The organism is Algibacter mikhailovii (assembly GCF_014651495.1).
In the GTDB taxonomy this organism is placed as follows: domain Bacteria; phylum Bacteroidota; class Bacteroidia; order Flavobacteriales; family Flavobacteriaceae; genus Algibacter_E; species Algibacter_E mikhailovii.
In genome coordinates, this window is record NZ_BMWZ01000009.1 from 1 (window position 1) to 57,671 (window position 57,671).

The 57,671-nt window shown below is 34.5% G+C and carries 50 protein-coding genes (1 of these 50 running past the window's edge); 26 read left to right on the forward strand and 24 right to left on the reverse strand.

Translation table 11 applies throughout. From position 1 onward, the window contains the following. Positions 1-605: 605 nt before the first annotated feature. The 5 genes from IE051_RS16175 to IE051_RS16195 form a co-directional block, all read right to left on the reverse strand. Positions 606-2,591 (reverse strand): putative porin, encoded by a 1,986-nt coding sequence (locus IE051_RS16175; RefSeq protein ID WP_189362454.1) that lies wholly within the window; start codon positions 2,589-2,591, stop codon positions 606-608. A 146-nt stretch (positions 2,592-2,737) separates the two neighbouring features. Then, positions 2,738-4,114, reverse strand: coding sequence for a DUF4302 domain-containing protein (locus IE051_RS16180; protein WP_189362455.1), 1,377 nt, complete (start codon positions 4,112-4,114; stop codon positions 2,738-2,740). 5 nt (positions 4,115-4,119) lie between these two features. Next, entirely contained in the window at positions 4,120-4,974 is an 855-nt protein-coding gene (locus tag IE051_RS16185) for a zinc-binding metallopeptidase (RefSeq protein ID WP_189362456.1), read from the reverse strand. A gap of 18 nt (positions 4,975-4,992) precedes the next feature. After that, positions 4,993-6,480: a RagB/SusD family nutrient uptake outer membrane protein gene (locus IE051_RS16190; protein ID WP_189362457.1), complete on the reverse strand. Its 1,488-nt coding sequence runs from the start codon at positions 6,478-6,480 to the stop codon at positions 4,993-4,995. A gap of 20 nt (positions 6,481-6,500) precedes the next feature. After that, complete coding sequence (locus tag IE051_RS16195; protein WP_189362458.1) at positions 6,501-9,866, reverse strand: SusC/RagA family TonB-linked outer membrane protein; 3,366 nt, start codon at positions 9,864-9,866, stop codon at positions 6,501-6,503. Between the two features lie 230 nt (positions 9,867-10,096). Here IE051_RS16195 and rnhB point away from each other — a divergent pair, with 230 nt between their 5' ends. The 5 genes from rnhB (at position 10,097) to IE051_RS16220 (ending at position 16,649) form a co-directional block, all read left to right on the forward strand. Then, positions 10,097-10,693 (forward strand): ribonuclease HII, encoded by a 597-nt coding sequence (gene rnhB / locus IE051_RS16200; RefSeq protein ID WP_189362459.1) that lies wholly within the window; start codon positions 10,097-10,099, stop codon positions 10,691-10,693. A 54-nt stretch (positions 10,694-10,747) separates the two neighbouring features. After that, positions 10,748-13,180: a ribonuclease HII gene (locus IE051_RS16205; protein WP_189362460.1), complete on the forward strand. Its 2,433-nt coding sequence runs from the start codon at positions 10,748-10,750 to the stop codon at positions 13,178-13,180. A gap of 66 nt (positions 13,181-13,246) precedes the next feature. After that, a complete protein-coding gene (locus tag IE051_RS16210) occupies positions 13,247-14,797 on the forward strand; it encodes an OmpA family protein (protein ID WP_189362461.1) in 1,551 nt (516 codons plus the stop codon). A 4-nt stretch (positions 14,798-14,801) separates the two neighbouring features. Further along, positions 14,802-15,479, forward strand: coding sequence for a TapB family protein (locus tag IE051_RS16215; RefSeq protein ID WP_189362462.1), 678 nt, complete (start codon positions 14,802-14,804; stop codon positions 15,477-15,479). A 120-nt stretch (positions 15,480-15,599) separates the two neighbouring features. After that, positions 15,600-16,649, forward strand: a complete 1,050-nt coding sequence (locus IE051_RS16220; RefSeq protein WP_189362463.1) for a nucleoid-associated protein — start codon at positions 15,600-15,602, stop codon at positions 16,647-16,649. Between the two features lie 40 nt (positions 16,650-16,689). Here the strand turns inward: IE051_RS16220 and pdxR are convergent, their stop codons facing one another. Next, the gene (gene pdxR, locus IE051_RS16225; RefSeq protein WP_189362464.1) at positions 16,690-18,168 is read right to left on the reverse strand and encodes a MocR-like pyridoxine biosynthesis transcription factor PdxR; all 1,479 of its coding nucleotides are present in this window, start codon (positions 18,166-18,168) and stop codon (positions 16,690-16,692) included. Positions 18,169-18,252: 84 nt separating this feature from the next. Here pdxR and IE051_RS16230 point away from each other — a divergent pair, with 84 nt between their 5' ends. From IE051_RS16230 to IE051_RS16250, 5 genes are all read left to right on the forward strand, one after another. Further along, a complete protein-coding gene (locus IE051_RS16230; RefSeq protein ID WP_189362465.1) occupies positions 18,253-18,918 on the forward strand; it encodes a pyridoxamine 5'-phosphate oxidase family protein in 666 nt (221 codons plus the stop codon). A 68-nt stretch (positions 18,919-18,986) separates the two neighbouring features. Continuing rightward, positions 18,987-19,643 carry a DUF2490 domain-containing protein gene (locus IE051_RS16235; protein WP_189362466.1) on the forward strand — a complete coding sequence of 219 codons (657 nt, stop codon included), beginning with the start codon at positions 18,987-18,989 and terminating at the stop codon, positions 19,641-19,643. A gap of 89 nt (positions 19,644-19,732) precedes the next feature. Beyond that, a complete protein-coding gene (gene ppk2, locus IE051_RS16240; RefSeq protein ID WP_189362467.1) occupies positions 19,733-20,512 on the forward strand; it encodes a polyphosphate kinase 2 in 780 nt (259 codons plus the stop codon). Between the two features lie 38 nt (positions 20,513-20,550). Continuing rightward, positions 20,551-21,519, forward strand: a complete 969-nt coding sequence (locus tag IE051_RS16245; protein WP_189362468.1) for a bile acid:sodium symporter family protein — start codon at positions 20,551-20,553, stop codon at positions 21,517-21,519. 142 nt (positions 21,520-21,661) lie between these two features. After that, a complete protein-coding gene (locus tag IE051_RS16250; RefSeq protein WP_189362469.1) occupies positions 21,662-22,174 on the forward strand; it encodes a DUF3124 domain-containing protein in 513 nt (170 codons plus the stop codon). Between the two features lie 162 nt (positions 22,175-22,336). Here IE051_RS16250 and IE051_RS16255 read toward each other — a convergent pair whose 3' ends face one another. The 4 genes from IE051_RS16255 to IE051_RS16270 form a co-directional block, all read right to left on the reverse strand. Beyond that, complete coding sequence (locus IE051_RS16255) at positions 22,337-23,227, reverse strand: YitT family protein (RefSeq protein WP_189362470.1); 891 nt, start codon at positions 23,225-23,227, stop codon at positions 22,337-22,339. A 323-nt stretch (positions 23,228-23,550) separates the two neighbouring features. Continuing rightward, positions 23,551-24,249, reverse strand: coding sequence for a lipoyl(octanoyl) transferase LipB (gene lipB / locus IE051_RS16260; RefSeq protein WP_189362471.1), 699 nt, complete (start codon positions 24,247-24,249; stop codon positions 23,551-23,553). A gap of 2 nt (positions 24,250-24,251) precedes the next feature. Then, a complete protein-coding gene (locus tag IE051_RS16265; protein WP_189362472.1) occupies positions 24,252-25,010 on the reverse strand; it encodes a hypothetical protein in 759 nt (252 codons plus the stop codon). Positions 25,011-25,067: 57 nt separating this feature from the next. Next, positions 25,068-25,226: a YqaE/Pmp3 family membrane protein gene (locus IE051_RS16270; protein WP_189362473.1), complete on the reverse strand. Its 159-nt coding sequence runs from the start codon at positions 25,224-25,226 to the stop codon at positions 25,068-25,070. A gap of 230 nt (positions 25,227-25,456) precedes the next feature. Between IE051_RS16270 and lysS the strand changes: the two genes are divergently transcribed. The 4 genes from lysS to IE051_RS16290 all read left to right on the forward strand — a co-directional run bounded on the left by lysS (position 25,457) and on the right by IE051_RS16290 (position 32,092). After that, positions 25,457-27,145, forward strand: a complete 1,689-nt coding sequence (lysS, locus tag IE051_RS16275; RefSeq protein ID WP_189362474.1) for a lysine--tRNA ligase — start codon at positions 25,457-25,459, stop codon at positions 27,143-27,145. Positions 27,146-27,594: 449 nt separating this feature from the next. After that, complete coding sequence (locus IE051_RS16280; RefSeq protein WP_189362475.1) at positions 27,595-30,063, forward strand: TonB-dependent receptor; 2,469 nt, start codon at positions 27,595-27,597, stop codon at positions 30,061-30,063. A 273-nt stretch (positions 30,064-30,336) separates the two neighbouring features. Beyond that, positions 30,337-31,515, forward strand: coding sequence for a hypothetical protein (locus IE051_RS16285; RefSeq protein WP_189362476.1), 1,179 nt, complete (start codon positions 30,337-30,339; stop codon positions 31,513-31,515). A gap of 112 nt (positions 31,516-31,627) precedes the next feature. Then, positions 31,628-32,092 (forward strand): DUF4890 domain-containing protein, encoded by a 465-nt coding sequence (locus IE051_RS16290; protein WP_189362477.1) that lies wholly within the window; start codon positions 31,628-31,630, stop codon positions 32,090-32,092. A gap of 68 nt (positions 32,093-32,160) precedes the next feature. Here the strand turns inward: IE051_RS16290 and hemL are convergent, their stop codons facing one another. Genes hemL through IE051_RS16305 form a run of 3 tightly spaced genes read right to left on the reverse strand, consistent with a single transcriptional unit; the run spans position 32,161 to position 35,175 of the window. Further along, positions 32,161-33,447 carry a glutamate-1-semialdehyde 2,1-aminomutase gene (gene hemL, locus IE051_RS16295; protein ID WP_189362478.1) on the reverse strand — a complete coding sequence of 429 codons (1,287 nt, stop codon included), beginning with the start codon at positions 33,445-33,447 and terminating at the stop codon, positions 32,161-32,163. 8 nt (positions 33,448-33,455) lie between these two features. Next, complete coding sequence (locus tag IE051_RS16300; RefSeq protein ID WP_189362479.1) at positions 33,456-34,259, reverse strand: glucosaminidase domain-containing protein; 804 nt, start codon at positions 34,257-34,259, stop codon at positions 33,456-33,458. A 4-nt stretch (positions 34,260-34,263) separates the two neighbouring features. Beyond that, positions 34,264-35,175 (reverse strand): 1-aminocyclopropane-1-carboxylate deaminase/D-cysteine desulfhydrase, encoded by a 912-nt coding sequence (locus IE051_RS16305; RefSeq protein ID WP_189362480.1) that lies wholly within the window; start codon positions 35,173-35,175, stop codon positions 34,264-34,266. A 237-nt stretch (positions 35,176-35,412) separates the two neighbouring features. Between IE051_RS16305 and IE051_RS16310 the strand changes: the two genes are divergently transcribed. Both IE051_RS16310 and IE051_RS16315 read left to right on the forward strand, forming a co-directional pair. Continuing rightward, positions 35,413-35,577 (forward strand): C1orf53 family protein, encoded by a 165-nt coding sequence (locus IE051_RS16310; RefSeq protein ID WP_189362569.1) that lies wholly within the window; start codon positions 35,413-35,415, stop codon positions 35,575-35,577. Positions 35,578-35,691: 114 nt separating this feature from the next. Then, positions 35,692-36,264, forward strand: a complete 573-nt coding sequence (locus tag IE051_RS16315; protein ID WP_189362481.1) for a DUF4136 domain-containing protein — start codon at positions 35,692-35,694, stop codon at positions 36,262-36,264. A 50-nt stretch (positions 36,265-36,314) separates the two neighbouring features. On the opposite strand, the gene IE051_RS16320 is transcribed toward IE051_RS16315, so the two are convergent. After that, complete coding sequence (locus IE051_RS16320; protein WP_189362482.1) at positions 36,315-37,418, reverse strand: bestrophin family protein; 1,104 nt, start codon at positions 37,416-37,418, stop codon at positions 36,315-36,317. Positions 37,419-37,579: 161 nt separating this feature from the next. On the opposite strand from IE051_RS16320, the gene IE051_RS16325 reads away from it, so the two are divergent. Beyond that, positions 37,580-39,340 (forward strand): aromatic amino acid hydroxylase, encoded by a 1,761-nt coding sequence (locus IE051_RS16325; RefSeq protein WP_189362483.1) that lies wholly within the window; start codon positions 37,580-37,582, stop codon positions 39,338-39,340. 52 nt (positions 39,341-39,392) lie between these two features. Here the strand turns inward: IE051_RS16325 and IE051_RS16330 are convergent, their stop codons facing one another. After that, entirely contained in the window at positions 39,393-40,142 is a 750-nt protein-coding gene (locus IE051_RS16330; protein ID WP_189362484.1) for an enoyl-CoA hydratase/isomerase family protein, read from the reverse strand. A gap of 117 nt (positions 40,143-40,259) precedes the next feature. Between IE051_RS16330 and IE051_RS16335 the strand changes: the two genes are divergently transcribed. Continuing rightward, a complete protein-coding gene (locus IE051_RS16335) occupies positions 40,260-40,565 on the forward strand; it encodes a rhodanese-like domain-containing protein (RefSeq protein WP_189362485.1) in 306 nt (101 codons plus the stop codon). On the opposite strand, the gene IE051_RS16340 is transcribed toward IE051_RS16335, so the two are convergent. From IE051_RS16340 to alaS, 3 genes are all read right to left on the reverse strand, one after another. Continuing rightward, a complete protein-coding gene (locus IE051_RS16340) occupies positions 40,560-41,174 on the reverse strand; it encodes a DUF4230 domain-containing protein (RefSeq protein ID WP_189362486.1) in 615 nt (204 codons plus the stop codon). The two genes, IE051_RS16335 and IE051_RS16340, sit on opposite strands and share 6 nt — an antisense overlap. A 499-nt stretch (positions 41,175-41,673) precedes the next feature. Further along, the gene (locus IE051_RS16345) at positions 41,674-42,639 is read right to left on the reverse strand and encodes a GSCFA domain-containing protein (protein ID WP_189362487.1); all 966 of its coding nucleotides are present in this window, start codon (positions 42,637-42,639) and stop codon (positions 41,674-41,676) included. Further along, positions 42,640-45,255: an alanine--tRNA ligase gene (gene alaS / locus IE051_RS16350; protein WP_189362488.1), complete on the reverse strand. Its 2,616-nt coding sequence runs from the start codon at positions 45,253-45,255 to the stop codon at positions 42,640-42,642. A 222-nt stretch (positions 45,256-45,477) separates the two neighbouring features. Here alaS and IE051_RS16355 point away from each other — a divergent pair, with 222 nt between their 5' ends. The 5 genes from IE051_RS16355 (at position 45,478) to IE051_RS16375 (ending at position 48,735) form a co-directional block, all read left to right on the forward strand. Next, positions 45,478-46,449, forward strand: a complete 972-nt coding sequence (locus tag IE051_RS16355; protein WP_189362489.1) for a M23 family metallopeptidase — start codon at positions 45,478-45,480, stop codon at positions 46,447-46,449. Further along, a complete protein-coding gene (locus IE051_RS16360) occupies positions 46,449-46,778 on the forward strand; it encodes a MerR family transcriptional regulator (protein WP_189362490.1) in 330 nt (109 codons plus the stop codon). Before IE051_RS16355 ends, IE051_RS16360 begins: the two co-directional genes overlap by 1 nt. A gap of 85 nt (positions 46,779-46,863) precedes the next feature. After that, positions 46,864-47,451 carry a LemA family protein gene (locus tag IE051_RS16365; RefSeq protein ID WP_189362491.1) on the forward strand — a complete coding sequence of 196 codons (588 nt, stop codon included), beginning with the start codon at positions 46,864-46,866 and terminating at the stop codon, positions 47,449-47,451. Next, positions 47,451-47,888, forward strand: a complete 438-nt coding sequence (locus tag IE051_RS16370; protein ID WP_189362492.1) for a TPM domain-containing protein — start codon at positions 47,451-47,453, stop codon at positions 47,886-47,888. Before IE051_RS16365 ends, IE051_RS16370 begins: the two co-directional genes overlap by 1 nt. A 7-nt stretch (positions 47,889-47,895) precedes the next feature. Beyond that, positions 47,896-48,735: a TPM domain-containing protein gene (locus tag IE051_RS16375; protein ID WP_229796846.1), complete on the forward strand. Its 840-nt coding sequence runs from the start codon at positions 47,896-47,898 to the stop codon at positions 48,733-48,735. Between the two features lie 20 nt (positions 48,736-48,755). Here the strand turns inward: IE051_RS16375 and IE051_RS16380 are convergent, their stop codons facing one another. Next, entirely contained in the window at positions 48,756-49,946 is a 1,191-nt protein-coding gene (locus IE051_RS16380; protein WP_189362494.1) for a DUF6786 family protein, read from the reverse strand. 64 nt (positions 49,947-50,010) lie between these two features. Continuing rightward, the gene (gene der / locus IE051_RS16385) at positions 50,011-51,315 is read right to left on the reverse strand and encodes a ribosome biogenesis GTPase Der (RefSeq protein ID WP_189362495.1); all 1,305 of its coding nucleotides are present in this window, start codon (positions 51,313-51,315) and stop codon (positions 50,011-50,013) included. 165 nt (positions 51,316-51,480) lie between these two features. Between der and IE051_RS16390 the strand changes: the two genes are divergently transcribed. Continuing rightward, positions 51,481-51,993: a GTP-binding protein gene (locus IE051_RS16390; protein ID WP_189362496.1), complete on the forward strand. Its 513-nt coding sequence runs from the start codon at positions 51,481-51,483 to the stop codon at positions 51,991-51,993. Positions 51,994-52,057: 64 nt separating this feature from the next. Here the strand turns inward: IE051_RS16390 and era are convergent, their stop codons facing one another. From era to IE051_RS16410, 4 genes are all read right to left on the reverse strand, one after another. Further along, the gene (gene era, locus IE051_RS16395; RefSeq protein WP_189362497.1) at positions 52,058-52,939 is read right to left on the reverse strand and encodes a GTPase Era; all 882 of its coding nucleotides are present in this window, start codon (positions 52,937-52,939) and stop codon (positions 52,058-52,060) included. Between the two features lie 124 nt (positions 52,940-53,063). Continuing rightward, positions 53,064-53,765: a BamJ family beta-barrel-assembly machinery protein gene (gene bamJ / locus IE051_RS16400; RefSeq protein ID WP_229796847.1), complete on the reverse strand. Its 702-nt coding sequence runs from the start codon at positions 53,763-53,765 to the stop codon at positions 53,064-53,066. 144 nt (positions 53,766-53,909) lie between these two features. Further along, on the reverse strand, positions 53,910-54,578 hold the full coding sequence (locus tag IE051_RS16405; RefSeq protein WP_189362498.1) for a bifunctional 4-hydroxy-2-oxoglutarate aldolase/2-dehydro-3-deoxy-phosphogluconate aldolase: 669 nt from the start codon (positions 54,576-54,578) through the stop codon (positions 53,910-53,912). 88 nt (positions 54,579-54,666) lie between these two features. Further along, positions 54,667-55,713: a sugar kinase gene (locus IE051_RS16410; RefSeq protein WP_189362499.1), complete on the reverse strand. Its 1,047-nt coding sequence runs from the start codon at positions 55,711-55,713 to the stop codon at positions 54,667-54,669. A gap of 155 nt (positions 55,714-55,868) precedes the next feature. On the opposite strand from IE051_RS16410, the gene IE051_RS16415 reads away from it, so the two are divergent. Both IE051_RS16415 and IE051_RS16420 read left to right on the forward strand, forming a co-directional pair. Further along, positions 55,869-56,897 carry a LacI family DNA-binding transcriptional regulator gene (locus IE051_RS16415; RefSeq protein WP_189362500.1) on the forward strand — a complete coding sequence of 343 codons (1,029 nt, stop codon included), beginning with the start codon at positions 55,869-55,871 and terminating at the stop codon, positions 56,895-56,897. Between the two features lie 316 nt (positions 56,898-57,213). Continuing rightward, positions 57,214-57,671 carry the beginning of a S1C family serine protease gene (locus IE051_RS16420; protein WP_189362501.1) on the forward strand. 565 nt of this gene lie beyond the right edge of the window, so 458 of the gene's 1,023 nt are visible here — the first part of the coding sequence; the start codon lies at positions 57,214-57,216; the stop codon falls past the right edge of the window.

The following is a 57,671-nucleotide window of genomic DNA, read 5'->3' on the forward strand; positions in this document are numbered from 1 at the left end:
TTACGCTGTCAATTCAATATGTTTATGAACTTTTTTATCTTTCTTTCTTAACGCGTTTCCTTGCTAAGCGGGTGCAAATATAAAACCCTTTTTTAATCCCACAATAGTTTTTTTAGTTTTTTTTAAAAAAAATTTTAATCCCTTTTAATCAATCCAAAATATTACCTGTAGAACGTATTGCCGCAAACATATACTACCGTTTTTAGCGGCTGCAAATATACCACCATTTATTATCCACAAACAAACTTTTTTGAACCTTTTTTTAAACCTTTTTTTTATTAAGCACTAAACACCTTATACACCAACACTTACAGCACAAATCTTTTTTGACTTTATACCTAATTAACCCAATAGATAAACCCCTTTTGAGTATTAAATGTAATTTATTTCTGTATATGTAGTATTTAATACATCCATCTTTAATGTGAGACTACCGTAAATAAGAATACTTAATTGTGAATTACCATCTAAACAAATAAACACCTTTCTTTAAAGACAACCCATTATCATAGCAACAGCACCTCTGCTGCATACCAAAAAACAAACACCTCTATATATATAATGTCATTGATTTAATTCTAAGAAGAAAGGGAGGCCCCTAAATACTACATGAAGAAGTTCCAAACTAGACCAAAACGTATGATGGAATCTCTATACGGGTTTGCTGGAGCTGAATAGTAGTTATACCCCGTAAATGGAGAATTGAAATGCTCAAATTTTAAATACAACCGTGCTGTACGTAGTTTTGCATTTATAAAGAAATCAAAGCGTGGAAAATTACCAAACTGCTTATCGGTTTGAACATAGAATTCGGCCAAAACAGGATTATAGGCATTCATATAATACTTCGTAAAGTAATTAAATGTAATACCTGTTTGCAAAAACAATGCTTTTTGAAATAAGTGCGATGAGAAATATAATGTATTACGCGTATTAAATTCAGGCACGTTCAATACTGTGTCATTGTCCTTCACGTTCTGATATTCAATCGTGTTATTGAGGGCAAACTTGCCAAACTTAATTTCGTTTTGAAATCGCACCCTCAAGTAATTTATTGTATTGCTATTTTGGAAGGATGCCACTTGACCTGAATTAGCATCTTCCTTAAAATAAACATAGTTATCAATTGTTGAATAATCAACCGTGACATTTCCTATTTTCTTTGACTCAATTTCAAATGCAATTTGCTGGGTTTCTTCATTATTAAATGTATTCTGCCAATTATAGTTTATATAATTACTCTGATAAAGTAGCGTATTAAAATTTGGTGCTTTGGAGCTATGATTAATAGACCCCTTAGCGGAGAGATCATCATTGATTTTAAATGCAGCGTCTGCCTTTATGTAATTGCCATCAAAATCTCCAGACACATTAACCCCAATGTCTCCATTAAGCTCAAAACCTTTATACAGCTTATGATATTTTGCTCCAACTGAATATATATCTCCCTTTAGTCTATTAATAATTGTTTCACCATCAAGAATAACTAATTTATTGTAGCCATAATTATAATGATTATTACTTGCATTCACTTGCAAGTCCCCTATAATATTATTGCTATAGTTTAACCTGAATTGATTATACAAGTCCGTGAGCTCCGTTCTATCAAACAAATTACTAGAATTAAAGGAATCTCCAAAAAATTCAGTTTGAGCAGAGGTTTGTGCGTATGAATAATGCTTATCTGTATATGAAATGGTATGGCTTAGTTTAATAGCATTATTTGCTAAAGAATCATTCGGGTTTAAAATTTCATAGCTATGATCTAAATGAAAACGTTTTCCTTCCAATACGCTTTCAGCATCTGTAAAATTAACTTCTAATTGTGATCGTTCAATAAACTCAGGGTCTCCACTCTCAAAATTTTCGACACTAATATCTGGCAGTCCCCCATTTTCTTGGTTTAACAAATCTTGTATTACAATATGCCCCCTAACCTTATACCTATTATTTTTTGTTTGGTAATTTGACGTAAATCTAAAATTACCTGTACTTGTTAATATGTGTAAATATTTACCTAATGAACGTAAACCTTTATAAGCTATAGAGAAGTTATATTGTGGCGATAAATTTGCAGTAAAAAAGGCATCTAATAACTGCCCCTGCTCAAAGGCAGTTCGCGCAAATAGTTCGGTTAATGGTGTTGGCACACGGTAGTAATTTATATCTTCAATTTCCATGTAATTGAAATGTCGCGCTCTTGCACCAAACTTTGGCATTAACTTCGTATTCTCAAAGTCATACGTTAAAGTGTTGTAGGTTTGTCCTAAATTTGAAAATGGAATTAACCCAAAATTATCCTTTCTTAAATAATTGTGCTTATAATCTTTGTGGATCGTTAATGAGGTATCCACATAAGTTGTGTCATTTTTATAGGAAATAATTTTATAGTCATGGATGGTAACACCATCCTTATCTGCCGCATCAGACAATTTCGTAGATTCTTTTGGTGATGCCTTTTTTATTGGCGCTAAAGAATCGCTCTTAGAGACTCCTTCTTTAGTCTCATTTTCATCAAGAGTTAATTTATTTTGGGCATAAGCAGTACTTATGTAGCAAACTAAAAATAAAACGCTAATGATTCTTCTCATAACTGCTTTTAAAACCCCGCAAAGGTAAACACAAAATATGATAACGTAATAAAATGAAAAAATTATTTGTCTACAAGAACAAAACTAAAAATACCAGAAATTTTGTAGGCGTTTCTTAGCACGAATCAATACCATTTATTTAGTAATTAAAAGAATAAACCATAGACTCTCTGCGATGGGTTTTGTACACTCGTGAAAGTTCCTGCCAGGTTGCTAAAACTTCCTAATGATGAAGAAAAACTTCCTTCATTGGTGTAAATCATACCTTCAGTACTGTTGAAAAAGGTAATTATAGGAGCCACAGAGGCTTCTAAGAGTGGGCCATTTCCTTGAGCAGGACCTGCATAGGTTAGAAACAATTTTCTATCCTGAATGACTGCTCTTTCAAAGCAATAAAATGCATTAAAGATATCACCGTTGGCGTTCTGCACTCTAATTAACAACTGGCTCAAGCAATTATCACTTTCAAAATCTAGAAATAAAATGTAGTCAAAGAAAGACAAGCCAAACCCACTTAAATTCTCATTAACTTCAGCGATTATGGCGTCATGTCCCGGAGAAGTTAAAGGATTAGATCCTAATCCTGGTCTATACAAATAACCATCACCACCAATTTCTAATAAATCAAAAACATCTCTTCCTATAAAAGCGGGCTCATTGCTAAAAAGAATTTTAGCGGTGGTACCATTAACTTCAGAAATATAGCTTGATGAACTACTATCATAAATAAATTCTTCATAAACTTCACCTTCAAATTCTAAAACAGGACTAATTACTAGACCATTTTCAGTAAAACTTAATCCAAAATTAAATTCGGTCACTGAGCCATCATCTAAGGTAATCCTTGGAGAAGCATACAACCTAAGTGGATCATAATTAAAATTAAAACTAGAAAGCCCATTGGCATTTTCAATACTCAAAAGCTGAAACACTGATGATGTTGGTGTAGGAAGAATGTTTTCGCGCTGCGCTAAAGAGGCCTCTGCCTTTGCAACACTTTCTGTTTCAAAATCAGCAAAATTAGTAGGCGTTAAAACTAGAAATCCCGAGTCACTATTTCTAACATCTCTAAATGTAAGCACGCCATTTTCATTCTTAAAATACTGAAATACTGAAGTTCCTTTATAACCTGTTCCCACTAGTCCAGGAAAAGAAGGATTACTCACTTTTTGTATATGATTTCTTGTAGTAAATACCAATTCATTAGTTGTCCCTAGTCTTACCTCATACGAAGAGAATTCAATTGCTGTTTCGGCATCAAAATCTGAAGTCATGCCAACGGTACCATCTGCATTAAACTGCATGTAATAGGTAAATCCACCAAACTCATCATTTTTAGAAAAATACACAGCTTTGTAACCTTGATTTTGAGAAATCAATAAATTAGTCAGTTCGGCATTTCTATTAGCAATACGTTCTGCTGGCGAATCAGCAAAAAGCTCTTGACCATCATCATTATTACATGACATGCTGCAAACCGCCAAAAAGCTAATAAACCAAATCTTTATATTAATACTTTTCATAGTTCTTATTTTACTAAATCTTGTGTTGCCTTATCTATTAAATCTTGTAGTTCATAAATATCAATACCAAAATTTGTTAAATAATATTCTGCAACAATAGCTTCTTTTTGTCTAATTATACTTCTGGCGTTATCACTTACAATGCCATCTACTATAGCATCAAAATCTGCTTTAGAATTAGTTAACATTTCCGAAACCATTTCAACAAAATCTTCACCCTCTTGACTAGACCCATAGGCCGTTATATAACCTAACTCTCTGGCCTCTTCGTCTGTTCTATTAAACCATTGTGCTGTATAATTTTCTGGGTTAATCTGCCCATAACTCACATCAAACGGAATGTTCTGATTTAATATATGTCCGTATTCATGTTGAACGGTTTTTAATGGTTGTTTTATACTGTTTATATCCGTAAAATCTAAAAAATCAATATTAAAAAGGGTTATTTTTGTTCCTGCTTCAGCAACACCTAATGTAATTGTTGGACTATTCGGGTTAAAATTAAAACTTCCAACAAAAGTAAATTGACGCGGTGCTATTTTCTTAATAAAATCAGGCCCACCAACAGTTGTATATGGCTCTATCCAAGCTTTTTGTAAAGCATTAGCTACCGGTCTTACGCTGGCTTCAAAAGGTGGATGCAAAAACCGATCAACATCGGTATCATTGATATCCCATTTATAAAGCACCTCTATATTATAAGGTTGCACGAAATTATTTCTTAACCAAATATCTAAAGTATTTAAGATTGGTGGATTGGTATCAATTTGAGACGCTCCAACACTATCTGATCCATCGCTGCAAGCCATATAGCTTAGTGCAATCAAGCAAACTAGATATATTTTTATATTATTCTTCATAGCTTTATTTTTAGTTGTTTACCTTGGATTTTCCTCTATTCCAAAAGATTGAGCCGCTTCTGGTATTTGAATTGCCCTTCTTAAATCCCCCTTAGGCAAGACAAAACTATTACCAAAAATATCCAAATGTTCCACTTCTATATGATGTCTTTTAATATCAAACCAACGCAAACCTTCATTGTAAAAAATAGTCCGCTTTAACTCTAACACAGCATTTATAAAAGATAAGGATTCGGCTGGTATGGCATAAAAAGGCGCATAAATATTGGGGTTTTCTGGCTCAAAAATGGTTTGTATATCAGATACAGAAAAAGCATCGGTAGCCGGATCATATTCCATGGTTTTTACAGCATACGATTTATTAACATCTTCAGTAGCCTTATCTAATTGACCTATCATAGCATGGGCTTCGGCCCTGTTTAAAATTACCTCATCAGTTGATAACAAAACAAAAGTAACATAAGCTTCACCTGTACTAGCAGCTTGATTTGTAACTTTAAAATACTCCGTAAATTTTGGTACATTATAAAACAAATCATTACTTCCAAAAACTTGATAAGCAGACTGCTTACCTGTTTCATTTCTGAAAGGAAAAAGCTCATCGCGTTTCCCATTAGTTAATTGATATCGCGCTGAAAAATGATACCGATTAAAAGGCGAAGAAGCTGAAACTAGTAATAGATTAGCCGGTTCTTGCACCGCAGAAGACGATATATATTGTGTGGTTTGTTCAGAATAGGTTCTTGGCCTGTATTGTCCGGCCCAATTTCTTAAAACACTTAAATCATTCCCACCCAACGCCTGAGTACTATGATCTATCACTTTTTGCCATTCTCCTGTATTTAAATAGAATCTAGAAGCAAAAGCATGTGCCGCACTTTTAGTAAAATGATACGCTGGAACGCCATAAGTATCTTCTATCAAAGCAATGCCTTCTTCAATATCTTTTCTAATATTTTCATAGACATTAGCCACATTTCCTCTTTCATAATTTCCTAGAAGCACTGTTTCAGGTTCTGTGATATAAGTTATCCCTAAATCAGTATTTGCCGTAGCTGGATCATAGGCCTTAGAAAATATACTCACTAACATAAAGTGACTATAAGCCCTACAAAGTAAGGCTTCACCCTTTAAGGCATTGTATTCACTTCCCCCGCCAAGATCATTAATAGAAGCCAAGGCCTGATTGGCCTGAGCAATGGCGGCATAAGTATCATTCCAATAATTAGTTGGCGTATCGTCATCAGTATCATTAATATCATTCCAGAAAAACATTTCCTGATTAACACGGACTTCCTCTGCACTAGGTCCTTTATCTCCGGCGTTATCAGTCATGGGCTCCAAAAAAGAGGCATATGCCGCTTCTGGGTAAGCCCCTACCAATAATTCTGCTATTTTTTCAGGTGAATCTATGGTCGTTCTATTATCTGGTGTTTCATCAAGAACAGCATCACATGACGATATCATCAGAAATAAACAAAAAACTGTTATAATTCTATATTTCATTTGCTTCATACTATTTTTTATTAAAACCCAACATATAATGAAAAGGTAAACATTCTTGTAATAGGATAAGCCACACCCCCAGATCTAAAAAATTCTGGATCTTGTCCTCCTAACTTCGAATCAGAATATATTAAGAAAGGATTGGTAGTTTGCAAACTCATCCTAAAGTTTGACAAGCCCATCTTTTTGATTGTTATTGAATCTAAAGAATACCCTAATGTTATATTTTTCATTCTTACAAAACCGCCATCTGCGACGCGCTCGGTAGAGTAATTATAGGCATTATAGGCTCTTTCTAAATTGTTTTCACCAAAAGACTGAAGTACACTTTGGGAAGCTATGGCGGGCACATTAGTAATAGCCTCATCTCCTGGGGCTATCCATCTATTCACAAATTCTCTTGGAAACACATCCAAATCAGTATATTCTGAAGCAAAGGATGGGTTCAACCTAATTTTATTTCCAGCTGAAAAGGAAATGAAAAAACTAAAATCCCAATTCTTATATCTAAAATTGTTAGCCAATCCTCCAGTTAGGTTTGGTTCTGTTCCGCCTTCATAAACTAAGTAATCCAAAACATTTTCGGTATCTTGAAAATCAATTAAATCGTATGGGTCTGCAGGATTATAATCTGGATCATCTGTTAAAAATTGCGGGAGACCAAATTCATTCAGTCCATCAAATCTGTATGAAAACAAAGACCCCTTAGGAAAACCAACAGCATTTCCGCGTCCTGTTCCCGTGACTAAATCAAAAACATTTGCTTCTTGCTTTAAGGAGGTCACTTCCTGATTGAAATGCGAGATATTAAATCCTGTTTTCCAATTAAAATCGTCTGTATCAATGTTCACTGTATTTATCTGAAACTCTATCCCTTTTGTAGTCATTTCAGAATTATTACCCAACTTAATAGATTGTCCGCCAATACCCGTAGTCCTAATTAAATCAATTAAATCTTTTCCTTGTCTAGAATACACATCTAGATTCATCATTATTCTATTGTTGAATAATCCGATATCCAAACCTAAATTTAACTCCAGCGTCTTCTCCCAAGTTAACTCGGTATTTTGTAAATCTTCAATATCAATAAAATTCTCTCTATCATTAGAAAACAATCGGTCTGTGATTTGATTTCTAAAAACCGGTAAATTATTGGTTGCGTTATCTGCCAATAAAGCTACAAGACCATAACTGGGCCTAAACGCCATACTGGAAATAACATTTGAATTCTGGATAAAATCTTCTTTATCAATGTTCCATTTCCCACCAATGGTATAGGTAGGTAACCATCTTGTGTCATCAGATTTACCGGCACGATTTGAACCTTCATAATTACCTGTAACATTCAGCACATACTTTTTGTTATAATCATAGGTAACATTGGCAAAAAATGACATCTCGCGCTGCCTTGTTTCAAATGATGAGAAATAATCATTGCCCTCCAAAATAGCTTTCTTCAAAATATCTGGGTCTGTAAACACTGTTCCGCCTCTAGAGAACTGATATCCATACCCTGTATTTGAACTTTGACTCCTATCGGTATATCTATATTCTTGTCCCGCATAAACCCGTATGCCGTGAACATCCTGGTAGGTTTTATTAAAATCAATGGTATTTCTAAAAGTGTATGTTGTTAAGGTATTCTTCCTTGTAGTTAAGATTCCGCCTACTGGCAAAACAACTCTTGGCCTTGAATTAGGTTCATCAGGGTCAGTAAATAAGAATACATTTTGATCTTGAACTATGGTCGTCTCATTAGCTCTGTAGGCGCCTGCAACATTTGAATTCTCTGTTTGTGATTGTTCTCCATTAGACGTAACAAATCGAGCAGAGCCTAAAAAGTTATAGGTCCAATTATCATTAATTGTAAATTCAGCTTGGCCCTGAAATTTAATATCAGCTACATTCAATTCTAGTGAATTGTTATCAATTTCTTCAAGGATGTTAAAAGGTGCCCAGTTATATCTTGAGTATTCCAAATTCCCGTCATTATCCCTTGGTCTTAATGCCCTACTGGTATTAAGCGCATAGCTAAAAGGATTGATATCAAAATCTCGGGTAAATGAACCGCCTACAACATCCTCCTGCCTATTTCCTGTACCTGGCGCCAATTGATTTCTCATAGACCCTATTAACTGCGTAGTAATTTTTAATCTATCATCTGAGAGATAATAAGTATTTCTTAAATTACCTGTTAATCTTCTCACCCTGTCTGCAATAGTCCATCCGGGATCTGTATAATAACCAAGGGAAGCGTATGAGGTAGCGTTTTCACTACCACTAGAAAAACTCAAAGTATGTGTTTGTGTTGGTGCTGCACTAAAAAGCGTATTAAACCAATCTGTATTTGCTAGCTCATACTGTTGAAGGAATTTTGCCCTTGCCTCAGGTGTATTTTGCAATTGAAACTGTCCTGTACCAGCATCATAATTGTTAATAGCACGATACATGATATTATAGATACCTCCAAAACGTCCTTGAAAAGAGGTTGGTAAATCTAGAAATCCTTTAGACTCCATCTCTCTATAAATAGAAACTGTTTCTTGAGAATTTAACTGGTCATAATTTGTATACCGAGGAACATCTCTAACGGCAACTTCAACGGAATAGTTAACCAAAGGCTTTTGGTTTTTCTTACCTGATTTTGTGGTAATGACTACCACACCATTTAAGGCTCTAGCACCATATAGGGCTGAGGCTGAGGCATCTCTTAAAATCTCGAAACTTTCAACATCTGACGCATTCAAACCAGCAACTGCAGAGCTCAATAACGTATTTGGGTCTCCAGAAACCAAGTCTGAAACGGATAAATTCACAATTTCTTCTTGGATAACACCATCAATAATCCATATGGGCTTGGTATCACCTAAAATAGAGGATGAGCCTCTAATGGTGATTCTCGGTGCTGCGCCAAAAGTACCAGTTACATTTTGCACACTTACACCAGCCGCGCGTCCTTCTAAGGCTCTTGAAATATCGGCCACACCATCGAGTTTAATGTCCCTTGCTTTTATGGTTTGAGATGCTCCGGTAAAAAGCTCACGTTCTACATTTTGATACCCGGTAATTACAACGGCATCTAAATCTTCAAGGTCTTCTACCATTGTCAAATCAATCGTAGTTTCAGCACCAATAAGAACCGTCTGAGTTTTCATTCCAATGAAACTGACTTTTAGTTCTTCACCTTCACTAGCGAAAATGGCATAAACACCATCAAAATCTGAAACAACACCTCTGCTTGTGCCTTTTACGATAACAGTAACACCTTCAAGCGGTAGCCCATATTCATCTGTCACCTTACCAGAAACCTGTTTTTGCTGAGCATTGATTAGTTGAATTGAAAGCACAAAAAAGAGTGCTAACAACCCGGTCAATTTCAATTTCATAGATTTTTATTTGAGTTAGTCAGATGTAAATTTCTTAATAAAAAATAAAAGAAACAAGCCGTTCTTTAAAAAAACTCCATCTAATTGCTCAATACTATAACTTTTCCTCAAGAAAAAATATTCCCATATCCTTTGACTGCTAAACACAAAGATGTATTTTCCCTTTCTTTTTTTAGATATCAATCCTAGACCTTAAAAGTCATTTTACAATTTATCAATACTTTAGCTTCATGTTATTAAAATATCACTCTAAATATTTTCTAGAATGCGGAACTGACGAAGCAGGTCGAGGTTGTTTAGCCGGTCCGGTTACCGCTGCTGCCGTTATTCTGCCTAAAAAATTTAAGAATAGCATCTTAAATGATTCGAAACAAATAAGTGAAAAGAAACGTTTTGATTTAAAACCTATAATTGAAAAACAAGCCTTAAGTTTTGGGGTAGCTCATGTTTTTCAAGAAGACATTGATCGCATCAATATTCTTAACGCCTCCATTTTGGCCATGCACAAATCCATAGACCTTTTAAAGCCAATACCCGAGTTTATTATTGTAGATGGGAACAAATTTAAAGCCTACAATGACATACCCCACGAAACCATTATAAAAGGAGATGGTAAATACTTAAGTATTGCAGCAGCCTCAATTTTAGCAAAAACGTATCGTGATTTATATATGGATAAAATACATGAAGAATTCCCCATGTATAATTGGAAACAAAATAAAGGATACCCCACTAAGGCTCACCGAGAAGCCATAAGAAGGTATGGCATTACAAAATATCACAGAAAATCATTCAGACTACTGCCTGAAGCCCTAAAGATAGACTGATAATCTTTCAATGCATAAAAAAAAATATTAGGTTTGTAGAAATTAATTCTGTCCATGAGATTTTTTGCCTTCGCCCTCCTTCTTTTATGTATTGTAGGATGCACAAATTCTAAAACACAAAGAACTAAACTTCTAGATTTTGCACCTGCAAATGCAATGGCCATTATTAAGGTCTCTAATATGGAAAGCTTAGAAAGTGCCATTACCAATAATGATTTCCTTCAAAGATTTTCTAAAACAAATGCCTATGCCACACTTCAAAAAAAAATAGGCAACCTATCTGTATTTAGACCAGAATCAGATATTTTATTCTGTTTTTCCAAGGATAACAATGACAGTTTACAATTCTCTATTATTACGAGGCTGCATAAAGGGCTTTTTAAAACCGACTCATTAACAGACTACAAAGAGGAAACCCTCTCTTATAATGACAAAACAATCATCAAATCTACTATCAACAACACTAGCTTTTACAGTGCTCATATTGATAGTACTTTCTTTGCATCGTCATCAAAATCTATTGTAGAAGGCATTTTCACGCCAACTGAAAAATACATCACTTTAGATAAAATTTTCAACACAACGAGTAATGACAAAACCTTTTCAATTGGAATTAGTGAGAATAGTACTTTTCTAAAATCCATGTTCATTGAAGATTCCCTTTCTATCAATTCTTTTACCCAAAGCATAGTAGCAGATGTTGAACTTAATCAAGACGGCATTTACTTTAACGGGATTACCATAGCCGAAGATTCAACCAAAAGTTTAATAAATATTTTCAAAAACACTATTCCTCAAGAAAATCAAACCTATCGCATAGCTCCCGCCAATTGCGATGGCTTCATGAGTTTTACCTTTGATAATTATAAAACGTTTGGAACTAATCTGGCAAAATTTAACAATCAAGATTCTATTGCAAATAATGCTGCCCTTTTCAATGATATTATAGAGGTGGGCGTTATTTACCAAGGTAAAAAGCGCGCTATTATATTAAATACTTTAGATGTAATTGCAACGCATGACGCCTTATTGAATGAACAAACACAAACAGACACCTACAGAGGAATCTCCTTATTTAATTTTAGTCAGCCAGCTTTGTTTGCCAAAACTTTCAAACCGTTGATTAGCCATAGTAATGCTAAGCTATATTGTATTATTGACAACTTCTTTATCTTTGCTGAAGACCTTGAAATACTTCAAAATATTATTGCTAGCTTTCAAAATAAAACGACGTTAGCAGACAAAGCCTATTTCAAATCATCTAGTGATAAGTTAAGTGATGCCTCTTCTTTACTTCAAATAATAAACGCATCTAGTTTAAAAAGCATTATAGATAAAAACCTAGAGGAAAATAAAAGTTACAGCCTAAAACGTTATGATGCCACGGGCATTCAATTTATTTATGATAATAATTTCGCCCATGTAAATGGCATCATTACAAAAAGTAAAAGCAAAACAAGGGCTAATTCCGTTTCTGAAGAACTCAATATTAAATTGAGTGCAGACGTATTGAACACCCCACAATTTGTGATTAACCATATTACAAATGAAAAAGAAATTGTAGTTCAGGACGTTAAAAACAATTTATATTTAATCTCAAATAAAGGAAAAATACTCTGGAAAAAGCAATTACAAGGTCCTGTATTAGGAAAGATTGAGCAAATTGATATTTATAAAAATGGCAGACTTCAATTAGCGTTTGCCACGCCAAATAGAGTGTATGTTTTAGCAAGAAATGGAAAAGAAGTAAAGCCGTTTTCGTTAAAATTCAAACATGAAATTACACAACCCCTTGCGGTTTTTGATTATGACAAGCGTAAAAACTACAGGTTATTAGTCACCCAAGGCAAAAACGTTTTAATGTATACCGTAAAAGGTAAAATTGTTAGAGGTTTTAAGTTTAATTCTGCCAATAGCACCATTTTAACACAACCCAAACATTTTAGAATTGGCACTAAGGATTATATCACTATTAAGACTGCGAACAAAATCTATATTTTGGACCGTTTAGGTAAAACAAGAATTAAACCTAAATCATCACACAACTATTCATCCCAGCCCTTATATCTATACAATAACACCTTTACTACAACTACAGATTCTGGTGATTTAATATCAATTGACACCAGGGGTAATGTATCTCAAAAACGATTGAATTTATCTAAAAATCATTTCTTAGAAACAACCAGTAAGACTTTAATCACGCAAAGCGAAAACAAATTATCTATAAAAAACAGAACGACTGAATTAGATTTTGGAGATTATTCGAACCCTAAAATATTTTATATTAATGATAAAATTTATGTTTCTACAACAGATATTCAGTCACATAAAGTGTACCTTTTTGATAGCCAGTCAAAGCTATTACCTAACTTCCCTGTATACGGAAACTCTAGCATTGAATTAGATAATATTGACAAAGACAAAAACCTTGAATTTATTACTATAGGCGATGCTAACTCAATAATTTTATACCAAATGAATTAGCCTAACATTTTGTTGAAGCAAAAGTAATTTCTATCTTTAGGCTAGCTATTAATTAATTGACATTCAATGAAATTCCCTCAATGCGTGTGTCGCATCATAACTTTATATGTTGTTGCAGGATTGTTCATTTCTACGACGCAAGCTCAAACAAAGCAACTCAAAAGACCCAAAAACACCATTGGTGTTTCAAGTGTAGACATATTTGTTTCTGAATCTTTTGATATTTATGAGAAGGTTTATAAATATGATGGGTATGTTAAAGCTAAAAAACCACTTGAAGACGAAGATTTTAATACCTTAGAGTCTGCACTAAGTGATTTAGAAGGTTTAAGCGACAGTGCCCCTGATATTTTAGGAGACCTTGAGGGGCTCAGTGTTATTACCCATGGCAGAGCCACCTTAAACATGAACAAAGCAAAAAAAGCTTTAAAATATAGTATTTTAACTGCTAAAGATTTACTTTTCGGAGTAGGCAAAAACACGAAAGAACCTCAAAAAGTTAATACTGACACCTCAACTCCAATAAATAATAATTCCGAAAACGAATCTGTCCCGTCTATAGCAGCTCCTAATGTGATCCCTTCAAATGTCTCTGATGGCCTAGAAGCTTATAGCAAATACGATTTTGTCCCGGGAGATAAAGTTTTATTCTTTGAGGATTTCTCACAAGATTTTGTTGGTGACTTTCCTAGCAAATGGAATACTAATGCTTCAGGTGAAGTTGTAAAGTTCAATAAAATTGATGGTAATTGGTTTGAATTTAAACCAGGCTATAACATTTATTATATCCCGGACGTAAAAAACCTTCCAGAAGATTACACCATTGAATTCGATATCCTGACCCAAGGTATAAGTCAAAAAACATCATCAACGGCTAGATTAAATCTAGTTATTAGTGATAACGACAAATTTGATGCGGGTTCTGAGCACTATGTATCAGCGTCATTGCCTTTCGGGCAATTTGGGGTATTTAATATCAGAATGTCAAATTATTTCAATCGAGGAGGAGGTGACATCAATTCTGCAATTAAGGCAGATATTCGTAATGAAGTAAAAAACCAACCCCATATTGCAATTTCAGTTACAAAACAACGCTATCGTCTTTGGGTAAACCAAACTAAATATGTTGATATACCAAGATTCATTGAAGAACTCAATGTTTTAAATTATATCAAATTCCATATTAATAACTTTAAAGATGGTGAAGAACGCGTATTTATAAGGAATTTAAAAGTAGCTGAAGGAGGTGTTGATTTAAGACGTAAACTTCTTAGTGAAGGTAAAATTTCAACCAATGGCATCCTATTTGATTCAGGATCTGCTAATATTCAACCACAATCTTTAGGTATCGTACGACAAATTTCACAAGTACTTATGCAAGACGATACTATAAAATTAAATATTATTGGGCATACCGATGCGGATGGCTCTGAAGCAGACAACTTAAAACTATCAAAAGCACGTGCAGAGGCTGTAAAAGAAGCTCTTAAAGTTATTTACAAAGTATCTGGTAGTAGATTAGAGGCCGTAGGCAAAGGCGAAAGTGAACCTGTTGATGACAACAGTACTGTTGCTGGTAAGGCACAAAATAGACGCGTAGAATTTGTAAAAATATAATATCATGAAAACAAAATATATAGTTGTCTTACTCGCCTTTCATATTTGCTTGCCTTTAGTAGCACAAGACACATGTAACGCGTATTATCCTTTTGAAGAAGGCGCTCAATTTGAGATTACCAATTTCAACAAGAAAGGAAAAAAAGAGGGACATGTTAGTTATAAGGTAACCAATATTGACAATCATGTTGCGACACTTGAAACGCAAATTTTCGACGCTAAAGGAAAAGAAATTACAACTACTGAATATGATGTCACCTGCGAAGGGAATAGCATTTCCATTGATTTCAAATCATTAATGAGTCCTGAACTTTTCAAACAATATAAGGATATGGACGTTGATATGACAGGCACCAATATTGAATTCCCTAAAGATCTTGAAATTGGCCAAACTCTTAATGATGCCAATATGAATATGGCGATTAATATGAGTGGTATGAAAATGACCATGACCATTAACATGGTAGACCGGAAAGTTGATACAAAAGAATCTATAACAACCCCTGCAGGAACGTTTGACTGTTATATTTTAAGCTATACTTCTGAAATGAAAATGGGAATGACTCATACTTTTTCAATTAAAGAATGGGTTTCTGAAGGTATTGGCATGGTAAAAAATGAAACCTATAACAAAAAGGGAAATCTTATAAGCTATTCCGAACTGACAAAATTTAGTAAATAAGAACATACAAACAATTCAAGTCCTCAAATCTTATGGAGCGTCAAAGTATCATGCTTTGGCGCTCTTCTTTATTAGTTATTCAAGTTATTTTAATAGTATTGCAAAATAAAACCCTAGTTCATGATTTCAAGAAAAAACGCCTCGATCTCTCAATTTATAATTCATAAAGTTGGAAATAAGTTTAACGATACCAAAAACGCATTTTCTGATAAAACTGTTGATTTTGATGAAGCAAGTTATGACTTAATGCTACCTTTTCTATTGCGCCCATTTGGTTCAGTGGTTCAAAGTTACCGTTTTAACCATCATGCAAACATCTCGCTAAATGAAATTAATAGCTATAGCACCCAACTCTTTGCGGATGAAGGATCTTTTATCGAGGTTTCCAAGCACATTGTTACCCATTTATATGAACAGTCTAGTTCAGCAAATATAAAAACTGGAGATGTCTTAGTCGTTCTTTTTGAAGGCATTGAATTTAGAGATATAACTACAAATGCTATTGGAATTTTCAAAATTGAAAGCAAGGTCAATTTCTTTCAAACCTATTTAGAAAACAATAGTTATGATGTTTTAGTGCAAAAGGGCATCAGTTCCAAAAAGGTAGATAAAGGATGCCTGATTTTAAACCAAAGTGACGGCGAAGGGAATATTATTTTAAGCGTAGACAATAATAGTTATGATGCACAATATTGGTTAAATCACTTTTTAAATATTAAATATGCCGATGACTCTAATAACCATACCCAACAATACATTGAACTATGTAAGGAATTTTCAACCGAAGTTTTAAAAACAAATTATGGCGCTCAAGAACGAAACACCTTTTTAGCTCAAACAATCGATTTTTTCAAGGAGAATGAAGTGGTAAATGTTGAACGCTTTAGAGACGAATTATTTGAAGAAGACAAACACAAGCGAGAATTCGATAACTTTAAAAAAGAGTTTGAAGGTGAACAAAATCTGGTCCTGAGAAACCAATTTGATGTTGCCGAAGCTGTAGTCACGAAGGAAAAAAGAAAGATAAAAACAGATATCAAACTAGATACGCATATTCAAATAAAACTAGATATTGATGCGCCTGATGCCTCAGCAGAATATTTAGAACGTGGTTATGACGAAGAAAAGAAAATGCATTACTACAAGGTGTTTTTTAATGCAGAAGATTAAGGTTTATTTCTTGATTCTAAAAAAAACGAAGTAATTCCGTTTAGCTCAAAGTCATAAAAGCCCGTTTAAGACGCTTTACAAATTCATAAATTTCTTGCTCGTTATACGCAGCAAAACCCATTCGAATACTATTGTGTTTTACATTAGCCGTATCATAGCGTTGCCATTCGGTAATTACTAACTTTTGTGCCAAAGCCTTTTCTGAGACTTTATCCCATGAATATTTCTTATTGAGTGTAATCCAAGTAGCCATACCCCCCTTAGGTATATCAAAAGAAACATAATCATTTAACTCCGTTTTCAACAAACTACAAAACAAATCTCGTCTTGCCTTATAAACTCTAAGCACTTTTTTGATATGCCTATCTAGATAGCCCTCTTTAATAAACTTGGCAAACGTTAGTTCTAACAAAGCATCGCCCTGTCTATCAACAAAGCGTCTAAGCTTGGCACACTCATCAACAAAATCTTTGGATGCAATTAAATATCCAATTCTATATACAGGCGCAACAGTTTTACAGACTGAGCCTACATAAATAACATGTCCATTTTCATCATGACTTGCTAAAGGTAAAATAGGGGCATGATTGTAATGAAAGTCATAATCATAATCGTCTTCAATAATAGCAAATTTATGAATCTTTGCTAAATTTAAAAGTTGTATTCTGCGCTCTGCAGACAGTGTTACCGCGGTAGGATGATGGTGGTGTGATGTGGTATAAACAGCTTTGATTTTATACCTTTTACAAAGCAATTCAATGTTGTTCATATCCAACCCGTGATCATCCACTTTAACGCGTAAAAGTTGCGCTCCTGCATATTCAAACGTCGTGTCAGAAGAGCTATAATTAGTTTCACCTATTATAACATAATCCTGCTTATTAAATAGAAGTTGAGAAGCCAAAAACATACCCATTTGACTACCTCTAGTGATCATAATATTATCAATACTTATATTTAACCCACGAGTTTCATTAAGATAGGTCACTAATACTTCTCTTAGCGTGACATTGCCATAAGTAGTCCCATAAGACAAATGCTTAATCGCACTTTTCTTAGCCACACAATTCCTGTAAATCATTGCAACATCTTTAGTTGGAGCCAACCGGCTATCGGCTATACCGTCATTAACATACAAATAATCATCGTGAAAGCTTTGAGGGAAATTTCTAGTTAGTCTTTGATTTTTTTCGAATTCGAAACCAGAAATACGATCATCACAGGAATTTATAGTCTCTCCTAAACCTTTCAGTTTCAACACGGGTAAATCAGCATTTACAAAAGTTCCTTTTTGAGGAAGGCTTACTATCCAACCTTGCATGGTTAATTCTTCATAACAAGCTACGATTGTTTTCCTGTGTAACCCAAGCATTTCTGATAAGGTTCTACTCCCAGGTAATTTAGCTTTTGGGGTTAACTTGCCATGTTTAATCAAATCAATGAATTGATTGGTTAATTGTATATAAATAGGTTGTTTACTGAGTCGGTTAACAACTAAAGCCGTTTTATATGGAATCATAACTGGACTATTTAAAAAATGTATTCTGGACGAATGTAACCATCCACTAAAATAGTAATTTTGAATTACTAAAGGATTAAAATTATGAAAACGTATACCAAAACAGCCCTGAATGAAGTCAAAAGAGGCGCTAACAGAGCGCTTTATGATGTCGATGAAATTAACAGCATATTAGATGCTGGATTTATAGGGTTTGTGGGATATAATTATGAAGATAAAGCTATTAGTATACCGATGTCTTATGGCCGAATTAACAATAAAATATATTTACATGGATCCAGAAAAAATAGGATGCTCATTAACTTACTAGAACGTAAAGAAGCTAGTATGACCGTCATGCACCTAGATGGTTTAGTTCTGGCTCGTTCAGGATTGCACCACTCAGTAAATTATAGATCGGCGACACTTTTTGGAACACTTCTGGAAGTAGACAATCATAAAGAAAAGGAACGCATTTTAAAATGTGTTGTAGATCAAATGATATCTGGCAGATGGGAAGATCTGCGTCCTATTACCGATAAAGAATTAGATAGAACTCTAGTGGTTGAAATGACCATTCAAAGAGCTTCGGCCAAAATTAGAGATGAAGGTGCTATTGATGAAAAGCGAGACAGGCATTTACCCATCTGGGCAGGCGTTATACCCATAAAGCAAGTTGCGGAATATCCAGTTAGCGATAGTTTACTTACGGCGGACATAACCATACCCCAGCATGTTGTAGACTATCATGAAAAACATAAAGGCTCTTAAAACCTTAAATGGCTTAAAAATTAAATTCGCTATTTTTGATTGCACCATAAATTAAAACCACAAGTTTAATGAAGCGTATTCAAATACTAGTTCTTGTTTTACTGCCAATTTTTTGTTTTTCCCAGAATAGTGATTTAGGCAATTGGCTACTATATTTCGGTAATAAACAAATAAATAGCAAGCTCAATTGGCATAATGAAGTGCAATACCGTAGTTATAACGCTATTTCTGATTTAGAACAACTGCTCATTAGAACTGGAATTGGATATAACTTAACTGAAAACAATAACAATATACTTTTGGGTTATGGTTATATACTAAGTGAAAATTACACTGGGAACACAGATGAAAAACAAAGCGTAAACGAACACAGAATATACCAGCAATTCATTACCAAACAAAACATTGGTATTGTTAGTCTTCAGCATCGATATCGATTTGAACAACGTTTTATAGAAAGTGATTTTAAATTGAGGTTGCGTTATTTCCTGGGCTTAAACATCCCTTTAAACAAGAAACAATTGACTGACAAAACCTTATATGCATCAATGTACAATGAAATATTTTTAAACACCCAAAAAGAGGTTTTTGATCGCAATAGATTATACGGTGCTTTGGGCTATAAATTAAGCAGTACTATTCGATTTGAGCTAGGTTATATGAATCAATTTCTGAGCAATGGTTGTCGTGATCAAATTAATATGGTAACGTTTTTAAATTTCTAGCATTCCATTTTTAACACTTTTGAATTATACGTCATTCTAAAGCTTAAATTCAATCATTTTTTTTAAATTGTAGCTTACAAAAAGGAAAAATGACGAAAAACAATAAATTCAATTATGATGAAGAGCTCGCTAAACTTCACACAGAATTAGTTCATCTTCAAGAGTGGATTAAAAGTCAAGGTTTAAAAGTAGTTATTATTTTTGAGGGTAGAGATGCCTCTGGTAAAGGCGGTACTATTAAACGATTTACAGAGCCCTTAAACCCTCGTGTTTGCAAGGTTGTTGCCTTAGGTGTGCCAACCGAAAAAGAAAAAACACAATGGTATTTTCAACGCTATGCTTATCATTTGCCTGCAGCAGGAGAAATTGTTTTATTCGATAGAAGTTGGTACAACCGAGCTGGAGTAGAAAAAGTTATGGGATTCTGCACAGATGAAGAATATAAGGAGTTCCTAAGATCTTGCCCTGAATTTGAACGCATGTTGGTACGATCTGGTATTATTGTTTTAAAATATTGGTTTTCTGTGAGCGATGAAGAGCAAGAACGTCGTTTTAAAAACAGAATTTCTAACCCATTAAAGCGTTGGAAATTTAGCCCTATGGATTTAGAGTCACGATCAAGATGGCTGGAGTACTCCAAGGCCAAAGACAATATGTTTGCCCATACAGATACAAAACAAGTTCCATGGTATGTAGTTAACTCTGACAACAAGAAAAAAGCGAGATTAAACTGCATTAGTCATGTTTTAAGTCAGATACCATATGAAAAGATCAATATTAAACCCATTGAACTTCCGGAGCTTCCCGACTATAAGGCCTATGTTCGTCCACCAATGAATTATCAAACTTTTGTGCCCGAAAAGTATTAAGCTATTACTAAACTTGCTTTCTTGACAATCCCTGACTAATGAAAATTGATCGTTTTGTAATTGCCATCATTATTGTGATGGCTCTAGCTTATTTTTTTCCTTTTTGGGGAAGCAAAGAAAGTCCTCTACCTTTAAGTTCTATTGGCCGTATAGGAATCTCACTAATTTTTTTCTTTTACGGACTAAAATTAAGCTTGGGCCAAATTAAAGATGGATTAAAAAACTGGAAATTACATGTTTTAGTTCAAGCTTCTACATTCATTCTTTTTCCACTACTCGTAATAATATTTAAACCTTTAATTGCTATAGAGGAAGGTCAAAGCTTATGGCTACCCTTCTTGTTTCTGGCAGCCCTGCCTTCTACGGTATCATCATCAGTTGTAATGGTCTCTATGGCCAAAGGCAACATACCAGCCGCCATTTTTAACGCCAGTATATCCGGACTTATAGGTGTAGTCATTACCCCTTTATGGATGGGTTTATTTTTACCTCAATCAACAGGAGATTTTGATTTTAGCACGATTTATTTAAAACTCATTACAGAAATATTAGTACCTGTTGTCCTTGGATTAATGCTTCAACGCTTTTGGGGAAAATATGCCAGAAAATATCAAAAACAACTCACCACTTTTGACAAGGCTGTTATTCTTTTAATTATTTATAAAAGCTTTGCACAATCTTTTATAAACCAGATTTTTAGCGCTGTAAGTATTTTTGATTTATTACTCATTTTAGGAGCACTAATGGTCTTATTTTATATCGTGTATTACCTCATAGGATATATTTCAAAAGCCTTAGGTTTTACTATTGAAGACCGCATCACCGCTCAGTTTTGTGGCACAAAGAAATCTTTGGTTCACGGTACTGTATTTTCAGCAATTTTATTCCCACCTTCCTTTCCCATGGGGTTGATTTTATTACCGCTCATGATATTTCATGCCATGCAAATATTTATTATTAGCATTATGGCTTTAAAACTTTCACAGCGAAAACAACTTAAGATATAACCTTTATTACCCATAAGTTATCCGTGCTTTTAAATTTATTCCTAGCTTACCTATTCAAGAAGTCTTTTCAAAGCATCCGCATTCAAGTATTTTCAATTATCTTAGTCTTATAATTTAATGACCATAATAAAAACTGCTAAAAATGAAAATTAATCTTTTACTAAGCATCCTAGTCGTTATTTCATATATCAGTTGTGATAAGAAAACTGAAATTTCTTCTATAAGTCCTGAAAATTGGTCAAAAAGAATGGCTACATTAAATGACAAGGATAGTTTAGAATATGGAAAATCTTACCTTTCTATATATTCTCAAATTTATAGCATTTCGCAACTAAAAAAACATAACTTAACGGCTATGATTGGCTTAAGAAACACAAGCGATACGGATACTATTTATGTTTTAAGGGCCGAATATTTTGATACACATGGCCATTCTGTTAGAAATTATTTTGAGCACCCCATTTACTTAGCACCCATGGAAACTGCCGAAATAGTTATAGAAGAAAATGATATTTCTGGAGGAACAGGTTCTAATTTTTTGTTTGAATGGAAAATTCCAGATAACTGCCCTGAACCCTTATTTGAAGGCATCATGAGCTCAACTATGGGGCAACAAGGTCTTTCGTTTACAACTCAAGGCATTCGCATAAAGTAGATAATCTATTATTAGAGTTTTTTTCTGCATAAAGAATGGATTTAATAACAAGAGAACTCCAAATATGAGCACTGCACATTGTCTGTTGCAGTCATTTTAAAATACGAGGCTTTTCCTTCCCTTACGACATACTACCATTATTATGAAAATCATTAGGTATTCTTAGTGTCCTGTCTGTCTACTTATTACGCCGCCGCTGACTTCTTTAATGTTTTGTACATACATGAACGCTTTCGGATCGGCCGCTGCTATAGTTTGTTTCACCTTATGCACTTCCAATCGTGTAACAACAGTAACCACAATATCGCAATCATGGGTCACATTAAAGCTCCCAGGTAAATTACCGCGTTTACCTTTATATACTGAGATAGGCTTATTATAGGTATTAACAATAATATCTTTTATTAAAGCATCATTGGGTGAAATAACCGTTAAAGATATCAACTTTTCAAAACCGTCTACCACATAATCTGATACTTTTAGAGCTGTAAAGAAAGTCAAGATAGAATACATAGCCTTTTCCAAGCCTAAGAAAACGGCTATAATTAAAAATATAGAGGTGTTAATTGCCATAATGATTTCAGCAATTGACAAACCAAATTTCTTATTTGTGTAAGAAGCCAAAACCTCTAAGCCGTCAATAACGCCTCCACCTCTTATAACAAACCCTATACCCAAGCCTACAAAAACACCACCAAAGACTGCTACCAAAAAAGAATCCTTACTTATAATTGGTACTGGTAATATGATTAGGGCAACTCCCAAAAGTATGGCAGCCAATAAGGAGTGGATAGCAAAATTTTTATCAATCTTTTTATAGCTTATTATTATAAAGGGTAAATTAAGTAATAACAACGGTATCCATACATCTATATGGTAAAACTCATGTATTAAAATAGAAATCCCAAGAAGTCCACCATCAAAAAAATGATTTGGAATCATAAATCCTTTAATGGCAACAGTAGCACATAATACGCCAAGAACGGTGAACATTAATGGTTTGAAGGCGAATATATTTTTAAGACTTATAGATTTTGAAGCGTGTTGACTCATAATTCTAAATAATTATATTAAACATATAAGTAAATAGGAGAAGTCAAGGATTTTTTTGGAGCTACACTAAAATAAACAAAATAAATAAGCTAATGCTAGTTAAAAATACTAACCTTCAAATTATATTTAAACAAAGACAATACCAAGGTAACCAACCCAAACATTAGATTTCAAAGAAAATAAAGAAATATTACATACAACTGAGCAGCCAAGAACGCTAGACCTCCTTTAAATATATAAAACTATAGGCGTCCAGCAGAAGTAAAAAAAGTCGCAAGAATTTTTTAATAACAGGAAAGATTCAACTAGCGACCAAAATAATATTATAAAAACTCCGCTTCAAAAAGATTCGCAAAATGCTTTAATAATTTAGTTTTAACCTCGGCTTCGTCAATGGTTTGCTTGCCGAGTTCTACATTTAAAGAAGTTACGGCTTTACCCCTTATGCCACAGGGTATCATTAAATCAAAATATCCCAAATCAGCATTGACATTTAATGCAAAACCATGCATAGTCACCCATCGACTTGCACGTACCCCCATAGCACAAATTTTTCGTGCAAATGGCGTACCTACATCCAGCCATACTCCAGTTTCGCCAGGACTACGTTCCGCCTGCAACCCGTATTCAGCAAGTGTTAGGATTATCATTTCCTCTAAAAAACGAAGGTACTTATGAATATCTGTAAAAAAATTATCCAAATCCAAAATGGGGTAACCCACAATTTGCCCAGGACCATGGTAAGTGATATCACCGCCTCTGTTTACTTTATAAAAACTCGCATTTTTTTCTTTTAACTGAACTTCGTCAACCAACAAATTTGACATATCACCACTTTTACCCAAAGTGTAAACATGAGGGTGTTCAACAAACAAAAAATAGTTATTAGTTGGCTTAGCCGTATCTTCGCGTCTGTTCTTTATTTTAGCGTCTACAATGCCTTTAAACAATACTTCTTGGTAATCCCAAGTATCTTTATAGTCCTTGCTTCCTAAATCTTCTAATTTTATGGTTTTATTCAAAGCTAATCTTCTAAGATAATTTCTAAATTCATAATTTCAGGATCTGCTATATATTCCATTAATCCAAATTCTAAAATTACCGTTTTACCATCAGCGCTAAACAAAGCTTTATCATTTGAAACCGATTTTACTTTTCTCGGAAAATGATAATTTAACTTATATTTTGAATTTGCAAACATCATGGCCCCTTGCCCAAGACTGTCAATAATTTGCTTCTGAATTTCTTTATCCAATACCTTAACTGTACGTTTAAACACACCCTTTTCGAATGAATAGTAAAGTTCTGAGTTGCCTCCATCAATCATTGAAGAAAATGGATTTGGCTGATCGTTAGCCTGTCCAACATCTTTTCCTTGTAGGTTACTCACTGTGTTTAAAGCGGTGAACATATCTTGCAATTCTGAGGCACTCTTAAAATCAGAAAACATATCGAAATTCAATTTCTTGTCCTTAGCACTCATCACCATATGTACAGAAAAAGGTTCTAAAGCTTTAAGTTTAGCTTGTTCCTCCTTGGGCAGTTGCGAAATACTATCTCTTTTTTCATCAAAAACCGCTTTAAAGGTAAACGTTGAATCAACGTCTTTTTCTCCGTCACCTTCAAGAAATTGGTCGCCTGTCATTTGCATAAGCTCAGATGCATCAAAACTAAAGGCCATCTTTCCCGATCCGTCTTCATTTAAATATATAGTTTCAGAAAATTGACAACTTGTCAAAAATAAAGCGAGGCAACATATAACAAGAACAGTGAGTTTCTTCATTTGCGAAAATTAAAAATTACTATTGTACCAGCGGTATTATACTGGTACAAAGATAAATTAATTATTAGGATTATTAAGTATAACCAAAGCTGCAATTACACCAGGCACCCAGCCACAAAGCCATAGCAAAAACACAATAATAATAGAGCCACAACCCTTATCTATAACAGCCAAAGGCGGGCAAATAATTGACAATAAAACTCTCCAAAAACTCATGTAATGATTTAATTTAAAACTGAAAACAAACTCAGTATATATTGATTGATTATCTATTTGACGTTGACATGTATAGAATGTTACAGTCACTTTAACTGAAAACTTTGGCTAAGATAATTAGCCTCTAATTGTCTAATTGTTTTGAAAAACAGCATTTCATTAAATTCAGTTTAAAAGTTGCGTGCTAAGTTTTACAAAAAACGTAATTTTGCTTTTCAAAATTTATTAGCATGCAGCTTTCAGAACAAGAAATAGTACGTAGAGAAAAGTTAGTAAGACTACGTGAGTTTGGTATTAACCCTTACCCAGCAGATTTATATCCCGTAAACCATACTTCTAAAGAAGTGAAAGACCACTTTGAAGAAGGTAAACAAGTTACCATTGCAGGGCGGTTAATGATGATTAAAGTTCAGGGCAAAGCTAGTTTTGCACAGTTACAAGATGCTGAGGGAAAAATACAAGTGTATTTTAACAGGGATGAAATTTGCCTAGGAGAAGATAAAACTAAATACAATGACATCTTTAAAAAACTTCTTGATTTTGGAGATTTTATTGGTATTGAGGGCGAACTGTTTACTACAAAGGTAGGCGAGAAAACCGTTAAGGTTAAAGACTTCACATTGCTAAGTAAAGCTTTAAAGCCTTTGCCCCTGCCAAAGGAAAAAGATGGTATTGTATATGATGCGTTTACCGATCCCGAACAACGATACAGACAACGTTATGCCGATTTAGTTGTAAATCCACAAGTGAAAGAAGTTTTTGTTAAGCGCACGAAATTATTTAATGCCATGCGTTCATTTTTTAATGACTCTGGCTATTTTGAAGTAGAAACTCCCGTTTTACAACCTATCCCAGGAGGTGCTGCTGCCCGCCCTTTTATAACACATCACAACGCTTTAGATGTTCCGTTATATATGCGAATTGCTAATGAATTATATTTAAAACGATTGATTGTTGGTGGTTTTGATGGTGTTTATGAGTTTTCTAAGAACTTTAGAAACGAGGGGATGGACAGAACACATAACCCAGAATTTACGGCTATGGAAATTTATGTGGCCTACAAGGATTACAACTGGATGATGGATTTCTGTGAGCGCTTACTGGAACATTGTGCCATTGCGGTAAATGGCAGTACAAAAGCCACATTTGGTGAACACGAAATAGACTTTAAGGCGCCATATGCCAGAGTAACTATGGCTGATTCTATAAAACACTTTACAGGTTTTGATATTACTGGTAAAACCGAAGACGAAATTAGAACAGCGGCAAAAGGTTTAGGTATTGAAGTTGACGATACCATGGGTAAAGGGAAATTAATTGATGAGATTTTTGGTGAAAAATGCGAAGGCAATTACATTCAGCCAACATATATTACAGATTACCCGAAAGAAATGAGCCCCCTTTGTAAAGAGCATCGGGACAATCCTGAATTAACAGAGCGCTTTGAGCTTATGGTATGCGGAAAAGAAATAGCCAATGCCTACTCTGAGCTTAATGACCCGATAGATCAACGTGAGCGCTTTGAACACCAATTAAAATTAGCTGCTAAAGGTGATGATGAAGCTACAGAGTTTATTGATCATGATTTTTTACGTGCATTAGAGTATGGTATGCCTCCTACATCTGGAATGGGTATTGGTATGGATAGGTTAATAATGTTCTTAACTAATAACCAATCCATTCAGGAAGTATTATTCTTTCCACAAATGCGTCCGGAGAAAAAAGCTATTGCTGTTAGTGAAGAGGCCAAAGCCGTTTTTGAATTATTGAAGAAAGCTGAGAAATTAACCTTGAATGATCTAAAAATTCAATCGGGACTATCTAATAAAAAATGGGATAAGACCATAAAGGAATTAACCAAAAATAATCTTGCTAAAGTAGAAAAAACTGAAGATGGATTGTTTGTTGGGATGGTTTAACCCCGCAACATAGTGTTATATTAAAAAAGCCAGTAATGTTTATTACTGGCTTTTTAACTAACTAAACTAACTAACTAAACTTATGAATTCAAAATTTTTTGAAGTAAAAGGTTTGTCTTTTTAACTTCAAAAATGAAATGTTTCAAACTATTTACAATACAAATAGACGGAATTCTTCTAAGCAGTTCAAACAATTTTGATATGTTTAACAGTCTATAAGCATACTTTAATCTTTCCTTAGGAAACCTATGGGTAGTTTGTTAATTTTTTAAGAAAATTAATCGCCTTATACTATTATTCAAACCAGAGACTTCTAAAATCAAGGTGCATTCTATCGATAACCAAAATTGAAATTAAACCTTAAATCTCTAGCATGGTCTAATTGTAATATTTTTAACATTACTTAATCAAATTAGTAATTATATTTAACGAAAACTAATCATTAAACTGTGGTTAAAAAAGTCATACTAAGTTTTTCTATAGTCTTATTTTTATCCTTTACTATAATTAGTAATTTTAAAGAACTCGTCCTTCGCAAGCTACTTAACTATACTGACAATTACCCCGAAAAAATATACGTACATACAGATAAACCCTATTACACCATAGGTGATGATATTTGGTTCACCGCGTATCTATTGAATGGAATAACGCATAGAAACACAGAAAAAAGTAGAATTATTTATGTTGAATTAATTGATTCAAATAATAATATCATTGATAAAAGACAACTTTATACGAGTGAAATTAGTGTCTCAGGTGATTTCAAAATAGAAAAAAATTGGAGATCTGGTAATTACCTTTTAAGAGCTTATACAAACTATATGATCAATCAGGATTCCGATTATTTCTTTCAATCTGAAATCTTTATCTGGAATTTGAAAGAAACAGACGCAACGTGGAATCACACTGATGACAAAAACAACGACACGAGTTCAAATACCTCTTTAACTTCAAAACCAGAAATTAAATTTTATCCTGAAGGCGGAAATTTAATTGCGGGTATGTTTTGCAAAGTAGCCATACAAGTAAAAGATAAAAATAATAGAAACATTGCCATTCAGGGGACTATTAAAGACGTTGACAACAAAGAAATCTGCTTTTTTAAAACAGCAGATTTTGGCTTAGGTCAAATTAACATCAACCCAGTGCAAGGCAAAACTTATTACGCCAGCGTTTTTATTAATAATGAAGAAATAAAGTACCCTTTACCAAAAGCATTGCCTTCTGGGCATGGCCTTAGTATTATAAACCATGGCAATCAAATCATAATTAAAGTAAGTTCCAATAGTCCAATTGGATTAAAAAACACTTTTCTACTGGGACACCAAAGAGGCCAAGTTATTTTCGAAAAATTCGCATCCGAAAACCAATCAGAATATCTCGTAAAACTTAATACGGATATAATTCCTGATGGTGTTTCTAATTTTACACTATTTGACAACAACGGAAAGCCAGTAAGCGAAAGACTTGTTTTCATTGACAACCCAAATAATGAGGTAACGGTTAATACTTCTTTGAACAAAAGCAGCTTAACAACAAGAGAAAAAGTCACCATGACTATAGACCTTAAAGACAATAACGACTTACCGTTAAAAGGAAATTTATCAATGGCTATTGCAGACATTGATGCTATTGAACATAGCAGTACAGCTGAAAATATTAAAACTTACCTGTTACTAAATTCTGATTTAAGAGGCACCATAGAAAACCCAGGGTACTTTTTCGAGAAAAATGACGATGTAAAAAGGCGCTATTTATTGGATTTAATTATGCTTACCCATGGATGGCGAAGGTTTAAATGGACAGATTTGCTTTATGGTAATACTATTAATACCAATTATGCGCCAGAAAAAGGCATCTTTATCTCAGGGCACACTAATGCTTTAAAAGGCGATAAACAAAGAATATCTGCAGCAACACGAATTACATTAATGGATAAGTTCCCTTATCAAAAAGAAGAACAAAGTGACCAAAATGGCAATTTTAAGTTTGGTCCTTATGTTTTTGCCGACTCGCTCCCCATTATCCTAGAAGCTAGAGTAAAAGACTTCAAATCTGACGATGACGAAAAGAATAGGTTTGTTTCTATTTTTCTAAACGAATCAGTTAATAAGAGTCCTGACGTAAAAAAGGATATAGTCCTCAAAAGTTTCTTAGAAGACAGTATTAAAATAAACAACTTTCTAAACCAATCTAAAAAAATTTCCATTCTAGACTCCTTATTTATAGAAAATGCCACACGCCTTGATCAAATAGTAATTAAAGCTAGAAAAAAAACTGAAGAAGAATTACGAAACCAAGAACTAAATTCAAGAACCACTTATGGCAGTCCTAGCAATAGAATAGACATGTCTGACTTAGAAAATCAAAGGTCCCGGTCTATAATTGATTTACTAAACATGCTACCCGGTGTTACTGCTTTCAACAACACAGTCTCTATTAGAAACCAAGGTACTCCCAATATAATAATTGATGGCATGCCTGGAAACTTAGATGATATTTTATTCATGACTGGAGAGGATGTCGATTTTATAGATGTTCTAAAGGGCGCCAATGCAAACATGTTTAGCAATGCGGCAAATGGTGTCATTGTGATACACACGCGAACAGGATCTTTTGACAAAAACATGAATGTAAAACGAAAACCCGGAATTATCAATTTTAATGCTAAAGGGTTTTATACGGCTCGAGAATTTTATACTCCTGATCATGATAAGGCGTTTGAAGACATCACCAGACAAGATATTAGGACCACATTGCATTGGGAGCCTAGAGTCATATTATCTGAAGAATCAAACAAAGCTTCAATATCTTTTTATACTTCTGATAAAAAAAGTAACTATGGCATTAAAATAGAAGGTATAACCAATACAGGTATTCCTTTTTGTCATTTATCTACATTTGAAGTCAAATAAGAAAGTAGCGTATTAGATTTAAAAATTCTCTAGGCCTAAACTCAAAAAAATGATTATATAATTTATTGACTTAAGGACATTATTTTGTCCGGCATTTTTAAAACGCTCTTGAAAGGTAATGGCAATAATACTGACCTATTTAAAACCACATTAAATCAATAAACTTTGTGTGGTCATAAATAATAAATTGGTAACTCTTTAAATTATCAGTTTCTGTACTTTTGCTTAATGCCTAAATCTATTTTAATTGTTCTGAGCTATCTATACTGCACCATGAGTCTGGGGCAAACAAAAGTTAGGGATAGTGTATTTATAAAAAATGGTATTGAAAACCCTAGCCTCTTAACCACGCATAGTTTTGGAATTTTCAGTTCTAGAATAAACACAAACTTCAAGAGAGAAACCCCAAACAAAAACACATTTACTTTTACAATAACTAGCGGAAACAATTTTCAGCCGTTGGTTACAGCTTATATTCCGAAGGATCCTACTATAAGAGCTCAATTTAAACAAACACCTTGGAACAAAAGAAAATTCAATTTTATTGACCAGCAAAGTACGCCAGCTGAAACTATGACTATTGTAATTGATGCTGTCATAAAAGAATTTAGATTTGGCTATAGTTTAGCCATTGCTAAAAAACAAGAATTAACTGTAAACCTGCGTTCTTATCTAATTACAAAAGGTAAATACCCATTTACTATATTCACAAGCGATGAAACTATTGAGTGGTTCCATAGCAACATTAATGGTGGTGAAGATCCATTTGGCAGGCGCTACTATGGTCTCAACCAAGTTAATTTCAAATATACAGATAGAAATGAAAGAACGCTTGAACTGCATCAGAAAGATTTTTTTGTAGGTGGTATTGAATTTAGCCATTATTACTATCCCGAGCTATCTATAAATAAAACCAGTAATCTGTTTTTTAATTTTGGCAGTCACTTAGGTATTAATACTTCTAGTTATAATACTTCCCTTGATTTTGGAATATCGCTAAATGCCTTAAAACAGATTTACCTAAAAAACAATTATGAGCTCAATATGGCTTTGGGAGGAAATGTATTACGCAAAAACCTTATCGATTTTAAAGAAGTTATTGACTTTGGAAATAACCCCTATTTAGGCACCGCAGAAGGGCATATTGAAATCACCAAATACACTAAAAAGGGACATTTTAACGCATTAGGATTTAATTATCAAATCCAATCGAGCTACAACAAAAAGGAAGAAGCGAATTACTACAGATTAACGGGCAATTGGAAGGAAATAAATGGCCATTGGGAAACTGGCATTTCTACATTATATCGCCCATTATCCAATTGGAGTTTCATATATACCTATGGCTCAAATAAAATTCAATTCTCATTATACTTCAAAGAGGACTTTCAAGTCAATAATGCACCTGACTTTCAGGTAGGCAGTCACATAAAATTTCCATTATTCAATTAACACCTCTTAATTATCGCTTCTTTAATTGTTAAGTTTCCGTTAAAATAAAACGGGGCTTTAAACCTTTTCTAAATCGCAAAGTCCTACTATCAAATAATTTAAATACAATACAATGAAAAAAATAATATTGATTGCGATAGCTTTTTTAGGATTACAAGCTATGGCCCAAGAACCCAAAAAAGAAGGGAGAAAACATCACAGTAAAATGATCAAGGACCTCTCTGCTGAGCAAATAGCAACTTTAAAGACAAAAAAAATGGTTCTTTTTCTTGATTTGAATGAGACTCAACAAGGAAAAATACAAGCCATCAATTTAGAAAATGCTACAAAAAGAAAAGCTATGATGGCAGAACATAAGGCGAAAAAGGAAAATGGCACTGCAGAAAAACCGACTAATGAAGAACGTTACGCCATGGCCATATCAAAACTAGATCATAAAATTGCCATGAAAGCCAAGATGAAAGACATTTTAAATAAAGAGCAATATACGAAATGGGAAAGAGCCCAAATGCAAATTGCTAAAAATGAAAACAGAAAAAGGCATGGCTCTAATAAGGGCTCAAAACAAAAAAGTTAGTTTAGTTAGTTGATTATAGTTGTTTGATGAGAAACGCATTTCTGGAATCCAGAAATGCGTTTTTATTTTTATAATCTTTTTGAAACCTTAGCGATGGCATTAATTGTAAAATCTAAATCTTCATAAGTCAAAGCATCCGTGATAAACCAAGTTTCAAAAGCACTGGGTGCTATGTAAACGCCCTCCTCTAACAGGCCGTGAAAAAACGTTTTAAAAGTGTCGTTATTTCCTTTTGCCGCAGTATCAAAATCTATGACTTCTCCTTCATCAAAATGAACAGAAATCATAGAGCCAACCCTATTAATGGTATGCACAATCCCATTTTCATTTAGAACCCTTGCTATACCCTCATTTAAATAAGCCGTTTTTTCCGCTAGTCTATTGAACACCTCTGCATCACTATTTAATTCGGCTAGCATCGCCAAACCAGCAGCCATTGCCAAAGGGTTTCCGCTTAAAGTTCCGGCTTGATAAACAGGACCTAAAGGAGCTAAATGATTCATTATTTCGTTTCTAGCTGCAAATGCTCCAACAGGCAAACCACCTCCTATTACTTTTCCAAAACACACAATATCCGCAGTAATACCATAGAGTTCTTGAGCGCCACCTTTAGATAATCTAAATCCAGTCATAACCTCATCGAAAATCAATAAGATATCATTGGCGTCGCACAGCGTTCTCAAACCTTCCAAAAAACCTTTTTTTGGCGGAATACAGCCCATATTACCCGCCACTGGTTCTATAATAATACAGGCAATCTCATGCTTATTTGCTTCAATAAGTTCGGCTACATTTTCTAAATCGTTGTATCTCGCTAAAAGTGTATCTTTTGCTGTGCCTTTAGTAACACCTGGGCTGTTAGGCGTTCCAAAAGTACTCGCACCACTACCGGCTTGAATTAAAAACGAATCCGAATGACCATGATAGCAACCTGCAAACTTTATAATTTTGTCTTTTCCTGAAAACCCTCTTGCTAAACGCACTGCGCTCATACAGGCTTCTGTACCAGAATTAACAAAACGAATCTTTTCAATGTTAGGCACCATAGAAACAGCCAAATCAGCAATTTGCGTTTCAATTTCGGTTGGCATTCCAAAGGATGTTCCTTTTTTCGCTTTTTCAATCACGGCATCAACCACTGGCTTATGAGCATGCCCCAAGATCATTGGGCCCCAAGAATTTATATAATCTATTAAGCGATTACCATCTTCATCGTACAAATACGCGCCCTTAGCCTCTTTAACAAAAATTGGTGTGCCGCCCACACCTTTAAATGCTCTGACCGGTGAATTCACGCCACCCGGAATAACCTTTTCTGCCTCAGCAAATAAAGCGCTACTTCTTTTATAAATCATTAAATATATTAGTTTTTAGATGTTGGCCGCACGACTAATACTTGTCCAATTCCTATGGCAGTGCCGCTTAAACCATTCATGTTTTGAAGTTCTTTAACAGTAATATTATATTTTCTTGAAATAGAATACAAAGTATCTCCTTTCACAACTTTATACACATTGCTATCTGAAGCTGTAGGCGATTGATGCTTCACATATTCATCTCCTAAAACTGCTTTATCATACTCATATAGCTCGTATTTCTCAATCAAATTAATAAGTTTCTGTGGGTATTTTCTATCTGTAGCATAACCAGCAGACTTCAACCCTTTAGCCCAACTTTTATAATCTTCTTGCCTTAAATCAAACAGTTTGGCATAGCGTGAACGCTCAGAAAGAAATAGCGAATGATCCCTATAGGAATATTTAGCATCAATATATTTACGGAAGCATTCTTGCTCCTCATCATCATCATGATAAATTTTTGCACCAGTCCAATCATGACATTTTATACCAAAATGATTATTTGCTTTTTCAGCCAATCTACCCTGACCTGATCCCGATTCCAAAATTCCTTGAGCCAAACTAATACTGGCAGGTATTCCAAACAACTTCATTTCCTGTTGCGCCACATCTTTATGCAAAGCAATATAGCGTTCTGTAGCACTGGCGTAATCTTCAGGTGTTTCCTTTACAGGTGGTTTGGGTTTAGCTACAGGCTTAGGTGATTCTTGTGTTTTCACAGTATTAGGAGCTTTACTGACAGCCGCCTTTTTTGATTTACAGCTGTAAACCAAGAGACCAATACACAATACTACAATTAATCTTTTCATTGCTTTAAGTAATAATTATTGGTGAATGCTTCTTTAATAACCTTGAATTCATACCCTCGATACCTTGAAGGCCACCGGTATGAATCGCCAAAATTTTTGAACCTTTTGAAAAATAATCTTTCTTTAATAAATCAAAGATACCAAACATCATTTTTCCCGTATAAATAGGATCTAAAGGAATGTTATAATGCACCTTAAACTCATTAATAAACGCCACGAGTTCATCATTTATTTTAGCATATCCACCAAAATGATAGTCAGTTATCAATGTCCAATTATTTTGCATTACAAATTTACTAATATCTTTTTGCATAAAGTCTCCTTTTAAGGCTGGAAAACCCAAAACTTGTTGACTAAGTTTTGAACAATTAATTAATCCTGAAATAGTTCCACCTGTTCCTACCGGACAACATATATAATCATAATCACTCGAAACATTCATTAAAACCTCTTCACAACCCTTAACAGCCAATTCGTTGGTTCCACCTTCTGGAATGAGAAAAAAATCCCCAAAATCATGCTTTAACTCATTTATAAATGATGCTGATGTTTTATTTCTGTATGCATCTCTAGTCACAAAATTGAACCGCATCCCATTTTTCTTGGCAAATTTTAAGGTAGCATTCCCATTGATTTTGTCTTTCAGTTCTTCACCCCGTATAACACCAATAGTTTCAAAACCCAGTTCAAAACCAGCAGCAGCAACGGCAGCAATATGATTGGAAAAAGCCCCGCCAAAAGTAAGTAACACCGTAATTCCTTTAGCCTTTGCTTCAAGCAAATTATATTTCAATTTCCTGTATTTATTTCCAGAAACAAAAGGATGAATTCTATCCTCACGCTTCATAGAAAGTTCTATAGAATTTAATTGGTGATTTATGGGCTGAATAATGCTGTTCTCAGGCTTAAATATCATAATAACGAAGATACTTTAAAAAAAAAGACATCAATATCTCTTCCTGTGAATATTTACTAAACTGTACACTTGAATAAGTTTTTTTCCTAAAATTAGACTTAAGCAATAAAGCCTCTCACTTCGTAATGACTTTTATTAACTCATACAATCTATGCTTTTGATTAGGGTGTTTTTCATAGAAAAATCAAAACTAATTGGTTTCAAAAATAAATCTAAATTGCTTTATCTTTGCAATTCATGAAAAAGATTATCCCCGTTGAAGAAGGTGACTACTACCTTACACCAGAAGGTTACCGCTGTTTTACTGAGCAATATCATTTAAAAAGAGGTTACTGCTGCGAGAGTGGGTGCAGACATTGTCCTTATGGTTATAGTAAAAAAACCAACTCGTATAAAAAGTAAAGTTAACAAGGTTTTATTTTTTTGGTATGATTGTTGTTACTTAAAACTCTATAACTCTTGTTTATAAAGGCCTTTATATTGCCTTTAATTATAAAAAACTAAATATCGTTTACTATGAAATATTTAATTAAAGCCTCTGCCCTTTTCTTTGTGTTCATTTTATCATACTCATGCAGTTCCGTTAGGGTGTCTGCAGATTACGATTCTAATGTAAACTTTAGTGAATACAAAACTTTTGCATTCTTTAAAACAGGTATTGACCGTGCCGAAATTAGTGACTTAGATAAACGCAGAATTTTAAGAGCAATCGAAACAGAACTTTTAAATAAAGGATTAACAAAATCTGAAAATCCAGATATTTTAGTAAGCTTATTCACAGCATCTCAACAACGTGTTGATGTTTACAACAACTACTGGGGATACGGTGGTTGGGGCTGGGGAGGCTGGGGTCCTTATGGCGGATATTACGGTCCAGGATGGGGATGGGGTTGGAATAACCAACCTAGTGTTTCTACCAGTACCGAAGGCCAGTTATTTATAGACTTATTAGATGCGGATAAAAAAGAGCTTATTTGGCAAGGTCTAGGCACCGGTTATTTAACACGAAATATGGACAAAAAAGATGCGCTTATCAAAGAATTTGTCACAAAAATAATGGCAAAGTATCCACCTGAACCGAAAAAGTAAATTAAAAGAGTCCATTTTCTAAATCAACCTTTTTAATTTACATAACTAATTTACATCACAATATCGTTTATCCAAACAAATGGTTCGGGAATATCCGTATCATCAATAAGTTGTCTGATATCTATTTCAATACTTCTACTTAAATCTGTAATAGGCACATCATTTGGACCGCCTTCAAAAGGGTTTTCAGTATTTTCACCTATCATTTCCATGGTATGATATACCCATGAAAGCATGGCACTAAAAGGTACAGTGAACCAAACAAAATGCTGTGCCATTGATTCCTGCAATTCATGAATTGGAGAATCTTGAATCGCATGTTGATCTAAAAGTAAAAAGATCTCATTCCCAAAAACGTCAAATTCAGACATAATTCCGTAAGGAAGTAGTAAAATAAAAATCCAAACAAACCAGTAATTAAGCGTTGCAAACTGCCTTGGGTAAGGGAAATTTTTAATGCGTTCGCATTGCCCCTGTAGCGTATAAAATTCAGTGATCATATTTGCCATCTCCATATGCCTAAAATCTTCAATCAATCCTTGTTCCATGAGTTCTCTTAAACGCCTTGACTGAATACCCAAAATCTGAGACGCTTTATTCCCTTTAGAAATAATAGCGTTATAATCAGTTTCAGATAGGTATTTTTTGAGTTTATCTTCCATTGAGATTTCTTCTTCTCGAATCCTATAATGCGCAGCTTTAAAGCCTAAACTGGACCTTCCTTTTTTTAAATGCATCTCCCAAGGCCTATCCTCTCTCAATTGATACCTTAAGGCTGTTAACCAGGCAATATGTCGGTGTACCATCTCCCGCTTTATGCCTTGAAGTTCAGAGGCAGATAAGTCTGTCATGGTATAATCATTTGTTATAAAATCTTTTACCATCACAGTCCAAGAGCGTGATGAATTAACAATACCTCCCCAAATTTTCCGAGCTTCCCATAGTCTATCATAAGAAGCATTATTTTTAAAACCAATTATAAAAGCTACGGCAGTACCAAGAACACCTAAAGGCAACCATGGCGCATGCAACCACTTGAGCTCTAAAACATCAAAAAGAAAAACTGGAATAATTGGTAAAAACAGAAAAAGTAAAATATGTGGAAGCGTCCATTTAACAACTACTCCTACTGGAAAAATACGTTTAGTGTACATATATAACGACCCATTTTGAGTTATAAATATATTGAAATATTTAATCAATATTAAGCTAAGCCACTGTTTAATGTCAATATATTAAACAATCCCTAATGAAATATTGAATTCGATTGGTATTTCGTATTTTTACTAGGCACAACTCAGAACCTTATTTGAACATGAGTCCTATAGAAACAAATGCCGTTTTAAATCGACTACCCAATCATTTAAAGCAATTTATAAAGCCACAAAACTATGACGCGTATTCGTCTATAGACCATGCCGTGTGGCGCTATGTAATGCGTAAAAATGTTAGTTTCTTAAGCCAATATGCGCATAAATCATATTTAAACGGCTTAAAACAAACGGGGATTTCTATTGACAATATCCCAAATATGTATGGCATGAATCGCATCCTAAAAGACATTGGTTGGGCAGCTGTTGCAGTAGATGGCTTTATACCGCCAAACGCCTTTATGGAATTTCAAGCCTACAACGTTTTGGTTATAGCCAGTGATATTAGGCAACTAGAACATATTGAATACACACCAGCACCAGATATTATACATGAGGCCGCGGGACATGCACCAATTATTGCAAATCCAGAATATGCCGAATATTTAAGACGTTTTGGTGAAATTGGGAGTAAGGCCATCTCATCAGCCAAGGACTATGAACTTTATGAAGCTGTGAGATATCTATCCATTATTAAGGAAGCTCCAAATTCTACGGAAAAAGAAATCACTACTGCAGAACAACACGTTGAAACCCTGCAAAAAAATATGGGCAAGCCTAGCGAAATGGCCCTGATACGAAACCTGCATTGGTGGACTGTTGAATATGGACTTATTGGTACCATAGAACAACCTAAAATCTATGGCGCTGGTTTACTCTCTTCCATAGGTGAAAGCGCCTGGTGCATGACAAATGAGGTAAAAAAAATACCATACTCTATTGAAGCAACTTTCAAAGATTTTGACATTACAAAACCACAACCACAACTTTTTGTAACACCTGATTTCTCATACCTAAGTTTAATTTTAGAAGAATTTGCAAATACCATGGCTTTGCGGAAAGGCGGGCTTTCAGGAGTCCAGAAATTAATTGAATCAAATGCTTTGGGTAGCATTGAACTCAGTACAGGCATTCAAATATCAGGAGTATTTAGCAAAGTTTATGAACATAAAGGGCATCCAATTTATATTGAATTGCAGAACGCTACAGCATTAGCTTACCGGGAAAAAGAATTGGCCGGACATGGTATTGAAAATCACCCTAATGGATTTGGATCACCGATTGGAAAACTAAAAGGCATCAATTTAGCTATTGAAGACATGAGCCCAAGAGATTTAGCGGCATATCATATCTATGAAGAAAAAGTAGTTACTTTAGAGTTTGAAGGCGGCATTACTGTTTCAGGAGAAATTATCACCGGAAAAAGAAATTTACAAGGAAAAATTATCTTAATCAGTTTTAAAGATTGTACGGTAACTTACAACGATACTATTTTATTTAAACCGGAATGGGGGAACTATGATATGGCGGTAGGAAAAGCAATTTCTTCGGCCTTTTCTGGACCTGCAGATTTAAATAGTTTTGAATTAATAACACATAAACCCTCCACAGAAACAATTCATATCAAAAAATCACCCGAGCGTATAGAACTTGAAAATTTATATCAACAGGTACGAGATTACAGAACTAAAAAAAACCAAACCATTTCTAGAACGAAAGTACTTGAAGTGCTTATTGATAAGCACCAAGGCGATTGGTTACTCCCGATTGAAATTTACGAATTAGCCATGATGAGTCATGATGAGGATTTATGCGCACAGGTTCTTAAACATTTAGAAACTGTCAAACAAAACAGACCAGAATTAGGAAAATTAATAGATGACGGATTGGAATTCATTGACAAGAAACCGAAAGCAACCCCTTAAAAGGAAACAAGCGGTTAATACCAAAAAACTCTAAAAACGGTGATCGCGTTATTTATCTGAAACGCTTCAAGGTGTTTTTTGTAAATGCACTCAACACGAGTTTACCGCTCATTTTAGCACGCTCATCTAACAACACATCCCAATGTGCTGTATCCTTCCAAAAGACACTTTTCATAGCTTTCAAAGCTTCTGGATTATAACCGGCTAATCGTTCTGCAAAAACTTTAACCGCTTCGTCTAAAGCTTCAATGGTTTCAAAAACTTCTGCATACAAGCCTTTGTCTTTTGCAAAATCAGCCGAAAAGAAAGTTTCGGCATCTAAGGTCATCTGCGACATGGCTGTAGTCCCAATTTTTCTAGATACCACGGGTTCAATCACAAAAGGTCCAATACCAATACTTAATTCGCTCAATCTAATAGAAGCGTATTTTGTTGCCATACAATAATCAGTAGCCGCGGCAAGACCAACACCGCCCCCAACAGTTTTCCCCTGCACGCGCCCTATTATTAATTTAGGGCATTGACGCATGGCATTAATCACATTAGCAAATCCAGAAAAAAAAGCTTTCCCCATCGTTTCATCTTCTATAGCAATAACTTCATTAAAACTGGCGCCGGCACAAAATGTTCTGTCCCCGCCACTTTTAAGCACAATAACTTGTATTGTTTCGTTTTGTCCCGCTTCTGTAATGGTTTGAGCTAGCAATGTTAATATACCACTTGGCATTGCGTTTCTACTGGGGTGAAAAAAAACAATATAACCTACATTATTTTCTATACTTAAGGTGACGAAAGGTTCCATATATTCTGGTAGAATTAATAAAAGTGAATATACAAAAATTTACAAACCGGACATTAAAGTAACTCAAGTTACAGACGAAACTAAATAGTTTATTGTTCTTTGTAAAAAAATAATAAAATGGGACTACTCGATTTTCTTTTTGGGAATAAAACAGATGACATAAAATCCTTTCAACAAGCGGGGGCTATCATTATTGATGTGCGTACCCCAGGAGAGTATAAGCAAGGGGCAATCAAAGGCTCTAAGAACATACCACTGCAAAACATTAAGTCCAATATTAAAGACATACAACAGCTAAACAAACCTGTAATAACATGTTGTGCCAGTGGTATGCGCTCAGCAAATGCTGCATCCATTTTAAATGCTAACGGCATACAAGCGCTTAATGGTGGTGGTTGGACCAATTTAAAAAATAAGTTATAATTTTAAACGGTTCATATCATCCATAGTAGTGATTGAAGCGTCATTGTACTTTAGAGTCCAGCCTAAAGAATTTGTTAGAATATAAAATTTAGATAATTCACTGATTAATCTATTTCTGGCATTATGCTTTAAATCTGAATTTTCAATTTTCTTACTCAGTGAAGCCTTGACTATCTTTTTAATGGCATTATAATCCTTGGCTTCAAAAGGATTAAAAAAATCAGCTTGAATATCATAATACTCAAAATCAGGACTTATTCGTATTTCCTCATCTGGAATCGTTACAATAGTTAGTGTTTTAGAAACCTCATCGACTTCAAACTCAATTTCCCCTAAATCATAAGCAATAGTAACATCAGCATTTACCACAACTAATGCCTTCTTTTCCGAGGTAAAATAATCACCAAATACCTCTTTAGAATTTTTATAATTGAAAACTTCACTAAAATGCCCTTCAGTGACTATGAGCTTTCCAACATTATTAATTTGTTTTTGAATGAGCGCGGAGTTTTCCTGTAGTACTAATTGATCCTTTTTCTGTTCTTCACAGTATTTAAAAGAAAACAGGAGAATTAAAGTGATAATAACACCAAAGAGGATTTTTCGCATGTAGCAATTTAAAAATAATTTCCGGCTTTAGTTTACTTTTTGATATAAAACAAAAAAACATCAGTTTCTCCGACATAAGGAGCCTAACCAATGTATTTATGACATTTAAACTTACACTACAAATGTAAACCAGAAAACTTATTCTGATATTACTACAATGTTAAACTAAGATTAAAACTACGTCTTCTCTATGTATTTTGAATACCTGGGTATAATCCATGCTTAAAACTAAAAAAAGCACCCTTTGTAAACCCTTTTATTGATTTTCACAAATGATGCTTTTGATACAAATTGATTAATAGCCCGATGAAATTACAATTATCCACAATACAATTGTTAATTATTCGACAAACTGCATTAAAACGAGATAAACCGCAACACTCTAAAAACCAACACTATAAGAAATAATTGATAAAATCAAGCACCTAAAAAGTGTAGCACATTATAGCCTAGCCATAAATTTAACAGACAAAATAACTATCTATTTATTTAAAAATAATTAGAAAACTATATGCGGATATTGTATTTGCAGTTCTTGAATTTGAGTATTCAAATGCTTAAGAAACTTTTTATTAGCTAATGAATTGGCATTAAATGGCTTATGCTTTAACCCTTTCTGAATAGTCTCAACTTTCTTTAAAGTATTTGTTGAAGTATCAGAACACCAAACCCACTTAAATTTCTCCCAAATATAATTTATCGCTAATGCATTGGGATGAATCATATCGTCATTATAAAATCTATAATCCCTGAGTTCATCCATGAGCAGCTCATAAGATGGGAAATAAAACAAACTTTGACTTGCAGTCAACTTATTAGCATTTAGCAAACCATGTATTGCAGCAATTAAATGCGACTTGCTTTGCGTGTTTTCAACAAAGCCATCTTTCAAATGCCTTACTGGCGACACCGTAAAAATTATGGCGGCATGGGGATTAGCCTTTTGTATTAAATCGATAATATTATTTAATACCATTACAATGTCCTCCACGGATAACAAAACCTTATCAAATTGCTTCTGCGGTATTTTGTGGCAATTAGCAACATGTTGGTTGAACACCTTAAACACATAAGCCCATGCTGTTCCAAGAGTTATAATGACATGAGAAGATGTCTTAAGCTGTTGATGTGTTATTTGAACTTGTCTATTCAATTGGATCAACAAATCTTCTTTTGATGCATTGCTCAATTTTGAATGTGCATCAAAGCAATGCCATTGCTCATTATGAAAAATAACATCTTTTTCTAAATACGTTCTACCGGAAACGGCACTATGAATAAGTGTTTCAATAGCCTTTGGATGGAATAATACACCAAAAGGATTCTGAACATTTTGAAACTTATAATAATCTAACTTCGCTCCAATATTATCTGAAAAGCAAGACCCTATTAATAATACATTAGATGTGTAGTCTATTTGATGTTCTAACTGCTTCTCTAATGGTATTTTGGTTTGTAATTCCAATTATGAAATATATTCTTTTGCCTTTTTTAAGGCATCATTAATTCCAGCCGGATGCTTTCCTCCTGCAGTTGCGAAAAATGGCTGTCCGCCGCCACCGCCTTGAATAAACTTTCCTAATTCCCTAACCACTTGACCTGCATTTAATCCTTTTTCAGCAACAAGACCTTTAGATATATAACAAGACAATAAGGCCTTACCATTTTGTTCCGTAGCAAATAGTAAGAATAAATTGTCAAACTGACTTCCTAATTCAAAAGCCAGATTTTTTAAACCTGCGGCATCTAAATCTAATTTCTTGGCTAAAAACTGAACCCCGTTTACATCTAATAGTTCATTCTTAAGTTCTGCTTTTATATTCTTGGCTTTGTCTTTTAATAAGACTTCTATTTGTTTCTTAAGTGCCGAATTTTCTTCTTGCAAACTATGTAAGGCTTTCACAGGTTCCTTGGCATTGTTTAACATGTCTTTCATTTCAAAATAAGCGCGATTATTTTCAAAATAAAAATCTTTTACAGCATCGTTGGTAATGGCCTCTATACGCCTTATTCCGGCTGCAACAGCACCTTCAGACACAATTTTAAAATGCCATATATCAGATGTATTACTAACATGGGTACCACCACAAAGTTCAACCGACTGCCCGAAACGGATTGTACGAACTGTATCCCCATACTTTTCTCCAAATAAACTCATGGCACCTTCTGCCATAGCTTCCTCCTTAGGAACATTTCGTTTTTCTTCTAAAGGCAACTTCCCTTCGATTCTTCGATTTACAAAATTTTCAACATCACGTAACTCTTCAACCGATAATTTCGAAAAATGAGAAAAATCAAAACGCAAATATTTAGAATGTACAGCACTACCTTTTTGTTCTACATGTGTCCCTAAAACCTCTCTTAGCGCTTGATGTAGTAAATGTGTTGCCGTATGGTTACTCTCAGTTCTAAGACGTTGTTTTGCATCAACCACCGCCCTAAAACTTTCATTTATATGATTAGGTAAGTTTTTAACAAAATGAATAATCAGATTATTTTCCTTTTTGGAATCTATAATGTAAATCACATCACCATGAGCATCTTCCAAATACCCTTTATCGCCAACTTGTCCTCCACCTTCTGCATAAAAGGGCGTTACATTGAACACCAATTGATATAAATCACCATCCTTCTTTGAACTAACCTTTCTGAATCGCGTTATTTTTACTTGAGCTTCCAGAGTATCATAACCCACAAAACCTTCTTCTGTATCTTCAGTTAATATGGTCCAATCATCCGTTGACATTTCACTTGCCGCGCGCGATCGCTTTTTCTGCTTCTCTAGTTCTTCATTAAAACCTTTTTCATCAAGCTTTAAATCTTTTTCAGAAAGTATTAGTGCCGTTAAGTCTATTGGAAATCCATAAGTATCATATAACTCGAATGCCTTTTCTCCAGAAACAACATTGCCTTTTGTTTCATCTACCATCTTATTTAATAGCACTAAACCTTGATCTAAGGTTCTTAAAAAAGATTGTTCTTCTTCTTTTATAACATTTTCTATGAGCTGTTTTTGAGCTTTCAATTCAGGAAACGCAGTCCCCATTCTTTTGCTCAATACATCCACAAGTCTATAAATAAAAGCCTCTTTCTTATCTAAAAAAGTAAAACCATAGCGAATAGCCCGACGCAAAATTCTTCTTATCACGTACCCCGCACCAGTATTACTAGGCAATTGACCGTCAGCAATAGAAAATGCCACCGCTCTAACATGATCAGAAATGACACGAATAGCAATATCTACTTTGTCAGATTCTCCATATTGTTTGTTTGATATGGTTTCTATTTCTCTAATTAACGGGGTAAACACATCCGTATCATAATTAGATTGCACGCCCTGTAACACCATACACAGGCGTTCAAACCCCATACCTGTATCAATGTGCTTGTTTGGCAAAGGTTCTAAAGTTCCATTGGCTTTGCGATTATACTGCATAAAAACCAAATTCCAAATTTCCACTACATGCGGGTGATCCATATTCACAAGATCCTTACCAGAAACCTTGGCCTTTTCTTCATCAGATCTAATATCAACATGTATTTCACTACAAGGCCCGCAAGGTCCTTGTTCTCCCATTTCCCAGAAATTATCTTTTTTATTTCCTTTTAAAATGCGATCTTCAGAAATATATTGCTTCCAGATATCATAAGCTTCAGTATCGAGACTGAGTTTATCGCCATCATCACTCCCTTCAAAAACAGTAACGTATAAAATATCTTTATCAATACCATACACTTCTGTAAGTAACTCCCATGCCCAAGCTATGGCCTCTTTTTTAAAGTAATCACCAAAACTCCAATTGCCCAGCATCTCAAACAAGGTGTGATGGTAGGTATCATAGCCCACCTCTTCCAAATCATTATGCTTACCAGAAACGCGCAAACATTTTTGACTGTCCGCTATCCTTGTATTCTTAGGCTCCCCATGACCTAAAAAATACTCTTTAAAAGGTGCCATACCAGAATTTACAAACATCAAGGTAGGATCATCTTTTAAAACCATAGGTGCAGATGGTAATATGCTATGTTTCTTTTCTTCAAAAAAACTTAAAAATGTGGAGCGAATTTCTTGTGATTTCATGTATTGTTCTTAAAATCTTGCTTCATATAATTATCCATTTATGCGAAACAATTTTTATATTTACGGTACAAATTTATTTTAAATTTTGGATAGCGTAAACCTATAACGCAAATATTATCGAAAAACAGGATAATATTATTTGATAAAGCTTGTCTGTTTACTTACTAAATTGAAGATATTTGCAATCTTTAATTTTACAGCAAAAATAGTATAAATTAGGAAATGAGTAAGTTAAAATATTATTACGATTCTGACACCCTTTCATACAGGAAAATTGAGCGCAAAAAGCGTACGACATTCAAGTATGCATTAATCTTCCTGTCGGCTGCCGCCTTTTTTGCTTTTATCTTTGTTTTCATTGGTAGTCAATACATTGAATCCCCAAAAGAACGCACCTTAAAAAGAGAATTACAAAATGCCCTACTTCAGTTTGAATTGCTTAACAAAAAAATGGAGCATGCAGAGGCTGTATTAGAAAACATTGCCGACAGAGACAATAATATTTATCGCGTGTATTTTGAAGCGAATCCTATTCCTGACGAACAACGCAGAGCGGGTTTTGGCGGGATTAATCGCTATAAAAACTTAGAGGGTTATGATAATACCAGATTAATTGTTGAAAGCAATAGACGCCTAGACATATTGCAAAAACAAATTGTAGTGCAATCTAAATCTTTAGACGAAATAGCTACTCTTGCTGAAGAAAAGGAGAAACTATTAGCAGCCATACCAGCTATTCAACCGGTTAGTAATGCCGACTTAACCCGAATGGCTTCTGGTTACGGCATGCGCTCAGATCCCTTTACCAAAGTGAGGAAGATGCACAAAGGCATGGATTTTAGCGCACCTAGAGGCACCCCTATTTACGCAAGTGGAGACGGTATTGTGACCAGAGCTGATTCCCGATCTACTGGTTATGGTAAACATATTAGAATAGATCACGGTTATGGCTATACCAGCCTCTATGCCCACCTCTACAAGTACAATGTGAGAAGAAACCAAAAAGTAAAACGCGGTGATTTAATTGGTTTTGTAGGAAGCACAGGGCGCTCCCAAGCCCCGCATTTACATTACGAAATACGTAAAGACAAAAGAGCTATTAATCCAATAAATTTCTATTACGGAAGTTTAACGGCCGAAGAGTTTAACAAATTATTGGAGCACGCAACATTAGAAAACCAATCTTTAGACTAATGCATATAGACTTACCCGAAAGAAGATATTATGCCATAGGCGAAGTTGCCAAGGCATTTGATGTAAACACCTCTTTGATACGTTTTTGGGAAAAGGAATTTGATGTTTTAAAACCAAAAAAAAACGCTAAGGGCAATAGAAAGTTCACCCCAGAAGATATCAAAAATTTAAAATTGATTTTTCATTTAGTTAAGGAGCGCGGTTTTACTCTTGAAGGGGCTAAAATTCATTTAAAAGAAGGCAAAAAAGAAACCCTTAGTAATTTTGAAATCATAAGTAAACTTGAAGATATAAGGAATCAACTCACCAAAATAAAAGAACACCTTTAGAAATATCTTTTATTAGATGTAACTTTATTGGTCGCATTGAGACCTACTAATTAGTAATTAACATATTATATTAAACAAACTTATCATGAAGAAATTTTTACCATGGATTATTGTAGCTATTGTAGTTTTTGGAATTTACTCTTGGGCTAAAGGATTTAATAATACAGCTGTAGAATACGAAGCCAATGCTAAAACAGCGTGGTCTAATGTGGAAAGCGCTTACCAAAGAAGAGCTGATTTAATCCCGAATTTAGTATCTACGGTAAAAGGGTATGCGGCACATGAAAAAGAAACCTTAGAAGGGGTTATCAAAGCCCGCTCTGAAGCTACAAAAACAACCATTGACGCCAATGATTTAACGCCAGAAAAAATGGCGCAATTTCAACAGGCACAACAAGGGTTAAGTGGTGCTTTATCAAAATTATTAGTAACTGTAGAACGCTATCCTGAATTAAAGGCAGACAAAAGATTTGGAGAACTACAATCTCAACTTGAGAGTACAGAAAATAGAATTAACGTAGAACGAAATAGATACAATGAAGAAGTTAACACCTACGATATATTCACAACAAAGTTTCCAGGAAAACTCTTAGCTGGCTTATTTGGATTTGAAGAAATGGCCCGATTTAAAAGTGCCCCAGGTAGTGAAAACGCTCCTAAAGTTGAATTCTAATGTCAAAAACAGAAGATTTCCTAAGTAAAGAAGAAGAGCAAGAAATTATTGAAGCCATTAGATTGGCCGAACTCAATACCTCCGGAGAAATCCGTGTTCACCTAGAAAAGACTGCAAATGGCGATGCCACTCCCAGAGCTCTAGAATTATTCCATACGCTAAAAATGGATAATACGAAACGTAAGAATGGTGTTTTAATTTATGTGGCTGTAGCCGATAAAACCTTCGTGATTTATGGGGATGAAGGCATCAATAACCTTGTTGAAAATGATTTTTGGGATTGTACCAAAGATCTCATGCAATCACATTTTAAAAAAGGTGAATTTAAAAAAGGCTTAGTGGAAGGTATATTAAGATCAGGAGATAGACTAAAAAAGTATTTCCCCTATACTGATGATGACACTAATGAACTTTCAAACGAAATCTCTAAAGGGTAACATATATATGCAGTGTTCATTAATCAGTAAGTATTTCATTAGAAAAAATAAAAGCACCTTTTTGTTTTTATTTTTAAGCCTTTGCGCTCTAAATATTGCTTTTGCCCAATTTAAAATCCCAGAAAAACCTGAATTTCAAACTAGTGTTTATGATTATGTAAATGCGTTAACGCCTAATGAAAAAAGCAACTTAGAACAAAAACTTATTAAGTACTCTGATACGACCTCAACGCAAATAGTCATAGCAATAATTAATTCTACTGAAGGTGAGAACATTAATTATCTAGGAGCACAGTGGGGACAACAATGGGGAATTGGGCAAGCCAAGGAAGACAATGGTATTTTGATCTTGTTAGCCAAAGGTGATAGAAGAATTGCAATAAATACAGGCTATGGCATTGAACACTTATTAACTGATGCGCTGTCAAAACGTATCATTGAACGCGATATTATTCCCTTTTTCAAACGAAATGATTACCCTGGCGGTTTAAATCGCGGCGCTGATGCTATTTTTGAAGTACTACAAGGCGAATACAAAGGCAGTAGAAAAAAAGGTAATCAGGAAGAGTTTCCTGTAGGTTTTATTTTTTTCCTAATCATTATATTCATCATCATCATTATTTCAATATCAAAAAATAAGCGTGGCGGCGGTGGCAATGGAGGAAGACGCGGCGGCGGTTTTGATATTTGGGATGCTATTATTTTAAGCAATATGGGCCGTGGTAATTATCGCGGAGGCTCTAGTGGCTGGGGCGGAAGTTCAGGCGGAAGTTTTGGTGGCGGCGGCTTCGGTGGTGGCTTTGGCGGCGGCGGCTTTGGCGGTGGTGGTGCTTCTGGGGGTTGGTAGATTTAAAATTAAAAAAAAACTTAAGGCAACGCGTTTTCCACAACATCCAAATTAACACCAAATACAGCGACAGAAATCTTGTTCAATTCTGCCTTAGAACCTTCAAAATGATACGTTTCATGCACATGCGTTAAACTTTCTCCAACTTTAAGCGCTTTTGCTGGTGATGATGTTTCCAATTCGTAAAACGGACCAAATGGTCCAATATCTCCCCAAGTGCCATCATTAAAAATATTAATCACATCTCCTTTATAGGGCGCTGTATTATCTGGAACAGCATTTACATAATCTTGCTCCCCTGTAAAGCTAAACCTAACAACGGTTAGCAAATTTAACTCGGGACTATAACTCCCAAAATAAGGCAAGGTATTTTCAGGAGGTGTACCAATTTTATTTAAATATTCAGCATCTGCTTTATAAAACAATGTATTATTCTCTATTTTAATTCTGGTACTATCTATAGACGTAAAATAAACCGTAGCTTGATTAACTTCGCCTTTTAGTGGAATAACCGCGGTTGTGTTGGGAGTAGGTTCCATACAGCCTAATTCCCACAATGAAATAATGCCCTTCGCTTTAGTCCAATTTTCATTGCCCACATTAATCATTTGGGTTTCTGCACTAAATGCAACGAAATCTACCGCACTATTTAATGATATATTTAAATTTGATGCAATATCCGCTTCACTTAAAAGCTCTATGCTTCGTTTAATATCAACATAAAAATCAAAACCTTTTAAGTTTTTGATATGCATTTTACTTCCTAATGTTACTGCAGATTCCGATTTTTCAAATATGTTAAACGGTAGTGTATCAAGATCTTTAGGAGCTGCCCGAATGACTTCTTTTGTAATTTCATTTACGTCAACAAAGACATTATTTTCCCCTTGATCGGGTCCAAACCAAATTCTACTTGCACCTCCTACACTACTAATATTTTGCAACGCATTATCATTAATAAAAAGATCTTTATTAAACCAACCATAACTAGGTCCAACCAACCCTTTAGAGGTGCTCGCAAATACTCTTCCTTGAAACTCAGAAGACACAATGACTTGTTGCTGCCCCTGTTTTAAAACAATAGGAGTTATATATTGCTTTAGAAATTGTAAATCTTCACCAAAAGCATTTCTTTCTTGATGTTTTTGACAATTAAAATTCATAAGCAATACTAATATTAGAAGTTTTACAGAAAAAAATTCAATACGCATTATCACATCTTTTGATTACTTAAAAATAACCAATAACCTGACAAATTGTTACTTCTTTCTATGATTATTTCTTACGCATATAAACGCTTATGGGAACGCCATTAAACCCAAAACGCTGACGAAGTTTGTTTTCTAAAAATCGTTTATATGGATCTTTCACATATTGCGGTAAGTTACAGAAAAACGCAAACTGTGGCTGAGGTGTTGGCAGCTGCATAATGTACTTTATTTTCACAAATTTACCTTTATATGCCGGAGGTGGGTAACTTTCTATAATAGGCAACAAAACATCATTGAGCTCACTGGTTTTAATTTTTTTACTTCTATTTTTATAGACTTCAACAGCGGTTTCAATAGCTTTAAAAATGCGTTGCTTGGTCAAAGCGGAAATAAAAACAACAGGCACATCGGTAAAAGGTTCCATTTGTTTTTTTATGGCCCGCTCATATTCTTTGACCGATTTATGATCTTTCTCAACCAAATCCCACTTATTAACTAAAACAACAATACCTTTTCTATTGCGTTCTGCTAACCAAAAAATATTTTGAACTTGCCCGTCAAACCCTCTATTAGCATCTAAAACCAACAAACATACATCGGCATGTTCAATAGCTCTAACACTACGCATAACCGAGTAAAATTCTAAATCTTCTTTAACCTTTGACTTTCTTCTTATTCCAGCAGTATCTACCAAATTAAACTCAAAACCAAAACGATTATATTTAGTATCAATGGAATCTCTTGTAGTTCCAGCAATATCTGTAACAATATATCGGTCTTCACCAATAAGTGCATTAATAAACGACGATTTTCCAGCATTAGGACGTCCAACAACGGCAAAACGCGGAAGATCTTCTTCTATGACCTCTTCCTTTTCTGGCAAAGCTTCGATCAAAGCATCTAGCAGATCTCCAGTACCACTGCCATTTATACTCGCTATGGTGTAGTACTCCCCTAAACCAAGAGAATAAAACTCTACAGCATCTTCAGCACGCTTACCATTATCAACTTTGTTAACTACTAAAAACACAGGTTTATTAACCCGTCTTAGTAATTTTGCAACATCTTCATCCATTCCTGTTACACCAGACTCTACATCAACCATAAAAATAATGGCATCGGCCTCATCAATGGCTAATTCCACTTGTCGGTCTATTTCAGCTTCAAAAACGTCATCACTTCCTAGCACATACCCTCCGGTGTCAATTAACGAAAACTCCTTCCCATTCCAATCGCTCTTTCCGTAATGCCTATCTCTTGTCACGCCACTTACAGCATCAACAATGGCTTCACGTCTTTGTATTAAACGATTAAAAAATGTTGATTTACCAACATTTGGTCTTCCTACTATGGCTACTATATTACTCATAATCTCAAATTAACTATAACAGGTTAAAACCGATTTACTTAGGACTTCCTGAAAACTTTTGCAAAAATAGGAAATATACTGTATGTCCCATCTTTTTATAGAATAAAGAATAAAATTTATCGGTATCAAAAAAAATAGTATTTTAATAGTCCTTAACTATAACTTATGGCATTATCAAATGATATTGTTTTACGCCCACGATTTAAAATTGAACTAGCACGTTACAATCAAGCTATTTTGAGTGATTTTAGAAATGCAAAAACAACGCAGTCTGAATTTATTATAACTCGGGTGGATGATCATGTTTTTATTAAGTTTCCTAAAGAGAAACAGACCTTTTGGTCTCCCCAACTGCATCTTGAAATTAACAAAGTAGATGACAGCAACAGTATTATTCATGGCTTATTTGGTCCTAACCCTACAGTCTGGACCATGTTTATCTTTCTTCACTTTTTAGTAGCCACAGCCTTTCTCGTATTAGGCGTTTGGGGGTATAGTGAATGGGCATTAGAACAAAACATAGCACTACAAGTCAGTTTAATGGTTCTTATGGTAGTCGTTTGGATAGCCTTATATTTTGCTGGTAGTATAGGCAAAGCATCAACTAAACCAGAAATGCATGCCCTCAATGATTTTATGAACAAAGTCATCTATGAAAAAAAAGAACCTAGTCTATGAGAATTACGGTTACTTTTTCAATCTTAAATATGTAGAAACCTTCTAAAAACACTTAAGTCCATTCTTAGTTGTTATAACCAAAGCGTTTTAATTGATTTTGATTACTGCGCCAATTTTTATTGACTTTTACATATAATTCAATATGAATTTGTTTTCCGAAGAAGGCTTCAAGATCCTTTCGTGCTTCCATTCCAACACGTTTTAAAGCACTTCCTTTATGACCAATAATTATACCTTTTTGGGTGTCGCGTTCTACCATGATAACTGAACGTACTCGAATGATTTTTTCTTCTTCAAAAAACTCTTCAGTATCTACTTCAACAGCATAAGGTATTTCTTTTTTATAGTGCATTAGAATCTTTTCTCTAATGGTTTCGTTTATAAAAAAGCGTTCTGGCTTATCTGTCAACTGATCTTTAGGGTAAAACGGAGGAGAATCGGGAAGTAATTCTATAATACGATTAAACACCTCCTTCACATTAAAACCTTCGAGAGCTGAAACTGGATAAATTTCAGCATTGGGCACCTTTTCAGACCAAACTTGCACTTGCTTTTCCAACTGTTCTTGATCGGACTTATCAATTTTATTTAACAACAATAAAACAGGAATTTTAGAGTTGGTGATTTTCTTAAAAAAGGCTTCGTCTTTTAAGGCCTGCTCTCCAATTTCTACCATGTAAATGAGTACGTCAGCATCTTCGAAAGCCGATTTCACAAATCCCATCATAGATTCTTGAAGTTCATAAGCTGGTTTTATAATACCAGGAGTATCACTTAAAACCACCTGAAAATCTTCACCATTAACAATGCCTAAGATACGATGCCTTGTGGTTTGCGCTTTTGAAGTAATTATAGATAACTTCTCACCTACAAAGGCATTCATTAATGTCGATTTACCGACATTAGGATTACCAATAATATTTACAAAACCTGCTTTATGACTCATTTAACCTTTAATTTAAGATGCTGCAAAGTTACAACTTGATTGTTTATTCCAATGGAAATATCAGAAACAAAAAAAACGCAGAAAGAGAACTTCCTGCGTTTTTTTAAAACTATTTTTATAAAACTTAGTTTATTTCTAACAACTCAACATCAAAAATTAAAGTTGCATATGGCTTAATTGCCCCTCCCGGTCTTGGGTTAGCACCGTATGCCAATTCTTGAGGAATAAAAAATTTGTACTTAGAACCAAGTGGCATTAATTGCAACCCTTCTGTCCATCCTTTAATTACTTGAGTAACACCAAACTCAGCTGGCTCCCCTCTATCTACTGAACTATCAAATACAGTTCCATCAAGTAAAGTACCATGGTAATGTACTTTTACTTTAGAAGTAGTGGTTGGTTTTTCTCCAGATCCTTCTTTTAAAACGATATATTGTAAACCGCTTTCAGTAGTTTGAACACCTTCTTTAGACTTATTAGCTTCTAAGAAAGCAACACCCTCTACTCTATTAGCTTCACCTTGAGCTTGAGCCTCTTCAGCCATCTTTTTCTGTTTCTTTTGGAAATACGCTTGTACTACTTTTTGAGCATCAGCCTGTTCTAGAAGTACATCACTTGAATCAGAAGCATTTATAAAACCTTGAATAAATAAATCACTATCAAATTCATCAAAACTATTTTTCACATTTCTAGCGACATCTAATCCGATAGCATAGCTAACAGAATCTAACTCAGTTTTCAATGGTTTTTTGGTAACACCATTTTTATTACATGATACAACTAGTAAAACTAGTGTTACTAGACTTAAAAATTTCATTATTCTCATTATTACATATTTTTTTATACGAGGCCAAATGTAACAAAATAAAATTCAGCAGAAAAATAGAAAGCTAAAGTTTTATTTGACACTGTTTTCCATAAAAAAAGGCTGCCTTGAAGCAGCCTTTTTCTAAACTATAATTTATAGTAATTATTTTCTAACAGCCTTTACTATAGCTAAGGCAGCCTTAACATCTGACTCTAATTTTGCATAATCTTTATTAGCAATAATCTCTTTTGAAATTAACTTAGACCCCATTCCTACGCAAGTTACACCTGCATCAAACCAACCTTTTAGGTTTTCTTCTGTAGGAGACACGCCTCCTGTAGGCATAATACTAGTCCATGGTTGAGGGCCTTTAATACCTTTCACAAATTGTGGTCCGTAAATATCCCCAGGGAATAATTTTACAATTTCACACCCAAGCTCTTCTGCTCTAGCAATTTCAGTTAAAGTACCACATCCAGGAGACCATAATACTTTTTTACGATTACATGCAATAGCAATATCTTCTCTCAATACTGGTGTCACTATAAAATTAGCACCTAAAGCCATATATAAAGACGCAGCTGCACCATCAGTAACAGAACCAACACCCATAATCATGCCTGGTAATTCGGCAATAGCATATTTAGTTAATTCTCCAAAAACTTCATGAGCGAAATCGCCACGTGCTGTAAATTCCATTAAACGCGCACCACCATCATAGCATGCCTTTAATACCTTTTTACTCAACTCTATATCATTGTTAAAAAACAAAGGAATCATCCCTGTTTCTTTCATAGCCTGTGCTACTTCTAATCTTGAAAATTGTGCCATCTTAAAAATGTTTAATTGTTTAGTTGTGTATTTGTTTATCTGTTAAATCCATTAAATGATTTAACAGATAAACGCATAACCATATATATTATCTAGCAACACGTCCTGACGCATCACCTCCCATTAATTTTTCTACTTCAGCTACAGTAACTAAGTTAGCATCACCTTTAATGGTATGTTTTAAACAAGATGCAGCTACAGCAAAGTCTAATGCATTTTGATCATCTTCTGGGTAAGTAAGTAATCCGTAGATTAAACCTCCCATAAATGAATCACCACCACCTACTCTATCTACAATATCAGTAATTTGGTATTGACGTGTTTGTAACATTTCTTTCCCATCATATAAAACACCAGCCCATGTATTATGCGATGCAGAAATAGAACCTCTTAAGGTAGTAATTACCTTTTTAGCTCTTGGGAATTTTTCCATCATTTGTTGACAAACTGATAAGAAAGCTTCCGCTTTTACATTATGTCCAGCAGTTTGAACAGCTGCACCTTCAGGCTTAATTCCGAAATGCATTTCTGCATCCTCTTCGTTACCTAAAACAACATCACAATAAGACGTTAACTCTGTCATTACAGCTTCTCTATGAGCATCATCACAATACTTCCATAACTTAGCACGGTAGTTCAAATCTGTAGATATCGTAATACCTTTTGCACTAGCCGCTTTTACAGCTTCTAAACAAACATCTGCAGATCCTTGAGAAATTGCTGGCGTAATACCTGTCCAGTGAAACCACTCACAGCCTTCAAAAACAGCATCCCAATCAATCATACCTGATTCAATTTCTGCAATGGCAGAATGCGCTCTGTCGTACACTACTTTTGACCCTCTTGAAACAGCTCCCGTTTCTAAGAAATAAATCCCTAAACGATCACCACCATATACAATCTTATCAACACCAACACCTCTTTTACGCATCTCCATCATGGCACACTCACCAATGTCGTTCTTTGGTAATCGTGTTACAAAATCAACATCAACACCATAATTAGCTAATGATACAGCTACGTTAGACTCTCCTCCACCATAAATAGCATCAAAACTATTTGCTTGTGAAAATCTTAAAAATCCTTGAGGAGCTAATCTTAACATGATTTCTCCAAATGTTACTACTTTACCCATTGTTTTAACTCTTATTTATTAAAATATCCTAGTTGCTTAATCGTTTAAGCAGTTTTTCGCTAAAAAATCAAAACCACTAAAAGTCTCTCGGTTTTGATTATAAAAACTAACGCTGTATATTTGCTTAAACGATTAAGCAAAAATATATAAAAAAATTGAATCACAAAAAGAAAACCACCATAAAAGATATTGCGAACGTTTTAAACATATCTCCAGCGGCGGTTTCTAAAGCGCTTCATGACGATTCTCGCATTAGCGCCAAAACCAAAAAAGCCGTAAGACAGGTTGCCAAAAACTTAAACTATCAGCCAAATCATCTTGCTAGTGCCTTACGAAGTGGAAAAAGTCATTTGGTTGGTGTTATTGTCCCCAGAACAAACAGTAACTTCTTTTCCTCTGTCATCGAAAATATGGAAGCCGTTTTAAATAAAGAAGGCTATAATATCATCATTACGCAATCAAACGAGTCTTACAAAAAAGAATGTGATAGCATTGACACCTTATTATTTACACAAGTAGATGGAATCATTGCCTCGATGGCGAATGAAACCGTTAATCTAAAACATTACGAAAAAATTAAATCTAAAGGTATTCCTTTAATTCTATTTGATCGTGGTGAGAATGACTTGAATGTTGATTATATTGGTATTAATGACTACCATAGCAGCCATATGATCGTGGAACACTTGGTTAAACAGGGCTGTAAACGTATTGCTCACATTGCAGGTTTCAAGCGTACAAGAATTTTTAATAATAGAATAAGAGGTTATGTGGATGCCTTAAAAAAACACGACCTGCCTTTAGATGAAGAACTTCTTATAGAAAGCAACCTTACCATTAAAGATGGTAGAGCTAAAATGACCCAGTTGCTTGAATTACCCAAAAGACCTGACGCCGTTTATGTAGCAGGTGATTACGCCGCTCTGGGTGCTTTGCAGGTGCTGAATGAACAAAACATCAATATGCCCAATGATATTGCTCTCGTTGGTTTTGGCAATGAGCCTTTCACTTCAATGGTAACGCCCTCAATTACAAGTATCGAACAGCACAGTGCAGAAATAGGCAAGCAAGCTGCCAAAACCTTTTTAGAATACACCAAGAAAAAAAGCATCAAACAGCAGCTTAATAAAATTATTTTAGATGCCGAATTAGTTATTAGAGAGTCTTCAAGCCTAAAAAAGTAGCGCATTCATAAATTAGCTGTTTATCCAAAAAAAAACTTCATCAAATAAAAAATCAAATAGTAGCTGAAATATAAATTCTCAGAACATGAAGCTCTAAATACAACGGCGGAGGTTATAAAGCTGTACGAATCCTGCCTAATTTCTAATATAGAAGATTTAGCCCCTTTAAATTTAATGTCAGCCATATTATGACAAAAACTAAAATTTTTAAAGGCAATCTTTTAAAAAGCTTATGAAAAGTCGATTTTCCCACGTATAATTGCCTTTAAAACCAAAGTTAATTATAACTTCGTAAAGTGATATCAAATTATTCAAAATGAAAAAAACGCTACTCTTACCTATTCTCCTTATTTTATTTAGTCCTACTATTCAAGCTCAAGACATTTCTAATATTTACGAAAAAGTGAGTCCTGCTGTTGTTGCCATTTTTACTGAAGAAAACACCATAATTACTGAAAGTTCTAACAATTCACAAACCGTAACTAGTGGTGGTTTGGGATCCGGATTCATGGTCTCTGATCAATTAGTTGTAACGGCTGCCCATGTTGTAAAAGCGCCAAAACGCCTGATGGTTCAATTTGCCGATGGCGAAGTAATTCCGGCCAAAGTAGTATCCTCTTACAAAACTGCGGACATAGCATTAATTGGATTAACAAGAAAAAGAGCCAATGCTGTAACCGTCAAATTTGGGGATTCTGATAAAATGAAAATTGGTCAACAAGTTTTTGTAATTGGCGTACCCTTGGGTGTTGGGTTTTCAATGTCATCGGGCTA

What these genes read in the sequence shown, in the direction of transcription:
- IE051_RS16175 (WP_189362454.1), bottom strand. Translation starts at nt 2,591, where the DNA reads ATGAGAAGAATCATTAGCGTTTTATTTTTAGTTTGCTACATAAGTACT.
- IE051_RS16180 (WP_189362455.1), bottom strand. Translation starts at nt 4,114, where the DNA reads ATGAAAAGTATTAATATAAAGATTTGGTTTATTAGCTTTTTGGCGGTT.
- IE051_RS16185 (WP_189362456.1), bottom strand. Translation starts at nt 4,974, where the DNA reads ATGAAGAATAATATAAAAATATATCTAGTTTGCTTGATTGCACTAAGC.
- IE051_RS16190 (WP_189362457.1), bottom strand. Translation starts at nt 6,480, where the DNA reads ATGAAATATAGAATTATAACAGTTTTTTGTTTATTTCTGATGATATCG.
- IE051_RS16195 (WP_189362458.1), bottom strand. Translation starts at nt 9,866, where the DNA reads ATGAAATTGAAATTGACCGGGTTGTTAGCACTCTTTTTTGTGCTTTCA.
- rnhB (WP_189362459.1), top strand. Translation starts at nt 10,097, where the DNA reads ATGTTATTAAAATATCACTCTAAATATTTTCTAGAATGCGGAACTGAC.
- IE051_RS16205 (WP_189362460.1), top strand. Translation starts at nt 10,748, where the DNA reads ATGAGATTTTTTGCCTTCGCCCTCCTTCTTTTATGTATTGTAGGATGC.
- IE051_RS16210 (WP_189362461.1), top strand. Translation starts at nt 13,247, where the DNA reads ATGAAATTCCCTCAATGCGTGTGTCGCATCATAACTTTATATGTTGTT.
- IE051_RS16215 (WP_189362462.1), top strand. Translation starts at nt 14,802, where the DNA reads ATGAAAACAAAATATATAGTTGTCTTACTCGCCTTTCATATTTGCTTG.
- IE051_RS16220 (WP_189362463.1), top strand. Translation starts at nt 15,600, where the DNA reads ATGATTTCAAGAAAAAACGCCTCGATCTCTCAATTTATAATTCATAAA.
- pdxR (WP_189362464.1), bottom strand. Translation starts at nt 18,168, where the DNA reads ATGATTCCATATAAAACGGCTTTAGTTGTTAACCGACTCAGTAAACAA.
- IE051_RS16230 (WP_189362465.1), top strand. Translation starts at nt 18,253, where the DNA reads ATGAAAACGTATACCAAAACAGCCCTGAATGAAGTCAAAAGAGGCGCT.
- IE051_RS16235 (WP_189362466.1), top strand. Translation starts at nt 18,987, where the DNA reads ATGAAGCGTATTCAAATACTAGTTCTTGTTTTACTGCCAATTTTTTGT.
- ppk2 (WP_189362467.1), top strand. Translation starts at nt 19,733, where the DNA reads ATGACGAAAAACAATAAATTCAATTATGATGAAGAGCTCGCTAAACTT.
- IE051_RS16245 (WP_189362468.1), top strand. Translation starts at nt 20,551, where the DNA reads ATGAAAATTGATCGTTTTGTAATTGCCATCATTATTGTGATGGCTCTA.
- IE051_RS16250 (WP_189362469.1), top strand. Translation starts at nt 21,662, where the DNA reads ATGAAAATTAATCTTTTACTAAGCATCCTAGTCGTTATTTCATATATC.
- IE051_RS16255 (WP_189362470.1), bottom strand. Translation starts at nt 23,227, where the DNA reads ATGAGTCAACACGCTTCAAAATCTATAAGTCTTAAAAATATATTCGCC.
- IE051_RS16265 (WP_189362472.1), bottom strand. Translation starts at nt 25,010, where the DNA reads ATGAAGAAACTCACTGTTCTTGTTATATGTTGCCTCGCTTTATTTTTG.
- IE051_RS16270 (WP_189362473.1), bottom strand. Translation starts at nt 25,226, where the DNA reads ATGAGTTTTTGGAGAGTTTTATTGTCAATTATTTGCCCGCCTTTGGCT.
- lysS (WP_189362474.1), top strand. Translation starts at nt 25,457, where the DNA reads ATGCAGCTTTCAGAACAAGAAATAGTACGTAGAGAAAAGTTAGTAAGA.
- IE051_RS16285 (WP_189362476.1), top strand. Translation starts at nt 30,337, where the DNA reads ATGAGTCTGGGGCAAACAAAAGTTAGGGATAGTGTATTTATAAAAAAT.
- IE051_RS16290 (WP_189362477.1), top strand. Translation starts at nt 31,628, where the DNA reads ATGAAAAAAATAATATTGATTGCGATAGCTTTTTTAGGATTACAAGCT.
- hemL (WP_189362478.1), bottom strand. Translation starts at nt 33,447, where the DNA reads ATGATTTATAAAAGAAGTAGCGCTTTATTTGCTGAGGCAGAAAAGGTT.
- IE051_RS16300 (WP_189362479.1), bottom strand. Translation starts at nt 34,259, where the DNA reads ATGAAAAGATTAATTGTAGTATTGTGTATTGGTCTCTTGGTTTACAGC.
- IE051_RS16305 (WP_189362480.1), bottom strand. Translation starts at nt 35,175, where the DNA reads ATGATATTTAAGCCTGAGAACAGCATTATTCAGCCCATAAATCACCAA.
- IE051_RS16310 (WP_189362569.1), top strand. Translation starts at nt 35,413, where the DNA reads ATGAAAAAGATTATCCCCGTTGAAGAAGGTGACTACTACCTTACACCA.
- IE051_RS16315 (WP_189362481.1), top strand. Translation starts at nt 35,692, where the DNA reads ATGAAATATTTAATTAAAGCCTCTGCCCTTTTCTTTGTGTTCATTTTA.
- IE051_RS16320 (WP_189362482.1), bottom strand. Translation starts at nt 37,418, where the DNA reads ATGTACACTAAACGTATTTTTCCAGTAGGAGTAGTTGTTAAATGGACG.
- IE051_RS16325 (WP_189362483.1), top strand. Translation starts at nt 37,580, where the DNA reads ATGAGTCCTATAGAAACAAATGCCGTTTTAAATCGACTACCCAATCAT.
- IE051_RS16330 (WP_189362484.1), bottom strand. Translation starts at nt 40,142, where the DNA reads ATGGAACCTTTCGTCACCTTAAGTATAGAAAATAATGTAGGTTATATT.
- IE051_RS16335 (WP_189362485.1), top strand. Translation starts at nt 40,260, where the DNA reads ATGGGACTACTCGATTTTCTTTTTGGGAATAAAACAGATGACATAAAA.
- IE051_RS16340 (WP_189362486.1), bottom strand. Translation starts at nt 41,174, where the DNA reads ATGCGAAAAATCCTCTTTGGTGTTATTATCACTTTAATTCTCCTGTTT.
- alaS (WP_189362488.1), bottom strand. Translation starts at nt 45,255, where the DNA reads ATGAAATCACAAGAAATTCGCTCCACATTTTTAAGTTTTTTTGAAGAA.
- IE051_RS16355 (WP_189362489.1), top strand. Translation starts at nt 45,478, where the DNA reads ATGAGTAAGTTAAAATATTATTACGATTCTGACACCCTTTCATACAGG.
- IE051_RS16360 (WP_189362490.1), top strand. Translation starts at nt 46,449, where the DNA reads ATGCATATAGACTTACCCGAAAGAAGATATTATGCCATAGGCGAAGTT.
- IE051_RS16365 (WP_189362491.1), top strand. Translation starts at nt 46,864, where the DNA reads ATGAAGAAATTTTTACCATGGATTATTGTAGCTATTGTAGTTTTTGGA.
- IE051_RS16370 (WP_189362492.1), top strand. Translation starts at nt 47,451, where the DNA reads ATGTCAAAAACAGAAGATTTCCTAAGTAAAGAAGAAGAGCAAGAAATT.
- IE051_RS16375 (WP_229796846.1), top strand. Translation starts at nt 47,896, where the DNA reads ATGCAGTGTTCATTAATCAGTAAGTATTTCATTAGAAAAAATAAAAGC.
- IE051_RS16380 (WP_189362494.1), bottom strand. Translation starts at nt 49,946, where the DNA reads ATGCGTATTGAATTTTTTTCTGTAAAACTTCTAATATTAGTATTGCTT.
- der (WP_189362495.1), bottom strand. Translation starts at nt 51,315, where the DNA reads ATGAGTAATATAGTAGCCATAGTAGGAAGACCAAATGTTGGTAAATCA.
- IE051_RS16390 (WP_189362496.1), top strand. Translation starts at nt 51,481, where the DNA reads ATGGCATTATCAAATGATATTGTTTTACGCCCACGATTTAAAATTGAA.
- era (WP_189362497.1), bottom strand. Translation starts at nt 52,939, where the DNA reads ATGAGTCATAAAGCAGGTTTTGTAAATATTATTGGTAATCCTAATGTC.
- bamJ (WP_229796847.1), bottom strand. Translation starts at nt 53,765, where the DNA reads ATGAGAATAATGAAATTTTTAAGTCTAGTAACACTAGTTTTACTAGTT.
- IE051_RS16405 (WP_189362498.1), bottom strand. Translation starts at nt 54,578, where the DNA reads ATGGCACAATTTTCAAGATTAGAAGTAGCACAGGCTATGAAAGAAACA.
- IE051_RS16410 (WP_189362499.1), bottom strand. Translation starts at nt 55,713, where the DNA reads ATGGGTAAAGTAGTAACATTTGGAGAAATCATGTTAAGATTAGCTCCT.